This window comes from Robertmurraya sp. DFI.2.37 (assembly GCF_029211245.1).
GTDB classification, from domain to species: domain Bacteria; phylum Bacillota; class Bacilli; order Bacillales; family Cytobacillaceae; genus Robertmurraya; species Robertmurraya methanolica_A.
Map to the genome: position 1 here is coordinate 1 of NZ_JARGEJ010000026.1, position 57244 is coordinate 57244.

53 protein-coding genes, 20 tRNA genes, 1 rRNA gene, 1 pseudogene, 1 riboswitch and 1 other annotated feature (1 of these 77 cut by a window edge) are annotated in these 57244 nt (G+C 39.4%); of the genes and pseudogenes, 56 read left to right on the forward strand and 19 right to left on the reverse strand.

From position 1 onward, the window contains the following. Positions 1-300: 300 nt before the first annotated feature. The 21 genes from rrf to PZE06_RS14455 all read left to right on the forward strand — a co-directional run bounded on the left by rrf (position 301) and on the right by PZE06_RS14455 (position 3245). Positions 301-417 (forward strand): 5S ribosomal RNA (rrf, locus tag PZE06_RS14355). 31 nt (positions 418-448) lie between these two features. Further along, positions 449-524 (forward strand) — tRNA-Val (locus PZE06_RS14360). Positions 525-581: 57 nt separating this feature from the next. Further along, positions 582-657: transfer RNA gene (locus PZE06_RS14365), tRNA-Thr, on the forward strand. Positions 658-823: 166 nt separating this feature from the next. Further along, positions 824-899, forward strand: a tRNA-Lys gene (locus PZE06_RS14370). Positions 900-970: 71 nt separating this feature from the next. After that, a tRNA-Leu gene (locus tag PZE06_RS14375) sits at positions 971-1052 on the forward strand. A gap of 19 nt (positions 1053-1071) precedes the next feature. Beyond that, positions 1072-1146: transfer RNA gene (locus tag PZE06_RS14380), tRNA-Gly, on the forward strand. Positions 1147-1153: 7 nt separating this feature from the next. Further along, positions 1154-1239, forward strand: a tRNA-Leu gene (locus PZE06_RS14385). A gap of 38 nt (positions 1240-1277) precedes the next feature. Next, a tRNA-Arg gene (locus PZE06_RS14390) sits at positions 1278-1354 on the forward strand. A 5-nt stretch (positions 1355-1359) separates the two neighbouring features. Beyond that, a tRNA-Pro gene (locus PZE06_RS14395) sits at positions 1360-1436 on the forward strand. A gap of 10 nt (positions 1437-1446) precedes the next feature. Then, positions 1447-1522: transfer RNA gene (locus PZE06_RS14400), tRNA-Ala, on the forward strand. 58 nt (positions 1523-1580) lie between these two features. Next, a tRNA-Met gene (locus tag PZE06_RS14405) sits at positions 1581-1657 on the forward strand. 23 nt (positions 1658-1680) lie between these two features. After that, a tRNA-Ile gene (locus PZE06_RS14410) sits at positions 1681-1757 on the forward strand. Between the two features lie 37 nt (positions 1758-1794). Then, positions 1795-1887 (forward strand) — tRNA-Ser (locus PZE06_RS14415). A gap of 161 nt (positions 1888-2048) precedes the next feature. Beyond that, positions 2049-2122: transfer RNA gene (locus PZE06_RS14420), tRNA-Met, on the forward strand. Between the two features lie 175 nt (positions 2123-2297). Continuing rightward, positions 2298-2374, forward strand: a tRNA-Asp gene (locus tag PZE06_RS14425). 155 nt (positions 2375-2529) lie between these two features. Beyond that, positions 2530-2602 (forward strand) — tRNA-Phe (locus tag PZE06_RS14430). Positions 2603-2650: 48 nt separating this feature from the next. Next, a tRNA-Gly gene (locus tag PZE06_RS14435) sits at positions 2651-2724 on the forward strand. Between the two features lie 4 nt (positions 2725-2728). Further along, positions 2729-2805: transfer RNA gene (locus tag PZE06_RS14440), tRNA-Ile, on the forward strand. 194 nt (positions 2806-2999) lie between these two features. Further along, positions 3000-3074, forward strand: a tRNA-Asn gene (locus PZE06_RS14445). A gap of 3 nt (positions 3075-3077) precedes the next feature. After that, positions 3078-3168 (forward strand) — tRNA-Ser (locus PZE06_RS14450). A 5-nt stretch (positions 3169-3173) separates the two neighbouring features. Then, a tRNA-Glu gene (locus tag PZE06_RS14455) sits at positions 3174-3245 on the forward strand. Positions 3246-3493: 248 nt separating this feature from the next. Here the strand turns inward: PZE06_RS14455 and PZE06_RS14460 are convergent. Next, positions 3494-3940: a helix-turn-helix domain-containing protein gene (locus tag PZE06_RS14460; protein WP_191963242.1), complete on the reverse strand. Its 447-nt coding sequence runs from the start codon at positions 3938-3940 to the stop codon at positions 3494-3496. 824 nt (positions 3941-4764) lie between these two features. On the opposite strand from PZE06_RS14460, the gene gnd reads away from it, so the two are divergent. From gnd to PZE06_RS14510, 10 genes are all read left to right on the forward strand, one after another. Continuing rightward, positions 4765-5661 carry a phosphogluconate dehydrogenase (NAD(+)-dependent, decarboxylating) gene (gnd, locus tag PZE06_RS14465; protein WP_150916904.1) on the forward strand — a complete coding sequence of 299 codons (897 nt, stop codon included), beginning with the start codon at positions 4765-4767 and terminating at the stop codon, positions 5659-5661. Positions 5662-5770: 109 nt separating this feature from the next. Further along, positions 5771-6538, forward strand: coding sequence for a PTS mannose/fructose/sorbose/N-acetylgalactosamine transporter subunit IIC (locus PZE06_RS14470; RefSeq protein WP_150916902.1), 768 nt, complete (start codon positions 5771-5773; stop codon positions 6536-6538). A 23-nt stretch (positions 6539-6561) separates the two neighbouring features. Beyond that, a complete protein-coding gene (locus tag PZE06_RS14475) occupies positions 6562-7431 on the forward strand; it encodes a PTS system mannose/fructose/sorbose family transporter subunit IID (protein ID WP_150916900.1) in 870 nt (289 codons plus the stop codon). Positions 7432-7533: 102 nt separating this feature from the next. Continuing rightward, positions 7534-7947 (forward strand): PTS sugar transporter subunit IIA, encoded by a 414-nt coding sequence (locus PZE06_RS14480; RefSeq protein WP_150916898.1) that lies wholly within the window; start codon positions 7534-7536, stop codon positions 7945-7947. Positions 7948-7973: 26 nt separating this feature from the next. Continuing rightward, a complete protein-coding gene (locus PZE06_RS14485) occupies positions 7974-8468 on the forward strand; it encodes a PTS sugar transporter subunit IIB (RefSeq protein ID WP_150916896.1) in 495 nt (164 codons plus the stop codon). A gap of 89 nt (positions 8469-8557) precedes the next feature. Further along, positions 8558-9559, forward strand: coding sequence for a D-isomer specific 2-hydroxyacid dehydrogenase family protein (locus PZE06_RS14490; protein ID WP_150916894.1), 1002 nt, complete (start codon positions 8558-8560; stop codon positions 9557-9559). 44 nt (positions 9560-9603) lie between these two features. Then, positions 9604-10311: an HAD family hydrolase gene (locus PZE06_RS14495; protein ID WP_150916892.1), complete on the forward strand. Its 708-nt coding sequence runs from the start codon at positions 9604-9606 to the stop codon at positions 10309-10311. Continuing rightward, positions 10304-11227, forward strand: coding sequence for a phosphoglycerate dehydrogenase (locus tag PZE06_RS14500; RefSeq protein WP_150916890.1), 924 nt, complete (start codon positions 10304-10306; stop codon positions 11225-11227). Before PZE06_RS14495 ends, PZE06_RS14500 begins: the two co-directional genes overlap by 8 nt. 19 nt (positions 11228-11246) lie before the next feature. Continuing rightward, entirely contained in the window at positions 11247-11876 is a 630-nt protein-coding gene (locus tag PZE06_RS14505; protein ID WP_150916888.1) for a bifunctional 2-keto-4-hydroxyglutarate aldolase/2-keto-3-deoxy-6-phosphogluconate aldolase, read from the forward strand. A gap of 310 nt (positions 11877-12186) precedes the next feature. Then, the gene (locus tag PZE06_RS14510; protein ID WP_150916886.1) at positions 12187-12615 is read left to right on the forward strand and encodes a DUF1801 domain-containing protein; all 429 of its coding nucleotides are present in this window, start codon (positions 12187-12189) and stop codon (positions 12613-12615) included. A 73-nt stretch (positions 12616-12688) separates the two neighbouring features. Here PZE06_RS14510 and PZE06_RS14515 read toward each other — a convergent pair whose 3' ends face one another. Both PZE06_RS14515 and PZE06_RS14520 read right to left on the reverse strand, forming a co-directional pair. After that, on the reverse strand, positions 12689-16957 hold the full coding sequence (locus PZE06_RS14515) for a S8 family serine peptidase (RefSeq protein ID WP_150916912.1): 4269 nt from the start codon (positions 16955-16957) through the stop codon (positions 12689-12691). A 518-nt stretch (positions 16958-17475) separates the two neighbouring features. Next, on the reverse strand, positions 17476-18411 hold the full coding sequence (locus tag PZE06_RS14520; protein ID WP_150916884.1) for a 1,4-dihydroxy-2-naphthoate polyprenyltransferase: 936 nt from the start codon (positions 18409-18411) through the stop codon (positions 17476-17478). 564 nt (positions 18412-18975) lie between these two features. On the opposite strand from PZE06_RS14520, the gene PZE06_RS14525 reads away from it, so the two are divergent. From PZE06_RS14525 to PZE06_RS14545, 5 genes are all read left to right on the forward strand, one after another. Next, positions 18976-20388 (forward strand): isochorismate synthase, encoded by a 1413-nt coding sequence (locus tag PZE06_RS14525; RefSeq protein WP_225310702.1) that lies wholly within the window; start codon positions 18976-18978, stop codon positions 20386-20388. Then, complete coding sequence (gene menD, locus PZE06_RS14530) at positions 20381-22135, forward strand: 2-succinyl-5-enolpyruvyl-6-hydroxy-3-cyclohexene-1-carboxylic-acid synthase (RefSeq protein WP_150916880.1); 1755 nt, start codon at positions 20381-20383, stop codon at positions 22133-22135. Before PZE06_RS14525 ends, menD begins: the two co-directional genes overlap by 8 nt. Next, a complete protein-coding gene (gene menH, locus PZE06_RS14535; protein WP_150916878.1) occupies positions 22132-22947 on the forward strand; it encodes a 2-succinyl-6-hydroxy-2,4-cyclohexadiene-1-carboxylate synthase in 816 nt (271 codons plus the stop codon). The genes menD and menH overlap by 4 nt, the downstream gene beginning before the upstream one ends. A gap of 78 nt (positions 22948-23025) precedes the next feature. Next, complete coding sequence (menB, locus tag PZE06_RS14540) at positions 23026-23844, forward strand: 1,4-dihydroxy-2-naphthoyl-CoA synthase (protein ID WP_095312641.1); 819 nt, start codon at positions 23026-23028, stop codon at positions 23842-23844. Positions 23845-23925: 81 nt separating this feature from the next. Then, positions 23926-25398, forward strand: a complete 1473-nt coding sequence (locus PZE06_RS14545; RefSeq protein ID WP_150916876.1) for an o-succinylbenzoate--CoA ligase — start codon at positions 23926-23928, stop codon at positions 25396-25398. Positions 25399-25480: 82 nt separating this feature from the next. On the opposite strand, the gene PZE06_RS14550 is transcribed toward PZE06_RS14545, so the two are convergent. Beyond that, positions 25481-26437, reverse strand: a complete 957-nt coding sequence (locus PZE06_RS14550) for a metal ABC transporter solute-binding protein, Zn/Mn family (protein WP_150916875.1) — start codon at positions 26435-26437, stop codon at positions 25481-25483. A 355-nt stretch (positions 26438-26792) separates the two neighbouring features. Here PZE06_RS14550 and PZE06_RS14555 point away from each other — a divergent pair, with 355 nt between their 5' ends. After that, the gene (locus tag PZE06_RS14555) at positions 26793-27356 is read left to right on the forward strand and encodes a beta-class carbonic anhydrase (protein WP_150916873.1); all 564 of its coding nucleotides are present in this window, start codon (positions 26793-26795) and stop codon (positions 27354-27356) included. Here PZE06_RS14555 and yidD read toward each other — a convergent pair whose 3' ends face one another. After that, positions 27357-27590: a membrane protein insertion efficiency factor YidD gene (yidD, locus tag PZE06_RS14560; protein WP_150916871.1), complete on the reverse strand. Its 234-nt coding sequence runs from the start codon at positions 27588-27590 to the stop codon at positions 27357-27359. Positions 27591-27784: 194 nt separating this feature from the next. On the opposite strand from yidD, the gene PZE06_RS14565 reads away from it, so the two are divergent. Next, a complete protein-coding gene (locus tag PZE06_RS14565; protein WP_150916869.1) occupies positions 27785-28258 on the forward strand; it encodes an S-ribosylhomocysteine lyase in 474 nt (157 codons plus the stop codon). A gap of 260 nt (positions 28259-28518) precedes the next feature. Here PZE06_RS14565 and cls read toward each other — a convergent pair whose 3' ends face one another. Continuing rightward, positions 28519-29967 carry a cardiolipin synthase gene (cls, locus tag PZE06_RS14570; RefSeq protein ID WP_150916867.1) on the reverse strand — a complete coding sequence of 483 codons (1449 nt, stop codon included), beginning with the start codon at positions 29965-29967 and terminating at the stop codon, positions 28519-28521. Further along, positions 29967-30143 carry a YtzI protein gene (ytzI, locus tag PZE06_RS14575; protein WP_150916865.1) on the reverse strand — a complete coding sequence of 59 codons (177 nt, stop codon included), beginning with the start codon at positions 30141-30143 and terminating at the stop codon, positions 29967-29969. Before ytzI ends, cls begins: the two co-directional genes overlap by 1 nt. Positions 30144-30307: 164 nt before the next feature. Between ytzI and PZE06_RS14580 the strand changes: the two genes are divergently transcribed. After that, positions 30308-30745 carry a Dps family protein gene (locus tag PZE06_RS14580; protein ID WP_150916863.1) on the forward strand — a complete coding sequence of 146 codons (438 nt, stop codon included), beginning with the start codon at positions 30308-30310 and terminating at the stop codon, positions 30743-30745. Positions 30746-30822: 77 nt separating this feature from the next. Here PZE06_RS14580 and PZE06_RS14585 read toward each other — a convergent pair whose 3' ends face one another. Further along, positions 30823-31080 (reverse strand): DUF6154 family protein, encoded by a 258-nt coding sequence (locus PZE06_RS14585; RefSeq protein WP_150916861.1) that lies wholly within the window; start codon positions 31078-31080, stop codon positions 30823-30825. A 206-nt stretch (positions 31081-31286) separates the two neighbouring features. Between PZE06_RS14585 and PZE06_RS14590 the strand changes: the two genes are divergently transcribed. Continuing rightward, entirely contained in the window at positions 31287-31607 is a 321-nt protein-coding gene (locus PZE06_RS14590) for an uL15 family ribosomal protein (protein WP_150916859.1), read from the forward strand. Positions 31608-31735: 128 nt separating this feature from the next. Continuing rightward, entirely contained in the window at positions 31736-32209 is a 474-nt protein-coding gene (ytkD, locus tag PZE06_RS14595; protein WP_150916857.1) for an RNA deprotection pyrophosphohydrolase, read from the forward strand. A gap of 538 nt (positions 32210-32747) precedes the next feature. Here the strand turns inward: ytkD and PZE06_RS14600 are convergent. From PZE06_RS14600 to PZE06_RS14610, 3 genes are all read right to left on the reverse strand, one after another. Then, on the reverse strand, positions 32748-33554 hold the full coding sequence (locus PZE06_RS14600) for an ABC transporter permease (RefSeq protein ID WP_150916855.1): 807 nt from the start codon (positions 33552-33554) through the stop codon (positions 32748-32750). Further along, on the reverse strand, positions 33538-34311 hold the full coding sequence (locus PZE06_RS14605; protein ID WP_150916853.1) for an ABC transporter ATP-binding protein: 774 nt from the start codon (positions 34309-34311) through the stop codon (positions 33538-33540). Before PZE06_RS14605 ends, PZE06_RS14600 begins: the two co-directional genes overlap by 17 nt. Before the next feature lie 124 nt (positions 34312-34435). After that, complete coding sequence (locus PZE06_RS14610; RefSeq protein WP_150916851.1) at positions 34436-35431, reverse strand: ABC transporter substrate-binding protein; 996 nt, start codon at positions 35429-35431, stop codon at positions 34436-34438. 145 nt (positions 35432-35576) lie between these two features. On the opposite strand from PZE06_RS14610, the gene PZE06_RS14615 reads away from it, so the two are divergent. Both PZE06_RS14615 and PZE06_RS14620 read left to right on the forward strand, forming a co-directional pair. After that, positions 35577-36362, forward strand: coding sequence for an alpha/beta hydrolase family protein (locus PZE06_RS14615; protein WP_150916849.1), 786 nt, complete (start codon positions 35577-35579; stop codon positions 36360-36362). A 70-nt stretch (positions 36363-36432) separates the two neighbouring features. Continuing rightward, positions 36433-36675, forward strand: a complete 243-nt coding sequence (locus tag PZE06_RS14620; protein WP_150916847.1) for a DUF2584 domain-containing protein — start codon at positions 36433-36435, stop codon at positions 36673-36675. A gap of 234 nt (positions 36676-36909) precedes the next feature. On the opposite strand, the gene pckA is transcribed toward PZE06_RS14620, so the two are convergent. Further along, the gene (gene pckA / locus PZE06_RS14625; RefSeq protein ID WP_150916845.1) at positions 36910-38496 is read right to left on the reverse strand and encodes a phosphoenolpyruvate carboxykinase (ATP); all 1587 of its coding nucleotides are present in this window, start codon (positions 38494-38496) and stop codon (positions 36910-36912) included. Positions 38497-38709: 213 nt separating this feature from the next. On the opposite strand from pckA, the gene PZE06_RS14630 reads away from it, so the two are divergent. Then, positions 38710-39093 (forward strand): thiol-disulfide oxidoreductase DCC family protein, encoded by a 384-nt coding sequence (locus PZE06_RS14630; RefSeq protein ID WP_225310701.1) that lies wholly within the window; start codon positions 38710-38712, stop codon positions 39091-39093. A gap of 99 nt (positions 39094-39192) precedes the next feature. Next, positions 39193-39335: riboswitch (SAM riboswitch) on the forward strand. Positions 39336-39725: 390 nt separating this feature from the next. Continuing rightward, complete coding sequence (metK, locus tag PZE06_RS14635) at positions 39726-40928, forward strand: methionine adenosyltransferase (protein WP_150916843.1); 1203 nt, start codon at positions 39726-39728, stop codon at positions 40926-40928. Positions 40929-41034: 106 nt separating this feature from the next. On the opposite strand, the gene PZE06_RS14640 is transcribed toward metK, so the two are convergent. The 4 genes from PZE06_RS14640 to PZE06_RS14655 form a co-directional block, all read right to left on the reverse strand. Next, positions 41035-41520: a hypothetical protein gene (locus PZE06_RS14640; protein WP_150916841.1), complete on the reverse strand. Its 486-nt coding sequence runs from the start codon at positions 41518-41520 to the stop codon at positions 41035-41037. A gap of 149 nt (positions 41521-41669) precedes the next feature. After that, the gene (locus PZE06_RS14645; RefSeq protein ID WP_150916839.1) at positions 41670-42347 is read right to left on the reverse strand and encodes a DUF3169 family protein; all 678 of its coding nucleotides are present in this window, start codon (positions 42345-42347) and stop codon (positions 41670-41672) included. After that, positions 42344-42550 (reverse strand): helix-turn-helix transcriptional regulator, encoded by a 207-nt coding sequence (locus tag PZE06_RS14650; protein ID WP_137744759.1) that lies wholly within the window; start codon positions 42548-42550, stop codon positions 42344-42346. The genes PZE06_RS14645 and PZE06_RS14650 overlap by 4 nt, the downstream gene beginning before the upstream one ends. A gap of 227 nt (positions 42551-42777) precedes the next feature. Beyond that, a complete protein-coding gene (locus tag PZE06_RS14655) occupies positions 42778-43296 on the reverse strand; it encodes a gamma carbonic anhydrase (RefSeq protein WP_150916837.1) in 519 nt (172 codons plus the stop codon). A 248-nt stretch (positions 43297-43544) separates the two neighbouring features. Between PZE06_RS14655 and PZE06_RS14660 the strand changes: the two genes are divergently transcribed. Next, entirely contained in the window at positions 43545-44348 is an 804-nt protein-coding gene (locus PZE06_RS14660) for an alpha/beta hydrolase (protein WP_095312688.1), read from the forward strand. A 12-nt stretch (positions 44349-44360) separates the two neighbouring features. Further along, positions 44361-45449 (forward strand): tetraprenyl-beta-curcumene synthase family protein, encoded by a 1089-nt coding sequence (locus PZE06_RS14665; RefSeq protein WP_150916835.1) that lies wholly within the window; start codon positions 44361-44363, stop codon positions 45447-45449. Between the two features lie 41 nt (positions 45450-45490). Here the strand turns inward: PZE06_RS14665 and mnmM are convergent, their stop codons facing one another. Both mnmM and mnmL read right to left on the reverse strand, forming a co-directional pair. Continuing rightward, positions 45491-46063 carry a tRNA 5-(aminomethyl)-2-thiouridylate-methyltransferase MnmM gene (gene mnmM / locus PZE06_RS14670; RefSeq protein WP_150916833.1) on the reverse strand — a complete coding sequence of 191 codons (573 nt, stop codon included), beginning with the start codon at positions 46061-46063 and terminating at the stop codon, positions 45491-45493. Continuing rightward, positions 46063-47013, reverse strand: a complete 951-nt coding sequence (gene mnmL / locus PZE06_RS14675) for a tRNA modification radical SAM protein MnmL/YtqA (protein WP_150916831.1) — start codon at positions 47011-47013, stop codon at positions 46063-46065. The genes mnmM and mnmL overlap by 1 nt, the downstream gene beginning before the upstream one ends. A gap of 274 nt (positions 47014-47287) precedes the next feature. Between mnmL and PZE06_RS14680 the strand changes: the two genes are divergently transcribed. The 8 genes and pseudogenes from PZE06_RS14680 (at position 47288) to PZE06_RS14715 (ending at position 56134) form a co-directional block, all read left to right on the forward strand. After that, positions 47288-47551, forward strand: a complete 264-nt coding sequence (locus PZE06_RS14680; RefSeq protein WP_150916829.1) for a YtzC family protein — start codon at positions 47288-47290, stop codon at positions 47549-47551. 14 nt (positions 47552-47565) lie between these two features. Continuing rightward, on the forward strand, positions 47566-47730 hold the full coding sequence (locus tag PZE06_RS14685; RefSeq protein ID WP_150916827.1) for a glycogen biosynthesis protein GlgD: 165 nt from the start codon (positions 47566-47568) through the stop codon (positions 47728-47730). 226 nt (positions 47731-47956) lie between these two features. Next, positions 47957-49159, forward strand: a complete 1203-nt coding sequence (locus PZE06_RS14690) for an MDR family MFS transporter (protein WP_150916825.1) — start codon at positions 47957-47959, stop codon at positions 49157-49159. A gap of 231 nt (positions 49160-49390) precedes the next feature. Next, positions 49391-49610 (forward strand) — a binding site (T-box leader). A 207-nt stretch (positions 49611-49817) separates the two neighbouring features. After that, entirely contained in the window at positions 49818-52232 is a 2415-nt protein-coding gene (leuS, locus tag PZE06_RS14695) for a leucine--tRNA ligase (protein WP_150916823.1), read from the forward strand. 517 nt (positions 52233-52749) lie between these two features. After that, complete coding sequence (locus tag PZE06_RS14700; RefSeq protein WP_150916821.1) at positions 52750-53649, forward strand: ABC transporter ATP-binding protein; 900 nt, start codon at positions 52750-52752, stop codon at positions 53647-53649. Then, complete coding sequence (locus PZE06_RS14705; protein WP_150916819.1) at positions 53650-54390, forward strand: ABC transporter permease; 741 nt, start codon at positions 53650-53652, stop codon at positions 54388-54390. It abuts the gene before it with no gap. Between the two features lie 6 nt (positions 54391-54396). Then, positions 54397-55536 (forward strand): sensor histidine kinase, encoded by a 1140-nt coding sequence (locus PZE06_RS14710; RefSeq protein ID WP_150916817.1) that lies wholly within the window; start codon positions 54397-54399, stop codon positions 55534-55536. Then, positions 55533-56134, forward strand: a pseudogene (locus tag PZE06_RS14715) (response regulator transcription factor). The gene PZE06_RS14710 and the pseudogene PZE06_RS14715 overlap by 4 nt, the downstream one beginning before the upstream one ends. Positions 56135-56351: 217 nt before the next feature. Here the strand turns inward: PZE06_RS14715 and PZE06_RS14720 are convergent. Then, a complete protein-coding gene (locus PZE06_RS14720; RefSeq protein WP_150916813.1) occupies positions 56352-56756 on the reverse strand; it encodes a YhfM domain-containing protein in 405 nt (134 codons plus the stop codon). Between the two features lie 437 nt (positions 56757-57193). Between PZE06_RS14720 and PZE06_RS14725 the strand changes: the two genes are divergently transcribed. Then, positions 57194-57244: the 5' portion of a rhodanese-like domain-containing protein gene (locus tag PZE06_RS14725; RefSeq protein ID WP_150916811.1), read on the forward strand. The gene runs 258 nt beyond the window's last position; only the first 51 of its 309 coding nucleotides appear in the window; the start codon lies at positions 57194-57196; its stop codon lies off the right edge, out of view.

A 57244-nucleotide genomic window follows, 5' to 3' on the forward strand; every position in this document is an offset into this window, starting at 1 on the left:
GGAAGCATGGTGACATGTGGAGCTGACTGATACTAATCGTTCGAGGACTTAACCAAATAAAAGTGGAAAAAATCCGCTTGATAAGATTCTCTGTAATTTCTCTTCTTCATCCATTATCTAGTTTTGAGGGTGCAATAATTTTCATATTGCTATGCTCTCAGGTTACATAAACAGCTTATGATAAGGAAGTTTTAATTATTTTTGACAATTAGAATTTATGAACGAAAATTCTTTTAAAATTCTACTTGAAAAAAAAGTTAAAACCATTATAATAGAATTTGTCTTGATAATTTAAACTGGTCCGGTGACAATGGCGAGAAGGTCACACCCGTTCCCATACCGAACACGGAAGTTAAGCTTCTCAGCGCCGATGGTAGTTAGGGGCTGTCCCCTTGTGAGAGTAGGACGTTGCCGGGCTGTTTAATAATAAATTATAAATTACTATTTCGGAGGATTAGCTCAGCTGGGAGAGCACCTGCCTTACAAGCAGGGGGTCGGCGGTTCGATCCCGTCATCCTCCACCAACATTTTTTCGCGTTAGCGAAAATAATGTACCTCTTTATTTTTTCGTCTTAATATATGCCGGCCTAGCTCAATTGGTAGAGCAACTGACTTGTAATCAGTAGGTTGGGGGTTCGAGTCCTCTGGCCGGCACCATTTAGAGCCATTAGCTCAGTCGGTAGAGCAACGAGCAATTCATCTATGAATTTGCTGCGAGTTGTACCCATCGAGCTGCTGCTTGAGTTAACTTTCTGAGGTGGGGACATCGTAGATGCTCTATATCTCAAAGTTGAAAATTTGATAGTAGCACATATTTACTTTAGAGCCATTAGCTCAGTCGGTAGAGCATCTGACTTTTAATCAGAGGGTCGAAGGTTCGAGTCCTTCATGGCTCACCATAGTTTTTACGACGTAGGAGAAATTAACTTTCTTTAATATGCATCAGTAAAAAGAACTTATGATTTAACATGCGGGTGTGGCGGAATTGGCAGACGCACTAGACTTAGGATCTAGCGCCGCAAGGCGTGGGGGTTCGACTCCCTTCACCCGCACTTTTAAACCTTTTATGATGCGGAAGTAGTTCAGTGGTAGAACACCACCTTGCCAAGGTGGGGGTCGCGGGTTCGAATCCCGTCTTCCGCTCCATTTATTAGCCGGGGTGGCGGAACTGGCAGACGCACAGGACTTAAAATCCTGCGGTAGGTGACTACCGTACCGGTTCGATTCCGGTCCTCGGCATTAAAGTATTTTTGCAGTAGTGAAATTGACTGTATATTGCGCCCGTAGCTCAATTGGATAGAGCGTTTGACTACGGATCAAAAGGTTAGGGGTTCGACTCCTCTCGGGCGCGCCATAGAACGGGAAGTAGCTCAGCTTGGTAGAGCACTTGGTTTGGGACCAAGGGGTCGCAGGTTCGAATCCTGTCTTCCCGACCACTATACTAATGGGGCCTTAGCTCAGCTGGGAGAGCGCCTGCCTTGCACGCAGGAGGTCAGCGGTTCGATCCCGCTAGGCTCCACCAATAACTATTTATTCTAATAATGACTCATAATCAAGTGAGTATTTATCAAAGTATCTTTGGCGGTGTAGCTCAGCTGGCTAGAGCGTACGGTTCATACCCGTAAGGTCGGGGGTTCGATCCCCTCCGCCGCTACCAATATTTTACCACAAAGCTTTATTGGACCTTTAGCTCAGCTGGTTAGAGCAGACGGCTCATAACCGTCCGGTCGTAGGTTCGAGTCCTACAAGGTCCACCACTATTTTTTGCATAAGCAAAACAACTTATAATATTTCGGAGGAATACCCAAGTCTGGCTGAAGGGATCGGTCTTGAAAACCGACAGGCGGGTTAAACCGCGCGGGGGTTCGAATCCCTCTTCCTCCGCCATATCACTTTTACTATTATCGCGGGGTGGAGCAACAAGCGTTACTTCACTGAGTAAACTGCGAGTTGTACCGATTGAAGTGCTTCCTTGAGTAAGCATACTGAAATCGGGACAGTCAATAAGCTATCTAGTAGCATGTGCTTATCTAGGTATATACTATTATCGCGGGGTGGAGCAGTCTGGTAGCTCGTCGGGCTCATAACCCGAAGGTCGCAGGTTCAAATCCTGCCTCCGCAATCGACTTTTTCAATTAAATAAGACTTGAGGAAATAAAGAAAGATATTTTTCTTTCGTCGAAAGGATAAAGAAAAAGTTATTTTCACTTAACGTTGAAAAAGACAGAGGAAAGCTATTTTCTCCTACGTCGAAAAAGACAGAGGAAAGCTTTTTTCTCCTACGTCGAAAAAGCTTTGGTCCGGTAGTTCAGTTGGTTAGAATGCCTGCCTGTCACGCAGGAGGTCGCGGGTTCGAGTCCCGTCCGGACCGCCATTTACATATGTTGGCTCAGTAGCTCAGTCGGTAGAGCACGATGAATAAACGGCAAGGATAAACATCCAGCGCACTCATCGAGCATCATCTTGAAAAATATTCTGAGATGAGGGCGAAGGACAATGACCAACTATATGTAGGATTAATATCATGATGGCTCAGTAGCTCAGTCGGTAGAGCAAAGGACTGAAAATCCTTGTGTCGGCGGTTCGATTCCGTCCTGAGCCATCAAAGCTTTTTTACGAAGCGTTAGTGAAGTAAAGAAGCTTTCAATATGCGGGTGTAGTTTAATGGTAAAACCACAGCCTTCCAAGCTGTTGTCGTGGGTTCGATTCCCATCACCCGCTCCAAAAGGGGCCTATAGCTCAGCTGGTTAGAGCGCACGCCTGATAAGCGTGAGGTCGATGGTTCGAGTCCATTTAGGCCCACCATCTTTGCTTTTGTAATTTATAGAAGCTAGAACATGAGATTTGTATCGTATTCCGCGGTAGCTCAGTGGTAGAGCAACGAGCAAAAGCATCATGAATGTGTTGCGAGTTGTACTCATCGAGCTGCTACTTGAACTAGCATTCTGAGATGAGGACAATCAGAAAGTAATCAAGGTAGAGGAATGAAATAATAATTTTCCGCGGTAGCTCAGTGGTAGAGCAATCGGCTGTTAACCGATCGGTCGTAGGTTCGAATCCTACCCGCGGAGCCATATGGAGAAGTACTCAAGTGGCTGAAGAGGCGCCCCTGCTAAGGGTGTAGGTCGGGTAACCGGCGCGAGGGTTCAAATCCCTCCTTCTCCGCCATTTCAGGCCCGTTGGTCAAGTGGTTAAGACACCGCCCTTTCACGGCGGTAACACGGGTTCGAATCCCGTACGGGTCATAAAAAAAGCTGTTGACATTAGGTCAACAGTTTTTTTTATCGTTCTACACTAAATGAGCTGGTTTTAGTCTCTAAAAATTTATTGAATTTGGAAACAAACTTTTAAGTATAAAGACATCTAACCCCGCAACTCTTTTCTATATTAAATAGACGAGAACTGAAATAAGAGACGACATTACTATTACTCGCACAGGAGTTTAAGAAGGGCGCTAATGATGAAGGATATCTTCATCATTAGCGCCCTTCTTTTATCCGTTACCGAGTTCTTTTTTCATCCGGGCAATCATTAATAATTCAGCAGCGTCACGCTTATTTAAGCTGTTAAATATCGTAATTAACTCTTTTGCTTCTGCCGTTAGATTCACGATTTCTTTCGTATCTGTGTTGTTCGTAGTTCCTCTGTCTTTGGAGGGACTGATTGCAGGTTTATCATCCTGGATCACGATATTTCCGTTATTAAACAGTGAATCCACTACGTATTCCTTTCCAGTCAGCAGCCAATCCGCAGTTACGTCAAACTCCTTCGTAATTGCATAGATAGCTTTGGCGCCAGGCAGAGATTTCTTTTTCTCGCTTTCCCAGTCTCCAACATTTCCAGCGGAAACACCAATTCTTTTTGCAAAAGCAGCCTGAGATAATCCATGTTTATCTCTTAATAATTTGATCCGCTCTCCAATATTTTCGATATTTTTCACCAATTTTTTCTCCTTTCGTACGAAAATACGTGTTTATATACGAAAATTCGATTATTTTTGTTAACTCACACGTAAAAACGTGTATAATTTTAATTAACAAATGATATTTGTTCACCGGTGCTAAATAGCTGCAAATATTTTTTGTGAAATATGAAATTGCGTATTTTTAATTTAATTGCTTGACACCTAAGTTAAAGTGCTATGAATAATATGTTTTCTTAGAAAAGGGCTCCTTGCATTCTGCTTTGATTTAGTTTGGAAATAAAGGCATACGTATGTCTACATTGGGTTGATTTTAATCACACGTATATGCGTGTTTGTTTGGCCGCGCCTTCATATCAGTATCATAAACAAAAGGAGCTTTGCTCACTCATACTTATACGTTTATCAATCAGAGAGCGAGGCTTCATATACTGAATCGCTCCTAGCTGTAAATGACACAGATTTATTAGATTGTCCCATGTCAGAATGGACAGGGGGAAACTAATAGCAATTTTGTTCCATTCTTGGTATGAAATGAAAGCTCCAAAGTAATTCGAATAACTGGTTTATTGATTAGCTACAATCAGCTTTACATTGTAGCATAGGGCAACTAAAGTTTTGCTTTACATTCGATGCTCCTTGTGTGCTGTAACAAATGTTCTAGTGTTGGGGCATCCGTATTGCCCGATCCACTTTAAGATATTCTGAAAGACGTCTACAAAAAGTTTAGAAAAATAATGTCATCTGACTGCATGGATGAATCGCAGACTTGCGACCTGCCTATTTTACTGTGCATAAAGTGAGCAATGATATACAACTTGTTTTTAACAAGGAGTGATTTGATGCAAATTGGCATGATTGGTTTAGGGAAAATGGGATATAACCTTGCGTTAAACTTAGCAAACAATGGCCATTCTGTCTATGGTTTTGATCGATCTAGCGAAGCAAGAATAGCAGCAAAAGATAAAGGTCTACACATTGTGGATAGCATCGAGCAAATGCTGGCAAATCTGCCGTATCCAAGAGTGGTATGGGTTATGGTACCTGCGGGGAAATCTAGCGAAATGGTAATAGATGAACTCCTCCAAAAAATGAAAGCGGATGATATCGTGATTGATGGAGGAAATGCGCATTATAAGGACTCCGTCCGGCGTGCAGCCCAGGCTAATGAAAAGGGAATTTATTTTTTAGACGTTGGAACATCAGGAGGCATCGCTGGTGCTAATGGAGGAGCTTGTTTAATGATCGGTGGCAGACGCGACGTTTTTGAACGGCTGGAGCCAATTTTTAAAGCAATTTCCATTCAAGGAGGATGCTTATATGCGGGGGAATCTGGAAGTGGTCATTTCTTAAAAATGGTTCATAACGGAATTGAATACGGTTTTATGCAAGCGATTGGTGAGGGCTTTCAAGTGCTGAATCAAAGTCGCTACGATTTTGATTTGGCAGAAGTGGCTTCAGTTTGGAACAATGGTTCTGTCATTCGCAGCTGGCTAATGGAACTGACTGCATCTGCTTTCGAAAAAGATGCTGAACTTGAACATATTCGTGGAATGGTGGCATCGTCAGGCGAGGCGAAATGGACGGTAGAAGCAGCCTTTGAGTTAGAAGTTCCTGTACCGGTTATTGCCTTGTCGCTTATGATGAGAAATCGTTCTTTAGAAGAAGATAGCTTCTCAGCAAAAGTGGTCGCCGCTCTGCGAAATGAATTTGGGGGACACAGTGTGGTAAAGAAGTAATTTTGTATAAATATGGTGGTTTTACTTCTATTTTTATGGGAAGGAGGAGAGTATTGTAGTAGTTTGTGAAATTAATAACATTTAAATATACGAGGGAGTGATCAAACAAATGGCAACACTTTCCGTTGGTCAAGCACTAATAATAGCCATTTGGGTAGCGATTGTTATGTCCCGTGGGATTGGCTATGCTACCTTAACTTTGCGCTTTAGCCCATTAATGACAGGTCTGGTTGTGGGGATAGTGACAGGACATATAACAGAAGCAATGATTATTACAGCAGCTATTCAATTAGTTTATATGGGAGCGGTAGCGCCAGGTGGAGCTTTACCGAGTGAACCTGCGATTGCCGCAGCTATTGCTGTAACTGTCGCTGTCCTAGGTGACTTCACTCCAGAAAAGGCAGTGGCGATTGCGGTGCCAGTTGGAATTTTAGGCAGCTATGCTTATCAATTTCGCTTCTTTTTAAATACGTTTGCATTACGCATATTGGACAAGTATGCAGCAGAAGTCAATGACAGAGGAATTTTTACTTCCGTAATCATTATTCCAATTGTAATAAGCTTTATTCTTTATGTTCCATTAGTGTTTGTGGCTCTTTACTTTGGAGCACCAGTTGTTGCTGATTTTGTTAATTCTATTAGCGACGGGCCGGTTATTCACGTTTTAGAAGTGGTTGGCGGTGGTCTTGCGGCTCTTGGAATTGCTGTTATTATGCACGTAATTGGCAAAAAGGAATTACTTTTATTTTTCTTCCTTGCCTATTTTATGAGTGTTGCTTTAAAGGGCCTCGAAATCAACACGGTAACTTATGCGATTTTTGGAGCCATTTTAGCTGGTCTATATGTGTTATTCACGAGAAGAAAGGAACCGGCGTAAAAACTTAAAAGGTGGGATGACAGATGAATACGGAAGAAAAGAGACAAACTCCGGAGAATTATCCAGAGCCAATCACCAAGAAAGATTTGCTTAAAGCTTGGTCACGATGGTGGTGGGCAAATGAAATTCCTCATACATTTGACAGAATGGTCGCGCCATCGTTTTTATTTGGGATGATGCCAATTTTAAAGAAATTATATAAAGATAAAAAAGATTTAAGCGAAGCATACCAAAGACATTTATTATTTTTTAATACACAAGCGATTTGGGGTGGAGGGACGCTGACAGGTATTACAGCATCTCTTGAGGAATCCCGTGCAAAAGCGTTTGCGGAAGGGAAGGAAGATGAAGCGCCGAGCCCTGATATGATTAACAATACAAAAGTAGGGTTGATGGGAGCTTTAGCTGGTATTGGAGATGCGATTGACTCTGGTACCGTTCAATATATTTTTATTGCCATAGCTCTGCCATGGGCAATGGCAGGTAGTCCAATTGGTGCATTGTTTCCGTTCATTTGCTTTACGCTCGTCACATATTTGTATGGCTACTATTTCGTTAGAATGGGCTACGGTTTAGGTCGCAATGCTGCAAAAGAAATTTTAGCTGGTAGTCGAATTAAAACGATGATTGATGCATTATCTGTGCTTGGGTTATTCATGATGGGGATCTTGGCCGGGTCGTATGTAAAAGTGAGTAGTTCACTCTCTTTTACACTATCTGAAAAGGAATTCGTTCTGCAGGATATTTTGGATTCGATCTTACCAGGTTTATTGCCGTTATTAACCGTATTAGGTGTTTATTTATACTTTGATAAGAAAGGATTCAATATTACAAGAGGGCTTTTATGGCTAACTGGTACATTAATTGTCCTTGGTGCAATTCGAATTTTATAAGCTTTTGTTTTGAAAACGGTAATGGAGTATAAATCATTTTAAATGATAGGACGTGGGCGACTTACTTTTGTTAAGTTTCCTACAGAATAAAGGAGCGGGAATATGGCAAAGCGTGCGATTTTAGTGATTACGCATGGGGAGTTCGGCAAGGAGCTCATAAAAAGTGCGGAAATGATTATGGGACCGCAGGAAAATTTATGTGCATTAGCGCTTAAACCAAGCGCATCAGTAGATGATTTGCGTGAAGAAGCTAGTGCGCTCGTAGCGGAGAATGAAAAAAGGGGATTAGAAACAGTCATTCTTGTCGATTTGTTAGGGGGAAGTCCTTCAAATGTATCGTTATCTCTGCTGAGCAAGTTTGATTTGCATATATTAACTGGAGTCAATATGCCGATGTTAATTGAATTATTGACTTTGTTTCAATCAGAAGAAGACACAACAAAATTAATCGAAACGGTGCGAGGAACAAGTGTTGCTGGAATCTATCATTTGAATCGGAGCTTTTTAAAGAAGTAAATTTTAGTGTCGAAAGGGAGGTCTGTATGGGGAAAATTAATTTGGTAAGGGTTGACGAGCGCTTAATCCATGGACAAGTCATGACAAAATGGTCAAAAGGCTTAGGTACGAATGCGCTCTATGTTATTGATGATGAAACAGCAGCAGATGAATTTATGAAAGATATTTATATTAATACGAATTCGTCATCTGGGCTGAAGATTCAAGTATACAGCAATAATGAGGTTGTGGAGAAATGGAATTGTGATCAATTTGGAAATGACAGCGTTGTTTTATTATTTAAACATATTGCCAGTGTGAAAGAAGCGGTTGAAAGCGGGCTTCCTGTTAGTAGGCTTAATATAGGGGGAGTTTCTAAAAAAGGAGATGCCCAATTTGTGATCCCAACCGTCGCTTTAACGAATGATGATGTTGAATGTTTAAAGAGTTTAGATGATAGAGGGATTGAAGTTTTTTTTCAAACTGTACCAGATAGTAAAAGAGTTTCTTTTACTGAAGGATTAAAAGCGATTAAAAAATAACGATGGAATCAAACTTACCTTAGTTAGTGTCTTGCTCTACAAGGTAAGATATTTCTTCAGTTTGATAGAAGTAGAAAGGGATAAAAGCAATGGGAAATAAAATTGCAATTGTCAATTCAAGTAGTTTTGGAGAAAAGTTCCCTTGGCAACTAGAGCGTCTTAAAAAACTTGGGGAAGTTGAAAGATTTACCTTTCATATAGATATTATGGGGAAAGAATTAGCTGAAAAATTACATGGCTTTAATATCATTATTTCTAGTGTCACTCCCTTTTTTACGAGGGAATTTTTTGAACATAAAGACGAGACGTGGATCATTTCACGGCATGGTATTGGTTATAACAATATAGACATTGAAGCAGCGACAGAAAAGGGTACGATTGTGACAGTTGTCTCCGCTTTAGTAGAAAGAGATGCGGTAGCTGAAAATGCCGTTACGAACTTGTTGGCAGTGGTAAGGAAGACGGTTTCAGCCGCGACAGCAGCAAAAGAAGGACGATGGGTTGAGCGGGCTCAGTTTGTCGGACGGCAAATCACTGATAAAACAGTTGGTGTTATAGGATTAGGCAATATAGGAAGTCGGGTTGGTGAGATCTTTAAATATGGATTTAATGCTAGAGTACTTGCTTACGATCCTTATCAAACAAAAGAGCAGTTAGAACGAAAGGGAGCGGAAGCTGTTGCATTAGAGGAGTTATTAATTCAGTCCGATATTCTTTCATTAAATGCATATGTTGATCAGAAAAGCTATCATCTTCTCTCTGATAGAGAGTTTGCCTTAATGAAAAAAGGCGTATATATCACTAATACGGCACGTGGAGAACTATGGGAGCAGGATGCTGTGTTGCGTGCGTTGGAGAGCGGTAAAATCGCTGGACTGGCTACAGATGTTTTAGAGGGGGAACCAGTTGATAAAACCCATCCATTTTTCCAATATGACAATGTTCTTGTAACGCCACACACTTCGGCATATACAATGGAATGTTTGAGAGGAATGGGTGAGAAAGTAGTTTCTGATGTTGAAAGGGTCATTCAAAAAGAACAGCCGGATAACGTGGTAAATCTTGAGTTGTTTCGAGGTAATTTATCATAGGAAAGTACTGAGTAAACATCTATTCAAACGAAAGGAGAATCAGCTTGGAACTTCCATCTTTAGTTATTTTTGATATGGATGGCTTAATGTTTGATACGGAAAAATTGGCCTATGAAGCGTGGCAGATAACCTCTCACTATTATGGCTTCCCATTTGAAAGAGCGTTATTTGAGCAGTTTATTGGGATTACTAATCAAGATATTATCCGTAAAATGGCTGAGTATTATCCAGATCAACCTGTGCAGGAATGGCGAGCATATATGCGTTCTCAAAAGCATGAATTAGAAAGTTCGTTTATTAAAGGGCCTCATTTTAAAAAAGAAGGGTTGGACGAGTTGCTTCAATTTTTGACATCCAAGGGTATAAAGATTGCGGTTGCATCATCCAGTTCGACTGAGGTAATCAACAGATTTCTAACAGTTTCGCATACACTTCCATTTATTGATTTATATGTTTCTGGAGAGGAAGTGGCACGAGGTAAACCAAGTCCGGACATATTTCTCGAAGTTTGCACTCGGGCAAAAGTGAATCCGAAGGGTGCCGTTGTACTTGAAGATTCACCTGCGGGAATTGAGGCGGCTTACAAGGCAGGAGTCCAAGCATTTTTTGTACCAGATTTTGTGAAGGATTCTGAAGTGATCGATAGATTCTCGCCGAAAACGTTTGAAACGTTAGCTGCTGTCGAAAGATATTTCCGTTTAACATCGTGTTCTTCTAAAAGAAATAGAGAGAGGAGGGGAACGGATGCCTAAAGTATTAATTACTCCACGATCATTTGGAAAGCACAGTGATGAGGCGAAAAGAATTTTAATTGCGAATGGTTATGAAGTTGTCGAAAATCCATATGGGAGAATTTTGACAGAAGAAGAAATGAAAAAGGAAATCGCCGATGTTGACGCAGTTATTATTGGTATTGATCCGTTGAATAGAGAGGTACTTTCGTGTGCCAAAAACTTAAAAGTGATCTCAAAGTACGGCGTAGGTACAGATAATATTGATATTGAGTTTTGCAAGGGGCATAACATCCCCGTTACGGTTACCCGCAATGCAAATTCTGACTCAGTTGCAGATTTTACGTTCGCCCTTATGTTAGCGATTGCGAGAAGAATAGTAGAAATAGATAAATCATGCCGTGCATTGAATTGGGGCAAAAAAACAAGTATCGGTATACATGGAAAAACACTTGGCGTCATCGGTACTGGTGCGATTGGGAAGGATGTCATTAAAAGAGCGTGTGGCTTTGATATGAAAATTCTTGCTTACGATGTCTACCCAGATGATGAATTCGCACAAGAATATAATGCAACCTATGTTGATTTTGAAACGCTTATTAAAGAGAGCGATTTTATCACCTTGCACTTACCCGCAACACGAGAAACAGTTAATTTGCTCAGTGAGAAGGAATTTAACATGATGAAAGAAACGGCTGTGTTGGTCAATACAGCTCGCGGGGAACTTATTGATGAAGACGCGCTTTATGATGCTTTAAAAAATAAGCGAATATGGGGAGCTGGTCTTGATGTTTTCAAGAAGGAACCACCTGAAAAAATAGAACTGCTTGAACTGGAAAATATCATTTTAGGAGCACATGCTGCCGCTTCAAGTGTGGATGCAGTTAATAAAATGAGCTTAATGGCAGTAGAAAATATTCTAGCCAATTTTAAATAAACATAAGGGATGAACATTTATGGATAAAATTGAAGTTTTAGCAAAGATGAAAGAGGAAAAAGTTATTGCTGTCATTCGTGCGCCAAATGAAGAACAAGGATTCCTTATTAGTGAAGCCATTCATCAGGGAGGCATCAAATTTTTAGAGTTAACGATGACCGTTCCAGGGGCGTTGGAGCTTATCAAAAAATTATCGGCAAAGTACGTTGGAGGGGATGTCATAGTTGGTGCCGGAACAGTGTTAGACCCTGAAACAGCACGTCTAGCCATTTTAGCAGGAGCTAAATTTATTGTCGGTCCAAATCTTTCACCTAAAGTCATTACGATGTGTCATCGATACCGAGTTACTGTAATGCCAGGTGTGATGACACCGACGGAAGCATTAACGGCATTGGAATTAGGAGCAGATGTTATTAAGGTCTTTCCAGGAGGAGCTTTCGGACCAAGTGTCATTAAAGATTTTAAGGGACCGCTTCCACAAGGGAATTTCATGCCAAGCGGCGGTGTCACGGTAGAAAATGCAAATGAATGGATCAAAAATGGCGCTTACGCAATCGGAACAGGCTCAAGCTTAACAAAAGGAGCGAGCACAGGAGATTATGAGGCAGTAACGAAAGAAGCAGAAAAATTTGTTGCGATTGTGAAATAGGGAAAAAGAAGCTGTGTCAAAAGGTTGTTAAAGGTACTGCACCCCAGAAGTTAGAGTTAATATGGGGTGCAGTACCAAAAGGACTTTTTGATAGCAGCTTTTTTTCTTTAAATGAATCATTATGCACATTTATTAATAAATAAACCAAATTACAACTAAATCTTTCCCTCATTTTTAGCCATTATCATCCTTATTTTTATAGTCCGAGACGATGCTTGTTTTTTACCTTAAGTGGTAATTTTAAAATTGCCTTACTTTCATAAAATAGAATAGAATGGAAAGTACAAGTCATACTTTAGGAGCGTTCATGATGTATGAGCTAAAAACAAAAGAAAATGATCATAGTGTTCTAGAGTTTATTGAAAATATGGAGAGTTCGAAAAAAAGAGAGGACGCGTATCGATTACTGGATATTTTTTCAGATGTAACAGGCTATAAAGCGAAAATGTGGGGAACAAGTATTATTGGATTTGGCAAGTATCATTATAAATATGCTTCCGGGCATGAAGGCGATGCTCCCTTAGTGGGCTTTTCTCCACGTAAAGCGAAAATTAGCTTATATTTTGCCCCAGGCGAGTCAAAAAGGGATGAGTTACTTAAGAGATTTGGAAAGCACACGACAGGCAAGGCGTGTGTTTATATTAATAAAGTGGCAGACATTGATGAAGAGGTTTTAAAGGAGTTAATTGTCGCATCCGTTGAATTTTTGAGAGAATTGTATCCTTCTACAGGTGAATAGAAATAGAATAAGGAGAAGTCTTCATCGCTGAAAGACCTCTCCAAATTCTATTATCAATTTAGGTTATTGAGAATTAATTTTTCCCATTTACGCTTCCGTTGCTATTTCCTTTTTTGACGATATTTAATTTTCCTTCAGCTTTAGCGCGAGTAACATTACCGAAGCTGTCTGTAACATTTACTTCGATTACAGCTCCTTTGCCTTCAATATTATTAGGAACCGTCCAATAGCCAACATAATGTCCATCATCTGTTTCCATCATCGGCAATTCGGTTGCATTTTGGACATCACCAATATCGGTTAATGGCATTAAGATGGAGAACCTTGCTTTTAAATTCGGTTCGCTATCAAATTCAATGACGACTGTCTGACCAACCGAGACGTCCCGATCTTTTGTAGGAGTTAAGTTCGTAATCGTTGGTGCGGTATAGTCAACTTCAACAGTAATTGATTTAGATTCAGAGTTTCCTGCTAAGTCGATGGCCTTCACTTCGATATTGTTTGAGCCTTCCTCTAATAAAATTCGTTTTGCGTAACGGCCGTCAGTAACAGTAGCTTTTTGCCCATTTACTTCGACATAATCTAAATGGGGGTCAACTACTTCTCCTTCAACTGTAACGGTTTCGCGATTGATCTTCTCCCCGTTTGTTGGGCTCGTGATCGTTAATTGTGGTGCTTCTGTATCGAGAATGACGGTGACAGTTTCAGATTCATTTGCCCGTTCTCCATTTAAATAATTAACTGCTTGTAGTTCATTTTCACCTTCGTTTAATGTAACTGGAATTTTAAATGTACCATCTTCTCCAATTGTTACTTCTTCAACTTCCTCCCCGTTGTTCAGCAAAGAAATGGTTGTTGTTGGTGAGGCTTTCCCTTCAACTTCGATCGCTGGTTCGTTTGTCATGTAGCCATCGGAAGGGGAGGTGATTTGAACAGCTTGAACCTCATAATCCACTCGAGCGCGAATCATATAATTTCCTTCACTAGAAGGGGATGGGGACCAAGTGCCAGCAACTGACTGGAAGCTTCTCCCTGCGTATGGTCCATTTTCATCGGTAGCTAGACCAGGAGTATTAGGATTGGCTCCAGTTTGGACGTATACCATGTAGAAATCACCTGAAACCTGAATATTTTCGTCACGAAGATCTACTACAGTCCACTGGTTTAAGTCTCGAATTGCTTCGGCCTCAATAGGGCCTGCTAATTTTTTTCCAGGTAAGCCGTCAGGACCTGTAGCATCCCAAACTTCGACGGCAAATTCAGTAGCTCCAGGAGATGGCCAATCTGTTCCATGGAATTGGAAAACGCCATCTGTTACAATGGCCTCTTCTTCACCTTCTGGTAGGGACATGCGAACCCCCCATTTATTCCCCGCATCGTAATAGGCGCGAGCATTTTCTGGAGTGCCATCATCATAGCCGATTTCTCCACCAGGATAAGTGAATAAAGGTTCAAGTTCAATATTTACTTCTTTATTTTCATTAAAATTCACTTCTAATTCTTTGGCAATAAATCCTCGTGCAGCAACTTTTAACGTATACGTGCCTTCATAAGCAGTTAAGCGATAGTTTCCTTCAGCGTCGGTTTGTACTGGCGTTATATTGGCGTCCTCCACAAGTAGGAGGGTTGCACCTTCGACTGCTTCACCAGAATTGGCACTTGTAATAGTTCCACTGATTGTTGCTTTTGGTAGTTCTTCAAGAACAAAATGAGCGGTGGAAACTCGATCGGCTTCAACGGTTACAGCTTGCTCTTCTGAACGGAAACCGTATGATTCAGCAACCAATGTAAAATCACCGGCTGGATGAATGAAAGAAAAGCTTCCATCTGCTGGGTTGGTCGCTGCAGATCTGCCATTCTCTAATACAGATACTCTTGCGCTAACTGGCAGATTTGAAAGTTCTTTTTCAATTAATTCTACTTGATCGTTTTTGGATAGGTTAGGGCGAATTTTATTAGGATCCACTTTTTCAGCATTTTTTTCTTTTGTGGTATCCTTCGCTGTTTCTTTTGGTATTGTAATGCTTCCAGCAGGTTCTTTTATATTTATAGATGTACTGGACAGGGTTACATCATCAATATACCAGCCATCTCTGACTACGCTGCTGTCCGTATCTAAATTAAAGGCAACATAGACTCTATCGCCAGCATATTGGGATAAATCTATTTCAACGGGAGACCATTCGTTTTGAATATTCGTTAGACGTAGCACTTGAGTCCATTGTTGCATATCAGTTGAGATAAAGACGTGTGCGAAGTCCCAATTGTTCTCAATGTTGTACCAATGTTCAAACTGTAGATAGGCATTGCCTTCAGGTAAATCAATGGGTGGCATCAGTAATGTCGAGTTTTCATTGTTGTTGTATGTTCCTTCAGGATTAGTGGCAAATACGTGTTCACCTGAAATTGCTCCACCAGGTCCTGAAGTTGGAATGCCACGAGCCCAAGAATTATTTTCACCGTAACTAGTCCAACCAATAGGCTCTGATTCAAAGTCGGTTTCATATCCGACTGTGATTCCACCTATAACATTTGTTTCGTATTGTTCACTTGTAACGGAGTTATTTCCAAAATCGTTCACTGTTATCGTGTAGGAGAGGGCTCCTTCTACCACATCTTCACCTGGGATAGTGGCAACAAAGGAACCGGACTTGAAGTCACCGGATGTTCTTTTAGCTTGAACAGAGCCTTCCTTTCCTTCTGCATTAACGTAATCGACAGTGACAGAAGTAACGCTAATATTGTCACTAGCCAAAACAGTTAGGTCTAAATCCATTTTTGAGTAAACTTCCTCGGAAGGAGTATGTTCTAATACAGGTGCCTCTGTATCTTCTCCTTCCATCGTTACAGAGCCTTCAATCGTCCCTAATCCATCAATCATCGATGAGACTGCATCAAAAGCATTGACTAAACCATGGCCAAATCCATTGTTCGGGGACTCTGGATACTGGCTATTGGTCAGAGGCGTTGCGGTGTTGAGTAGCACCTCTTCAAGTTCATCAACAGATAAACTGGAATTTGCTTGTAATAATAAGGCGACGACGCCGGCAACTGCTGGACCAGCCATTGATGTTCCGTTCCATCCGCCTTCATAGCCGCTTCCTGGTACAGATGAACGTATGTTGACGCCAGGAGCTGAAATTTCTGGCTTAATCTCATTGTACGGAGAAGGACCCTGTAATGAAAAGCTTGCTAAATTATTGTTTGAATCAGTAGCTCCAGTTGCAAATGATTCAGGGTAGTTAGCAGGTACTGCAACAGACCCTGGACCTCCTGGATTCGTTAATGTTGTATTTCCAGCAGAAAATTCTGGGAAGATGTCAGCAGCGCGCCATGCTCTTACGATATCGCGATACCATTCATCTAGTCCTCTACCGCCACCCCAAGAGTTATTGACAACATCTGGAGCTTTCGTGATATCTCCACCAGGAGCTAGCATCCATTGACCAGCTGCGATTAGCTGAGCATCTGTCCCACCTCCAGCAGCGTTTAAGGCTTTAGCATGAATAAACTTTGCTCCAGGAGCAACTCCAATTTGATTTGTTCCGTTTGGCTCGCTTCCGACCATTGTACCGGTAACATGAGTACCGTGTCCATGATCATCGTATGCAGCAGCCCGTCCGTTTACAGCATCAAAGAAGCTATACGTGTGGTCAACTTCACCTGTGGCGGCATTGTACCCTCTATATTTTTCTTTTAATGCTGGATGATCCCATTGTGAACCTGTATCGATTGCACCGACAACGATGCCAGATCCGTCGATGCCAAGATTCCAGACATCAGGGGCGCCGACCCGCTCAACGTTCCATTCGATATTTTGAACCTTGGATTGAACAGGTTCAGCTTTTTTATCAACGGTCGCTTCAATTAATTTTCTTTCCTCGTTTGGGAGTAGTTTTTCAACTTCTTGAAAATGAGCAATTTTTTCAGCGACTTCTTTTGTTCCAGTAACGGCAATGGCATTGACGATATAAAACGACTCATAGTCAGTGACAGCGCCTTCTTCTAATTGTTTATCGAGGAATTGCTTCACACTATCCTGGGTAGTTAACGCAGTATATTTAAGTTCAGAAACAACAGCTGAGCGTTGTGCATATTCAATATTTGTTGATGATAACCCATTCTTTTTTGCCGTGTTAATAGCGTTTTTAGCAACTTTTTGTACATCTGCTTTTTCTTTGAATTTTACTAAAAATGTTACTTTCCCTTTGTTCTTTGTAAATTCTTCAATGAGGTGCGTGCTTATTTTTGATTGAGCGATTTGATTACTGTTCTTTAATGCTCGACTAACTTCCTTTGTTTCAGCGAAACCTGTACTTGGTATTGCTAAAGACACAAGCATTAGAAATGTGAGTAGTATACTTAAATATCTCTTCAACCTAGCTCCTCCTCTCGAATAATTGCTTTAGTGTAGCGAGATGTACGATCCTCCTTTCCACTTTGTGTGCATAATGTCAAATCATGAATGTTACAAATTACTATATAGGCTGAGAAGGAGAAATCCTGTCGAATTATAGCGATTAAATGTCAGAAAATTCAAAAACAGTAGATTGGTAATGTCTTCCTTTCAGTTATCAGTAATTTATTCCCTGTCGTTTTTAGTTCCTTTGTCTGTAATTCCCCTGTAAATCGGATGTAACGTTACAGACATATAAAGAGCTTTACAAAAAATGAAAAGAATGAACTATATGAAATTAGTAAAATATGTAATAAAAATAAAATAGTAGTAATTTATTCCTTGTTTTTACAAATGATTAGTAAATTGTCAAATTTCGATGAGAGAATCTGTCGATAACGGTGGAAGTGAAAAAGGGTATAAAAAAGAGAGATGTTCAATCACACCTCTCAAATCCTTTTCTATTAATTGATAAAATAATCAATGAATAGTCCAATGGTTAATAGAAATCCAAAGATCGTGTTTGTTTGTGCTGTAGATTGCATAGCGGGCATCATCTGAATCGGTAAAGTTTTACCGATAAATCCTTTTGTTGCTTTTACAGCTTTTGGAATACTCAAGACGACGAGTGCTAACCAAACGGAAGAATAACCGATCATCATTAAAGCGAAAATCCAAGCATAGGAGACGGTAAACATTGCAGCTAATAAAAAGATTGCATGTTTCCTTCCTAATAAAATCGCGAGTGTTTTTCGACCGAATTCCTTGTCACCGTCCAAGTCCCGAATATTGTTTGCTAGCAGAATCGCCCCAACAAGGATAAAAATTGGGACTGAAATCAAGATACTTGCTGTTGTGACCGTGCCAACCTGGATATAAAAACTAATTAATATAATTCCCATTCCCATAAAGAAGCCGGCGAAAATTTCACCAAATGGCGTATAGGCAATTGGCAGTGGCCCTCCTGTATAAAGATAGCCAATAATCATACAAAATAATCCAATGGCAGCTAACCACCATGATGTACTCATGCAAATATAGACGCCAATCAAAATAGAGATTCCGTAAAGGCTTAATGCAATTTGCATAATCGTTTTCGGCTTGACTCCATCACGAACGATGGTTCCGCCTATACCGACAGATTCTTCTGTATCGAGTCCTCTTTTATAATCGTAGTACTCATTAAACATGTTCGTCGCAGCTTGAATGAGTAAGCTTGCTACAAGCATCGCCAGAAATAATCCCACATGAATCGTTGTCTCGTGGATCGCTAAAGCTGTTCCTAGTAAAACAGGAACGAATGCAGCTGTCAACGTATGGGGCCTAGTCAGTTTCCACCAAACCCTCCAGCTTTTGTTTGGAGACATAGGTGGGTAACTTATCTTTGTCTCTGTTTGCATGTCTCTCCCTCTCCTTTTTCATGCATCTAAAAAATCAAAGAGTCGTAATTGGAATGAATGATCGTATAAAATAAATATTAGTAACACTTACATCAATTTCAAGTTGGATAACATCCAAATTCAAGTTTAGGCAATCAAGAGAAGGGTGTCAATGGCTTTTTACAGTTATTATAGGACAAAGTTACCAGTAGTGAATACTATGATTATATAGTAAAAGCATGTCAATAATATAATAAGGTAAATAGTCGGGAGAAAGTGACTGCTGTCATTGACATTTCAATAGGTAGAGGTGTATTTTAAAATAAGTTTGTATTCTAGATAAAGCAGGGAAAGACTGTTATTATTTTTTATGAAAGCTATGTTAGACGATGCTGTTGATTTTCACGCTTTGTGAGGATACTACCGCTTTTTTTGATGCAGTAAAAATGAGCTAGAACGATACAATTAAGCAAGAATGTTGTTAAACATAGCTTTTATGAAAGCAATTTCATGTTGTTATGATCATTTTATGATCTTATAGGAATGCAACATTACATAAAGAGCCTTTTTATTGGAGGGGATTTTTTGGTTACGATACTTGAAACGGAACTGAAAAAAGGGATTGAACAAGCGATTAAGAAAGCCAAAAAAAGTTTGGCCCCCATATTAGTAAGTGAAGTTCAGAAAGTCGAACATATAGAACCGCTGTCTTTTTTTTCTGCTGGTAAAGAGAATTTTCATGGCGAACGCTTTTTCTGGAAGGATCCGGATGAACAAACGTATTTAATTGGTTTGGGGATTTGTAAGCAAATTCAAAATGAGCAACTATCCGACCGTTTCGAAGCAGTGGAAAAAGATTGGGCTGACCTCATAAAGGAAGCGATTGTTTTTAATGATGAGGGGAAAAGAGGGACAGGTCCGTTAGTATTTGGGGGATTTTCTTTCGATCCGCTGAAGGAGAAAACCCCATTATGGTCCCAATATAGCCATTCTTTATTTCACCTTCCGCAATTTTTATTAACGCTAGTAGACGGGGAGGCATATTTAACGACGAATGTTTTATGTACGCAGCATGATGATATGACAGTTTGGAAAAAAGTTCTTAGTGAAAGACAAACTATTCTTTCATTTGCTAGTTCGCCAGCAGAGTTGGAAATGGCACAGATTTTAAAGAAAGAGGAAGTTGTCAATCCTGATGAATGGAAAGATTCGGTCCAAAAACTAGTTGCAGATCTGAAGGCAGGACAACTAAAAAAAGTTGTTCTGGCAAGAGAACTGCGAATATTTTTTAAAGATAAAGTAGCGGCTGATTTCGTTCTTCCACGTCTTTTAACAGAACAAAAAGCAAGCTTCACTTTTGCACTAGAATCAAACGGGGACTGCTTTATTGGTGCTTCTCCTGAAAGATTGGTCAAAAAGGAAGATGATCAGTTATTTTCTACCTGTTTGGCAGGCTCGATTGCTAGAGGGAAAACGAAGGAAGAGGATGAGCGCTTAGGTGAAGCATTGCTAAGCGATGAGAAAAATTTAATTGAGCATCATTATGTGGTAGAAATGATAAAAGCAGCCATGGATAAAGTATGTCAACAGATCGAACTTCCTACAAAGCCGACTCTTTTAAAAATGAGAGATATTCAACATTTATATACACCTATCGTAGGGGAGGCGTTAGAGGATAGCACATTATTGCAAGTGGTTGATTCACTGCATCCAACTCCAGCATTAGGTGGCTTGCCTCAGAGAGAAGCGGTGGAGAAAATAAGAAGGATTGAGGCATTGGATCGCGGCTTTTATGGAGCTCCGATTGGCTGGCTCGATTATCAGGGTAATGGTGAATTTGCTGTTGCGCTTCGTTCAGCTCTTATTCAAGGAAGCGAAGCCTCCCTATTTGCAGGATGTGGAATTGTTGCAGATTCTGATTCTGAAAGTGAATATGCTGAAACAAACATTAAGTTTCGGCCGATGCTATCCGTACTTGGAGGTTTAGGAAATGAGTAGTCAAGAAGCATTAACATCATATATAGCCGCTTTTGTTGCGGAATTAGTGCAAGCAGGCGTAACAGATGTAGTGGTTAGCCCTGGTTCTCGTTCCACACCAATGGCCATGGTAATGGCTGAGCATCCTGAGCTTCAGGTTCATATTAATGTAGATGAACGCTCAGCAGCATTCTTTGCCCTTGGAATAGCGAAAGCATCAGGCAAAGCGGTCGGATTATTGTGCACCTCAGGAACGGCTGCTGCTAACTACTACCCTGCAGTTGTGGAAGCGTATTATTCACGCGTACCATTAGTCGTTTTAACGGCGGACCGCCCTCATGAGCTAAGAGATGTTGGGGCACCGCAAGCCATTGATCAGATCCATTTGTATGGCAAGCACGTGAAGTGGTTTGTAGAGATGGCAGTTCCGGAACAGACAGAGGAAATGCAACGCTATGTTCGCAGCGTGTGCGCACGGGCGACGGCTACTGCTACTTTAGCTCCAGCGGGTCCAGTGCATTTAAATTTCCCATTCCGGGAACCTTTAGTACCGAACCTACAACAGGAAAATCTTTTTCATCTTGAAAAGCGCGGTGAAGGGTATGTGACGATTCACCAAGGGATTCCAACTATGCAAAGGGAATTGATAGAGCAATTTGGTGAAAAGTTAAAGAAATACGAAAAGGGAATCATTGTTTGTGGTTCACTTGAAGAGAAGCGATTTATTGAAGCGGTTACTCGCTTTGCTGACCAGTTGCAATTTCCGATCATTGCTGATCCGCTTTCACAACTGCGAAGTGGACAGCATGATGGAACAAATATTATCGATACATACGATACATTTTTAAGAAACGTGGATGCAAAAAAAGCTCTTAAGCCTGACATTATTATTCGGTTTGGGGCGATGCCTGTTTCCAAAGCGTTAACGATATTTTTGAATGAAAATAAAGACGCAGAACAATGGGTGGTTGATAGTGGAGCGGGCTATAGAGACCCTTCTTTATTGTCAACTTCAATGATCTACTGCAGTGAATCTGCATTTTGTGATGATATCGCTAACTATGTTGGGAAAAAGAGTTCAAGTTCGTTTCTTTTAAAATGGCGAGAGATAAACGATTTTACAAAGGAAAACCTTTTGAGAATTAGAGAGGTTCCCCAGTTAAGTGAGGCCAAGCTTTTTCATCAGCTTTCAGAGGTCCTCCCTGAGGGCGCAACATTATTTGTTGGGAATAGCATGCCAATTCGTGATTTAGATTCTTTCTTCCATTTTAATAAAAAATCCATTAAAATTATGGCCAATCGTGGGGCGAACGGAATTGATGGGACGGTCTCAACGGCTTTAGGTGCATCAACAGTACTTGACCCACTATATCTTGTTGTTGGAGACTTGACCTTTTTTCATGATTTAAATGGATTGATGGCAGCGAAGCTCTACAATCTCAATATGAAAGTTATTGTGATTAATAATAATGGCGGCGGGATTTTTTCGTTCCTACCTCAAGCCAATCACCGTAAAAATTTTGAGCGCTTGTTTGGAACCCCATTAGATTTAGATTTCAAACATGTTATTCATATGTACAATGGCTCATATGAGCTTGTTTTGGATTGGGAACATTTTACTTCCTCTTTCTTGCGAAATATGCAAAATAATGGATTATCAGTAATGGAAATGACGACAAATCGTGACACGAATTTAAAAGAACATCGAGATTTGTGGGATTTTGTTTCCCGGGAAATAAGTCGTTTTTTGAAAGGTGACTTGTCATGAGACATGTAATAGACGGCGTTCGCTATAATGTCGAATCATATGGTAATGGATTCCCAGCCATTCTGCTTCATGGCTTTACTGGTGATAGCTCAAATTGGACTCCGTTTTTAGAGCGATGGGGAAAACAGTCGAAATTGTTTATGGTCGACATTATTGGCCATGGCAAATCCGATGCTCCTGAAGAGCTAGAACGGTATCATATGCTGTCAGTAGTTGATGATCTATTCCTGTTAATGGAGAAATTAAAAATTCAAAAAGCTGATTTTGTCGGGTATTCAATGGGGGGAAGGCTTGCGCTATCCTTTGCGGCTAAATATCCAACCAAAGTTAGAAAATTGGTGCTGGAGAGTGCCTCTCCAGGATTAGAGTCAGATATTGAACGAAAACAAAGAATCAAAGAGGATGAAAAACTTGCCGCCTTCATCGAAGAAAAGGGGATAGCGGATTTTGTTGATTATTGGGAAAACATTGCTTTGTTTGCGAGTCAGAAACGTCTTCCTATTGAAAGGCAGAAGCAAATAAGAGAACAACGGTTACTCAATTCAACTCAAGGCTTAGCCAATAGTTTAAAAGGCATGGGTACTGGTTCACAGCCATCATGGTGGCTGGAGCTTTCTGATCTTAAAGTCGACATGCTGCTTATTACTGGGGCGTTGGATCGGAAATTTTGTCAAATTGCAAAAAAGATGCAGAATATCGCCAATCATGCTGAATGGATTACGGTTTCAGACTGTGGACATACAATTCATGTGGAGAATGCTGAAAAATTTGGTACAATAGTAGAAGGGTATTTGTCGAACGCGAGAAGTTGAAGAAAACACCCTAAACTAAAGATTATGGCTCTGACGCAAAAGAACAGAGTACAAAATTTATATGACGGAGGTTGCTGTATGTCAGTAGAGTGGGTTGCAGGACGTCAATATGATGAGATCATATATGAAACATACAATGGAATTGCGAAAATCACGATTAATCGTCCACATGTACATAATGCATTTACACCAAAAACAGTATCGGAATTAATTGATGCCTTTGCTTATGCTCGTGATGATTCAAATGTCGGGGTGATTGTCTTAACAGGCGCAGGAGATAAGGCATTCTGTTCAGGTGGGGACCAAAAGGTACGTGGGCATGGAGGATATGTTGGAGATGACCAAATTCCTCGGCTTAACGTTCTTGATTTACAACGCTTAATTCGTGTTATTCCTAAGCCAGTAATTGCGATGGTTAAGGGATATGCAATTGGCGGTGGACATGTATTACATGTTGTTTGTGATTTAACCATTGCTGCAGATAATGCCGTTTTTGGTCAAACAGGACCGAATGTTGGCAGCTTTGATGCTGGTTATGGCTCTGGCTATTTGGCACGAATTGTCGGTCATAAAAAAGCGCGCGAAATTTGGTATTTATGCCGTCAATACAATGCTCAGGAAGCATTAGACATGGGCCTTGTTAATACGGTTGTACCACTTGAGCAAGTGGAAGAAGAAACGATTAAATGGTGTGAAGAAATTCTTGAGAAAAGCCCAACGGCTCTACGCTTCTTAAAAGCAGCGATGAATGCTGACACGGATGGACTTGCTGGGCTGCAACAGTTTGCTGGAGATGCTACACTCCTTTATTACACAACGGACGAAGCGAAGGAAGGCCGTGACTCCTTTAAAGAGAAACGCAAACCTGATTTCGGTCAATTTCCTCGTTTCCCTTGATTGGAGAAAGAGCATTATTTTTTGAAACAGCTTGATGAAGTCATCAGGCTGTTTACTTTTTATCAATTGCGGTGATAGAAGATGGACAATCAAATGATACCGAATCTGATTATAAAAAGAGCCACTTTGACGCCGAATCGTGTAGCAATTCGATTCGAAAGACAGAATTATACGTATAAAGAGTTGTACGAACTGGCTTATCGGAAGGCTGGATATTTACAAAAACTTGGGGTGGAAAAAGGGGATTATGTTGCTTGTTTGTTGAAAAGCCATCTGGATACGATCGTCATTCTTGTTTCTCTACAATTAATAGGTGGGGTCGCTGTTCTATTAAATAATCGCTTAACAGCGGATGAACTTATGTGGCAGCTCAATGACTCAAAGGCTGATCTCCTTATCACAGAAAGAGAGTTTGTCGAAAAAATTAGCGTGGTGGCAAGTCAGCTAGATAAACTGACGATTGTTTGGAAAGAAACAATCGATGCCATCCCTTTTGAAGAACCGGCAATTCTGGAAGAAATAGAATTGCAAGCAGTTTGTACAGTAATGTATACCTCTGGTACAACAGGAAATCCAAAGGGCGTTTTGCAAACTTATGGAAATCATTGGTGGAGCGCGACAGGTTCCGCACTCAATTTAGGTATTCAGGAAGAAGATAGTTGGCTTTGTGCGGTTCCTTTATTTCATATAAGCGGCTATTCGATCCTAATGAGAAGTCTGATCTATGGAATGAAGCTTGTTTTGCATGACTCCTTTCAACCGGATGAAGTGATCAAAGCGATTAAGGATGAGAAGGTAACGATTATGTCTGTCGTGACGACGATGATGACAAGATTACTTGATGCCTTAGGGGAGGAAAAATTGCCCACAACGTTTCGATGCATGCTTTTAGGGGGAGGACCTGCTCCGCTCTCAGTGCTTGAACAATGTGTTGAACGCAATATTCCGATCTATCAAACGTATGGTATGACCGAAACTTCTTCTCAAATTGTCACACTGGCTCCGGAGTACAGCATTGAGAAATTAGGTTCTGCTGGAAAACCACTGTTTCCGTCACAATTGAAAATAATTGCTGCAGATGGCAGTGAGGTAGGTGCTTATCAATCCGGTGAAATAATTGTCAAAGGTCCCAATGTCACTAGGGGATACTTGCATCGTGAACACGAGCATGAGAAATATTTTCTAGATGGTTGGTTTAAAACGGGGGATATCGGTTATTTGGATAAGGATGGCTTTCTTTTTGTGCAAGATCGCCGCTCTGACCTTATTATTTCTGGTGGGGAAAATATCTATCCTGCAGAAATAGAAGGGGTCATTACTTCTCATCCACAAATAGAGGATGCAGGTGTGATTGGTATTGCCGATCCAAAATGGGGCCAAGTACCGGTCGCTTTTGTCTTGACGAAAGCAGATTTAACTGAAGAAGAAGTAAAGGAATATTGCAAAGGGAAAGTGGCTAACTACAAACTACCTAAAAAAATATATTTTGTTGAGCAAATTCCGCGAAATGCTTCTAGAAAATTGTTGAGAAGAGCTTTAAGAGAAATGTTATAAAAAATTGCTTTGGAAAATTCATACTTGCTCACGATCCAAATCGTTATCGAGCAAAAGGGGAGTCTTTAAACTCCCCTTTTGCTCATTTCGGTTCAATGAGTGCTGTTTCTAATGCTTGTAAGTTATCCTTCATAATTGAAAAATACGTTTTGTTGTTTTTTATATCTTGAGCAGTTAAAACGGATAAATTGTGAAGATATAAGGGCTCTGCATTTAATTCTCCTCGGACAATTTCTGCTAATTTAGAGCTGACATTTTGTTCGAAAAAGATGTGTTTAAGCTCGTGCTCTTTTGCCATTGTAATAATTTCTTTCAGTTGCTTTTGTGTAGGTTCGTTTGAAGAAGACAAACCCGAGATGCTAATTTGCTTCACACCGTAGCGTTTTTCCCAATACCCATAAGCAGCATGAGCGACAATGATTTCTTTATGCTCCGCTTTCTCGATTAACTTTTTAAATTGTTGATTTAATTCATCTAGTTGGTTGGAAAGTACAGTATAATTTGCTTCAAGTTGCTCTTGATGGTCAGGAAGCTGTTGAATAAGCTCATTCTTAATGGCTTCTGCGAGCTCTTTCGCGTACAGTGGATCAATCCACACATGTGGATCAATATCTCCGTGGCCATGACCATCATCATGATGTTCATGTTCATCGTGGGTGTGTGTTTCCTCTTCAGCAAAGTGAATATGTTCACCGGCAGCCACTAAATGAGCATTTTCATTTTCTAATGTTTGTTTCGCTTTATTGACAAAACCTTCTAACCCTAAACCAACATAAATAAAAAGGTCAGCTTGGGCTAATTCGAGCATATCTTTTTGCGAAGGTTCATAAGTATGTTCATCTGCACCAGGTGGATAAATAGTATCGACCGTAACGAGATCTTTTCCAATTGCTTCTGTGAAATATTGCAGCGGATATACCGTTGTATAAATATGGAGCTTTTCTTTTGCTGCTTCTTTATTTGCGTTATTATCCTTTGAACCGCAACCTGCTATAGCAAGGAGCAACAGCAAGATGAGTAAACTGATTTTAGTGCGCATAATTAGGCTCTCCTTATATCAAACTCTATTGTTCTATGGTATTTTTTTGTCAGCTATTTGTTTTAGCCGAATATCGGACATACTTTTTTTACAGTAATATATAAACGAAATTATTTCGATTTAATAATGGATATCAATACGTAATCGTTCCGATTAACTATAGTATAGTATTATATCTATGATATAATTGCAAGAAAAAATTACTTTTTTCATGGAATTAGAGAGCCGTTTAGCCAAGCTGAAAGGCGCAATGAACCAAAAATGGTTTTATCAACAATATTGTCCCCATAAAGGGATACTAGTATTATGTTATTTACGCATAATTTCACGGTGCTGTTAGCAAAGGAGAGTCATGATGAAGCTATTAGATGAGATTCTTCAATACAATGAGGAATTTGTTAAGGAAAAGAAATATGAAGCCTACTCGACTACTAAATATCCTAATAAACGAATGGTTATTGTCACCTGTATGGATACAAGATTAACCGAATTACTTCCTAAAGCGTTAAATATAGGAAATGGTGACGTAAAGCTTGTGAAAAATGCTGGTGCACTCGTATCGCATCCATTCGGTAGTATCATGCGAAGCATACTTGTCGCAGTATATCAGCTTCAGGCTGATGAGATATTAGTAATTGGTCATCATGATTGCGGAATGGCAGGGATGAAAGCGGGGCAAATGATTGACAACATGAAAGAGAGAGGGATTACAGAGGAGACGTTTGAAATGCTCACTTACTCTGGAATTAATGTGACAAAATGGCTTCAAGGTTTTCAAGATGTCAAAGAAAGTGTCTCCCATAGTGTAGAAATGATTAAAAAGCATCCTCTTTTAGCGGAAGATATTCCTGTCCATGGCCTTGTTATTCATCCTAACACAGGAAAACTTGACTTAGTGATAGATGGATACAAGGAATAGCTATGAGTTCGGCTTTTTTTCCTCAGGGACTAAATCAACTCCACCAGGATGGAAAGGATGGCATTTTAAGATTCTTTTTATCGTTAACCAACCGCCTTTTATCGGTCCAAAGCGACTTATCGCTTCGATTCCATAGTGGGAACAAGTAGGGTAAAATCGACAAGTAGGCGGTTTCAGCGGGGAGATCACCATTTGATAAAATCGAATGATGCCGATCATGAGTTTTCTCAGCATTTCTTTTCGTCTCACTTTCCAATTAAAATGAGTTTACCGTCTTAACTGTAACTCTTCAAAAAGATAACATAATATGATATATTAGTCTATGAACGAGTATTACGTATTAAATTGATAAACTTACTAGGGATTTTGTTAGAATTTGTTTAAATGAACTAGATAACGATTTTTTTATAAATGAAGGAGTGAAGAAAATGCCATCAGTTGAAAGCTTCGAGCTCGATCATAATGCTGTGAAGGCACCTTATGTAAGACATTGTGGTGTTCATAAGGTAGGGACAGATGGAGTTGTCAATAAATTCGATATCCGCTTTTGTCAACCGAATAAGCAAGCGATGAAGCCGGATTCTATTCACACATTGGAACATTTATTAGCCTTTAATATCCGTGAGCATGCGGAGAAATATGAGCATTTTGACATTATTGATATTTCTCCAATGGGTTGTCAAACAGGCTATTATCTCGTCGTTAGCGGTGAACCAACGGTTGAGGAGATTATTGATTTACTTGATGATACAATGAGATCAGCAGTTGAAATTGTAGAAATTCCAGCAGCAAATGAAAAACAGTGTGGGCAAGCAAAGCTTCATGATTTAGAAGGAGCCAAGCGCTTGATGCGCTTTTGGCTGGAACAGTCAAAGGAAGATTTAAAACAAGTATTTGCTTAAAAAACCGCTATGCTCGCTCAACTAAAATTGGATTTTGTTGCGTACAGCAATAGAAAAGGCCGATTGTTGCAATCGGCCTTTTTCTATTGCATTGTTGGGTAGACAGGGGAGCATTATTGTTGCTTCGTCTATAGTGTTTCGAGCTTTACCTCTAGTAAGAACCCCTACCGCCTAACGAACGACTTCCTAGGATAAGCCAGCTGATCCGGATCGCTCTTTATCATTTGTCTAAAGACGATCATGAACTAGTATTGCTGTTTTTATAGGATTGGTGACAGGAGACGTGAGACAGATTCTTTGAAGCGAATGACAAGTGAGCGTTTTTGATAAATTTCATCGGTTAGTTCCCACGATAGCTTCATATCTTCTTCGAAGCTTTGTGTCAGCTTATGTGCGATATCATGATTATAAATGAAGGCGTTCACTTCAAAGTTTAGGCGGAAGCTGCGCACATCAATATTAGCTGTACCGACAGAGGAGATTTCATTATCAACAATGATCGTTTTCGCATGAATGAATCCATTATCGTAAATGTAAATTTTTGCGCCAGCCTTGATCATTTCTCCGATGTAGGAATATGTAGCCCAATAAACAAACATATGGTCAGGTTTATTCGGAATCATGATTCGCACATCAATTCCTGATAAAGAAGCAATTCGCAATGCATCAAGGAGGCTTGCATCAGGAATAAAATATGGTGTTTGAATCCATACAGCCTGCTTAGCAGAAGAAATCATTTTGATATAGCCGTTTTTAATTTGTTCCCACTCAGAATCAGGTCCTGACGTTACAATTTGGATCCCCACTTCTCCTGTGGAATTTAATGGCGGAAAGAGACTATCGGAATAATGAATATTATGACGATGGGATGCTTGATTCCAGTCTAATATGAACCGGGTTTGAATGGCATGTACAGCATTGCCGACAATACGGAGGTGGGTATCTCGCCAATAGCCAAATCGCGGATTTTTTCCTAAATATTCATCCCCAATATTAAAACCGCCTACATATCCAATTTTTCCATCAATAATCGCTAACTTACGGTGATTGCGAAAGTTCATACGTAAATTAATAAATTTTAATTTTGACGGAAAAAATGCTTCAATTTCTCCTCCAGCGTTTCGAAGATCTTTGAAGAAACCTCTTGTTAAGGTCCTTGAACCAAGATCATCATATAAGATCCGGACTTTGATCCCTTCTTTGGCTTTACGAATTAAAGCATTTAATAGTTTTTGACCAAGCTCATCCCGTTTAAGAATATAATATTGCAAATGAATATGATCCTTAGCTGCGGCTATATCGTGAAACAATGCTTTAAATTTATCATGACCATCTGTAAAAATCGCCACCTCGTTATTTTGAGACAGCAATGCATCATTGTTTCTCAAGTGCATAAAGATGAGATCGTGATATTTTTTTTCAAGCTCGTTTCGGTAGGAAAATTTATTGGTGCAAATTTCTAATAATTGATTGGAAATTAATTGTGCGATTCCAACCTTTTTTTGATCCTCCCATTGAAACATTTTTGAACGGGCTAGATTTCTGCCAAATAACAAATATGTTACAAACCCTAATCCGGGAATAAAAAATAAGACCAGTATCCAAGCCCAAGTAGCTCCTGCATCTTTTCGTTCCAAGAAAATGACGATGGTTGCTAAAAACATGTTTAGAACAAAAATAAGTCCAACTAATATTGAAGTGATACTCATTATCGTTTTCCTCGCTTATTATTTGATTGATCTGTGTCCCTATCCTGATTTAAGTGAGGATTATCTTCTAATGGATCGACAGAATGCTTATAGGAATAGGCTTTGCTAGTAGTTAATACGGATAACAGCAGCACCACAAAGACAATAACGATACAAATAATTAAAACGATTAACATTCTCTCCCTCTCCTGACTTCATTATTCATGTATTCTTTCCTATTGTAACAAAAATGACAAATTATATGGTCAAAGACTATTCTAACATGAATCACGTTATCTTTTGTAAGTATTACGTTTTAGTATGAAAAACTTGGGTATTATAGGAATGGGAGGTTGATAAAATGTCAAACAAATTAGTACAAGCTGTCAATAAGCAAGTAGCCAATTGGACCGTTCTTTATGTGAAACTCCATAACTATCATTGGTATATAAAAGGGCGGCATTTTTTCACCTTACATGAAAAGTTTGAAGAGCTCTACAATGAAGCAAATCAACATATCGATGAGTTAGCAGAAAGGATTCTAGCACTTGAAGGACATCCTGTTGCAACAATGGAGGACTGTTTAAAGATGGCCTCTGTCAAAGAAGCAACTGGCACTGAGAATGAAGAAGAGATGGTTAGAACGATTACAGCTGATTTTGAAACAATGGTCGGCGAACTTCAGGAAGGAATTGAGTTAGCAGAGGAAGCAAGTGATGAAGGAACAGCGGATATGCTAATTGCCATTAAACAAAGCTTGAAAAAGCATATTTGGATGTTCAAAGCGTTCTTGAGCTAAAAAATAAAAGAAGCTGGTTATTGTGAACGATGCTGTTCAAATAGCCAGCTTCTTTTCGCAAAAATATGTATGCGCTTTTAATGTAGGTTTCGTGAGTGCGGAGATGATGTTCGCTGTTGGCCGTAGCTTTCTTGGGCAAATTTCCCCTTTAAAGTTTCAATCATATATAATCCGATTAAGTCATAGAGCTCCTGTTTATCTAAATCTTTAATGATATTCATCAAATCGTCATAGGTCATTTCTTCTAATAAAGCAAATGCGAGCATGTCAATATCTTCGTCATCCCCGGTCAATTTATCACGATAAAATTCAAAAATCTCGTCTATCAATTTCATAGTTCCACCCCCAATTTTTTATACAATACCCTAAATGGATGATAGTTATTCCTATTATACATGAAAATTATTAGAAAAAGATGAGTAAAGGCCTAGAAAAAAACGAATGCTAGTAAGAAAAGTGCAAGTATTTTATGGCCGGGTACATAGTGACGATATCATGCAGTCAACATCGGCAGTTCAAATTTGAAAAAGGAGGATTCATCATGAGTCAGGAGAAAAAGACGTATTATATCACTGTAGGAACTGGCGAAATCACGAAAAGTCGCACCGATTCCGCATGGAATTTTAAAATAGAAGCAACAGATGATGAGATTATTCAACTGCGCGAGCTGTTTGAACAAAATTATTCAACGGAATGGCAAAATTTTTTTCGCGCCCATGTACCGTATGTACAATATCATCATGACCGTGAAAATGATCAATACGACGATACAATCGTTCAAGTATATCAAATGATCTATAATCTAGGTGACGCTGAAGCGAAGCAGCATATTGAATCGATGGGAATCATTAAAGATCTGTAAATCTGTTAACGTTTAAACTCTTCGTAGAACGAACTTTCTCCAGCAAATGTTATAATAATGGTGCGAATATTACATAAGAAGAGTTGCTCCATTAGGAAGGAAATCTTTCCGGGAGTATTGGAGGATTTATGGATACGTTTAAAGATTTTTTCGGTGCTACTGTTCGTCTAGCCTTTAAAAAGGGTTCATTTAATGAAGCACCAAGGCATGTACTCGTTATTTGCGAATATCAGAATGAATGGCTTTTAACGAAGCACTCTGTACGTGGCTTAGAATTTCCTGGAGGTAAGGTTGAACCAGGTGAATCAATCGAAGAGGCTGCCAAAAGAGAAGTATACGAAGAAACGGGCGCTAAACTCGAAACACTGCAACTGATTGGGGAATATGAAGTAGAAAATGACAGAGAAACTTTTGTAAAAGCGATTTTTTATGGTAAGATCAGCCACCTAGAAAAAAGGCCCCATTTTCATGAAACAGAAGGTCCAGCACTGATTAGCGGAAATCTTCTGGAAGAACGTTTTAACGATACCTATAGTTTTATTATGAAAGATTCGGTCATTGAAAAAAGCCTGCTTTTTATCGAAAAACTGAAAAACAGGTAAATTCATATAATACAGCTTCAGCTAGTTGCACTTTCACGCTAACGGCAATATACATCAGCGTAAAAATTTGGAGAGAACGACACGGTTTGTTTGGAATGAGCGAGATATGTGAAGGTGTAGTCCGACTGGGCGGTCTATTCGAGTGAAAAATGCGAAGGCTCTAAGAGGTGTAATCGAGCGAAAGTGAAAATGTTCAACTCGAATAAGGTTCTTATCGTCTGGAACGAGTGAAGCGTGTAAGGATGTAGTCCGAATACGAGGTCTATTAGGACAAATTGAGTAAAGTGTAAGGCTCTAAGTTCGAATAATAAGAGGCGTGATCGGAACAGAACGGTCAAAGCGAGAAAGTCTCCAGTCCGAATACTCCCAATTCGTCTGACTGGAACAAACAAAACCCGTTCAATCCGATTAATAGTGCCAGTATAAAACAAACTACCGGAACAAATGTCATTTTTTTCTGCCCCGACAGAACAGAGGACAGCAGTTTTAGAAATCCTGCAAAAACAGACCGCTGAAAGCTTTTTTCAGCGGTCTGTTTTTAATTATGTTTTATGAGCTTTTTTTCGAGCAGTTCCACTAATTGATACATAATGGTGGCGAATACTGCGATGACAAGTAGGGAAAGCAAGACAAGGGTAAAATTAAACACTTGAAAGCCATAAATGATCATATAGCCTAATCCTCTTTGGGAAACGAGGAATTCTCCGACAATGACACCAACCCATGATAATCCTACGTTTACTTTTAAAGTGGAGATAATGGTTGGGAACGAGGCGGGGAGAATCGCTTCTTTGAACGATTGGAATCGATTTGCGCCGAATGTTTGTAAAACCTTTAAATAATTGGCATCTACTTCTCTGAAAGAAGTATATACAACAATGGTTGTGATGATGACAGAGATAATGGCACCCATGGCGATAATCGAAGTCATACTAGGACCTAGAGCTACGATTAATATGGGGCCTAAAGCAACCTTAGGCATCGAATTTAAGATGACGAGATACGGGTCTAATACTTTGGAAAGAAATGGCGACCACCAAAGGACTGCAGCTAGAATGGTACCGAGTAGAGTTCCAAGGATAAAACCAAAGACGGTTTCTGTTAAAGTATAGCCTAAATCCAAAAACAGTGAACCGTCCATAACTTTATTGATAAAGAGGTTCCATACTTTTGAAGGTGCACTAAAAATAAGTGGATCAATCCATTGCTTTTGGCTGAAAAGCTCCCAACCAGCGAAAAAGACGACGAAGATAACAAGCTGATAAAAGCGAACCCAACGATTCTCACGTTTTAAGGACTGGATATATTTTTTATGGAGGAGCTCTGTTTTATTGTTCAGGTTCAATTTGCTCCAACTCCTTCCATATCTTTTGAAAAATTTCAGGATATTTTTCATGATTTCTTGCATGAAATGGTGTCAACGTTCGTAATTGCTCAGGAATTGTAAATGTTTGATAGATTTGACCTGGCCTTGGGGAAAAAAGATAGATACGGTCGCTCATGGCAATCGCTTCTCCAATATCATGGGTAACTAAAATGGCTGTTTTTCCAAAGGATTTAAGTGTGTTCGAAACGAGATCTTCAAGACGGAGTTTTGTTTGGTAGTCCAGTGCTGAAAAGGGTTCATCGAGCAATAACAATTTTGGCTCTGTTGCGAGTGTTCTGACTAAGGCAGCTCTTTGCCGCATTCCCCCTGATAATTGTGAGGGATACTGCTTTTCAACGCCTTCTAACCCTATCTGTTCGAGGAGGGCAATCGTAGCCTGTTTTTTCTCCCGGGTTAGTAAGTTATTTAACTTTAAGCCTAAAAGAATATTTTCTTCAATTGTTTTCCAGGGAAATAAATAATCCTGTTGTAGCATATAACCAATCTGGTGATGAGCCTTTTCAAGTGTTTGATTTTCCAATGTTACTTTGCCTTCTGTCGGTTTTAGTAACCCTGCAATAACGGAAAGCAATGTCGTTTTACCGCACCCACTAGGACCGAGAAAGGAGATAAATTCCCCTTCCTCCACCTCTAGCGAGATATTGGAGAGGGCCGTTGTTGCAGAGTTTTTGCTAAAGTAAGTATGATGTATTCCATCGATCTTTAAGAATCCCATTTAACTTGCGGCCTCCTCATTAAAAACCAGTTTTTGAAATTAAGAATTTTCCTTATACTATACTATTACGCTACTGAAAGAAGGGTAACGGCCATTTCGTCAAGGTAATTGCTACAAATAATATCTATTCCATGACACTTTCAGCGATGTCTGTATTGACTAAGCTATTGTAATCGATGCGCTCAGGTAGTTCTCCCGCTTCGTCCATTATATTTTGCAAATTGTTCCATTCGTCTTCATCAAGAACTGGATCGACTGCAAAGGAATCCTGCCCTTTGTAACGTTCTACGACCATTTCAATAATGTCTAGCTCTGTATCAGCAAAATGCGGTTGAATAGCTTTCGCTACTTCTTGTGCGCTATTTTCTTCTACCCATTTTTGCGCTTTATAAATCGCTCGAGTGAATTTTTCAACCAATTCTTTGTTTTCTTCAATATAGCTTTGTTTAGCCATATAGCTTGTGTATGGAACATGGCCAGATTCTTCACCAAAGGAGGCAACAATATAGCCTCGGCCTTCTTGTTCAAACACGCTTGCCTGAGGCTCGAACAATTGAACAAAATCTCCTGTTCCAGAAGCAAATGCGCTTGAAATATTAGCAAAATCAATATTTTGAATAAGCTCAAGGTCAGCATGGGGATCGATATCATGTTTTTTCAACACGAATTCTCCAACCATTTGCGGCATGCCTCCCTTTCGTTGACCAAGAAAAGTCACGCCTTTAAGCTGATCCCAAGAGAAATTATCGATTTTTTCTCGAGATACAAGAAAGGTTCCGTCTGTTTGAGTAAGCTGAGCAAAATTGATCACTTGATCACTAGCTCCTTGTGCGGCAACATATATGGAGGTTTCAGAACCAACAAGACCAATATCAGCACCGTCTGATAAAAGGGCGGTCATTACTTTATCTCCGCCAGGGGTAAGAGTAAGTTCAATATTTAATCCCTCTTCCTCAAAAAATCCTTTTTCAATTGCGACATATTGGGGGGCATAAAATATCGAATGAGTCACTTCAGCAACACGAACGGTTTGAACCTCTTCATTATTACAAGCAGCTAAAGCTATAATAAGAATAGCTGTTAAAAGACTAGCGAAACTTATCTTGAACCACTTTTTCATGTTTTGACCTCCTTAGGTGAAATCATGTGAAATTGTATTTAACCATCTATATGAAAGGTTTATAAGCCTAACATATCGTATGAAATGATAAAAAATGTGTGAATGCCTAGACAAAAATGACGAACTATTTTTAGGAGTTGAACATATGCAGTGGGATGACGGTCAAATTATCACGAAACAAAAATTTCCTTCACCACATCCACAGATCGATCTCTACACGATTACCTATATGTCAGACGGTTTTAAAGTGAAAGGATTGCTCGCTGAACCGAAAGATGGAGGTCGGTACGGAGGATTCCTCTATTTGCGCGGAGGAATTAAAAATGTTGGAAAGGTTCGTCCAAGCAGGATCGTCCAATTTGCAGTAGAGGGATTTATCGTTTTTGCCCCTTTCTATAGAGGGAATCAGGGGGGAGAAGGGAATGAGGATTTTGCTGGAGATGATCGCAAGGACGCTTTCTCCGCATTTAAATTACTTCAGGCTCACCCAAGAGTGGACAAGATCCATGTATTTGGCTTTTCTAGAGGAGGAGTGATGGCACTTTTCACCGGAATCACTTTTCCAAATGTGGCTTCTGTAGTTACTTGGGGCGGGGTAAGTGATATGTTTCTTACTTACGTGGAAAGAAAAGATCTGCGAAGAATGATGAAAAGAGTGATTGGAGGGACACCGAGTAAATATCCTGAACGCTATCAATATCGAACGCCATTATTACAATTGGAAAGCTTGGAAGCCCCAATTCTCATTATCCATGGGGTCAAGGATAAAAATGTGTCCGTCGAACATGCTTATCGACTTGAAAAAAAGTTAAAAGCACTAAATAAAAGGGTGGAAAGTTGGTATTTTACTGAATACACCCATTATTTCCCTCCGCTAGTTAATCGCCAAATTGTTGGAGATTTGACGAAATGGATGAAAAAGCAAGAGTGAAAATGGTAAGATAAAAATATATAGGAGTCTTTGTAAGAAAGAAGTTCTACATGGCAAAGGAGAGAGAACGATGGGTATGCCTTTGGAATTAAATACAATGATTGTGACGAAAGGAAATGAAACGCGTGTAAGGGAGAATCTTTTTACGCTGGTAAAGGAAGGGTTTCGACTATATCCAATAGAAATTCCGATTGAAGTGAGAAGAACGATTGATGGTGATTTAATTGGCATTGCTAAAATTAAAAAAGTGGAATGGGAGAAGAATGAAACGACATTGCACTATCAATTGATTGCTTTGAATTCTACAAATTAAAAATCGCTTTTTGGGTTTCCGGAATTGTAGGGTGAAATTCCGGAATTAATGCAATTTTTCCGGGAATACATCCGTTTTTTCCGGAATTAAGCAGAAAAATTCCGGAATTAATCACGATTTTTCCGGAATCCACCTTCGTCTAAGTAGTATGCACGATTTTTGTTTGTAGTTATTACAGTTGTTAAAAAAAGCTCCTCTGTAAGAGAAGCTTTTAGGTCACAAAATGAGCAGTGATTAAGAAAGTGGCCCGCCTTGTTCACGAATAGATGCGGGTACATCTGTGAATTTCTCGAAGTTTTTCTTGAATTTTTTTGCTAATTCCTTCGCTTTGTTTTCATAAGCAGTTTGATCAGCCCATGTTTTATGTGGCAGCAATACTTCATCTGGTACGCCAGGAACGTGGAGGGGGATATTTAAGCCAAAGAAATGGTCTTTTACCGTTTCGACATTGTTTAACTCCCCTTCAAGGGCCGCGTGGACCATTGCCCTTGTATAGCTTAGCTTCATGCGGCTGCCCACACCATATTCTCCCCCAGTCCAGCCTGTGTTAACAAGATATACTTGAGCGTTATGCTCATCGATTTTTTCTCCGAGCATTTCTGCATAACGAGTCGCTGGCAATGGAAGAAATGGCGAACCAAAGCAGGTAGAGAACGTCGCTTCAGGAGAGGTAACTCCCCGTTCTGTTCCAGCCAATTTAGAAGTATAGCCACTTAGAAAATGATACATTGCTTGTTCTTTTGTTAATTTTGCGATTGGTGGAAGTACACCAAATGCATCAGCAGTTAAAAAGACGATAGCATTTGGATGACCGGCGATGCTCGGATCGACAATATTGTCAATAGCCTGAATAGGATAAGCCGCACGGGTATTTTCCGTTAATGAGCCATCATCATAGTCAGCAACTCGAGTTTCTGGATTAAGAATGACATTTTCTAACACTGAACCGAATCGAATGGCTTCGAAAATTTGCGGTTCTTTCTTATAGGAAAGATTAATGCATTTTGCATAACACCCACCTTCAATGTTAAAAACGCCATTTGCTGACCAGCCGTGTTCATCATCTCCAATAAGCCGGCGATGCGGATCAGCAGATAATGTTGTTTTACCCGTACCAGAGAGGCCAAAAAATAAGGCGACGTCTCCTTCTTGCCCCACATTGGCAGAACAATGCATGGGTAAAATGCCGTTTTCAGGAAGTAAGTAATTCATAATGGAAAAGATCGACTTTTTGATTTCACCTGCATATTCTGTTCCACCAATTAATACAGTTTTACGCTCAAATGATATAATAATAAAGGTTTCAGACTTTGTTCCGTCAACAGTCGGATCGGCTTTGAAATCTGGAGCAGAAATGACAGTGAATTGAGCCTGATGGTTGTCTAGTTCATCTTTCGTTGGTCGAATAAATAATTGATGGGCAAATAGATTATGCCAAGCATATTCATTAATTACTTGAATCGGAAGCTGTGAATTTTTATCGGCACCAGCAAAGCCTTTAAAAACAAATACTTCATCTTTCTTTTTTAAGTAATTAAGCACCTTTGTGTAAAGGGAGTCAAACGTATCTTCGGAAATCGCCTGGTTGATCGGGCCCCAGTCAATTTTATCTTTTGAAGAACGTTCTTCCACGATGTATTTATCTTTAGGGGAACGTCCAGTATAGGTTCCAGTAGTAGCACATATTGCTCCAGTAGAGGTAAGAACTCCTTCATTTCGTCGCAAAACTTTTTCGACTAATTGGGGAACAGATAGCTGGATATGAACATTATTTTGTTGTAGCAATTCATTTAGTTCATTAGTAAGGCTAACTGAATTCATTTGATGAATACCTTCTTTCAATATAGTTTAAAAATGTATTTCTCGAAAGCGATATCATAATACGATTAGTATAACACATTTATCTCATTAGTCTATACTAATTCGTGGAAAATGCCACTGAATATCCAAAAAGTTTCAATGGTTAAGGAAAATTACTAGAGTTCTTTTAGCAATACGATGATCATAATATATTCATTCTTTAACAGGAAGGGAATGGGAAAGTTGGAAATTGTGGCATTATATGATGGAAATTGTGCGTTATGCTTGAGAACAAAGACTATATTACAAAAAATAGATTTATTTAAAAAAGTTACTTGGCTTTCTTTACAAGAGTTTGAGGAAGTTCAAAAGGATGCTAGATTTACAGCAAAGGAATTAAGAAGTGAGCTTCATATTCTTCTTCCAAATCAACGGGTGCTTAAGGGATATAAAGCTGTAAGAAGAATTTTGCTCATTAGCCCTTATACATTTATCTTTGCAAGTATATTATATTTGCCTTTTCTGCATTTCATAGGAGATCCTATTTACAGGTGGATTGCCCGAAATCGGCATTTATTTTTCAAGCAAAAATGTGATGATGGAAGTTGCTCCTTATAGTGAATCTTTCGCCATGAAAATGAAAAAATTAAAAGAATTATTCCATAGCTGTTGACACATATGCACTCGTTCGTTATGATCTACACTTGAACGGATACTCTCTTATCCCGAGTAGGTGGAGGGACAGGCCCTATGAAACCCAGCAACCGGTTATTAAGTTCAAGATTCTGTTGGAATCCTTGAAAGCTTTGATAGCAATGGTGCTAACCTGAAGCAAGGATAAAGTCCTTGAACGATAAGAGTGAAAGGCGAGAATTGTTTACATACTCCTTTCCTCTTCTTAGGAAAGGTTTTTTTGTGTTTAGTGCAAGTGGTTTATCATCTAACAAAACTAAGAGTTCTTTAAGTTTGCCGGTGATGGGCAGCAAGGAGAGCTCCTTAGAAAGATAAGCTGCATTAGATTTGTGGTGAAGGCACCTTGTACTTTTCAATATTGTAAACAATTGAATGAGTTTCAAGATGGCAGAACGATTATTTGTTCTCAACATAATATGAAATGAGTTCTTCAACCCTTTTTATGAATTCTTGAAAATCATCATAAAAACTCCATGTTTATTTCATACTACATAGGGAATGAGTTCCGTATCAGCGTGGGGGAAAGCCCTCGTACTTATAGATGAGGAGGAAGTCAGATGTCAAGAAACGCGCGTTTGTTTACTTCTGAGTCAGTTACTGAAGGTCACCCAGATAAAATTTGTGACCAAATTTCTGACGCAATATTGGATGCGATCTTAGCAAAAGATGCTAATGCTCGTGTTGCTGCTGAAACTTCTGTCAATACAGGACTTGTTTTAGTGGCAGGAGAAATTACTACTTCTACATATGTAGATATTCCAAAGATTGTCCGTGAAACGATCAAAGAGATTGGATATAATCGAGCCAAATACGGATTCGATTCTGAAACTTGTGCAGTATTAACTTCGATTGATGAACAATCCCCCGATATTGCTATGGGTGTTGATCAAGCTTTGGAAGCACGTGAAGGCAGTATGACGGATGAAGAAATTGAAGCAATTGGTGCAGGTGACCAAGGATTAATGTTTGGGTTTGCTTGTAATGAAACAAAGGAACTTATGCCGCTTCCGATTTCACTTGCGCATAAATTATCTCGCCGTCTAACAGAAGTTCGGAAAGAAGAGATTCTTCCTTATCTTCGACCGGATGGAAAAACACAAGTGACCGTTGAATATGATAAAAACAACAAGCCGGTCCGCATTGATACCATTGTCATTTCAACACAGCATCACCCTGAAATTACCCTTGAACAAATTCAGCGCAATATTAAAGAGCATGTGATCAGTCCGGTTGTTCCTAGTGAATTAATTGATGAGAATACAAAGTATTTTATCAATCCTACTGGACGATTTGTCATCGGGGGTCCTCAAGGGGATGCAGGCTTAACAGGTCGTAAAATTATTGTAGATACTTATGGTGGTTATGCTCGTCATGGCGGCGGTGCATTCTCTGGTAAAGATCCGACAAAAGTGGATCGCTCTGCAGCCTATGCTGCCCGTTACGTAGCGAAAAATATCGTTGCTGCGGGGCTAGCTGATAAGGTAGAAGTACAGCTAGCTTATGCGATTGGTGTCGCACAACCAGTGTCTATCGCTGTCGATACATTTGGAACAGGGAAAGTAGACGAAAATATTTTAGTCGAAGTAGTTCGCCATAACTTCGATTTACGTCCTGCTGGCATCATTAAGATGTTGGATTTACGCCGTCCGATTTACAAGCAAACAGCTGCTTACGGGCATTTTGGTCGTACAGACATCGACCTTCCGTGGGAGCGTACGGATAAAGCTGATGCTTTGCGTGAGCAGGCATTAAAGGGTTAAAAAGAGGGGGCAGAATTCTCTTTAGTTCCTATCAGACTGCAGACAAACTCGATATTCAAGATTGTCTGCAGTTTTATTATCACTCTGTCAAAGTTTAAAGCTGATATTACTCAATATAGTCAATTAATTTTGCAGGAACCTGTTCAAAAATATAAAGTTCAGGCTTATTAAAAGGTTTGTGCTTTAAATAGTCAGACAGAGTCATCATACTTTTCCAATACTGTTTCATTAACTCCTCCTTTGATGGTAATCCCTCAACAAGGGCCCCGTTACCCCCATCATATTTATCCTCAAGATAAGCAAATAATTCGCTTGATATATCGAAGTTAAAAACTAAGATCTTATCACTAAACATAGGAAAACGATAATACGGTTTTTCATATGGCTCCAAATCTGCACCGAAGGCTACTTTAAAATCAATCCATTTTGGTAAATTCGTTGGTCTGCAACGCTCCGTTAATTCTGGAAAGAAATTAGCACCCCTTGAATACCATCTTGTTGCGGTTCGATGCGTTAATCCTTCTTTTAAAACCTTTTCCGAACTTATATTTTCTCCGAACTCATTTTGAATAGTCATATGATATAAATACAATCAAGCTCCTCCTTTTTTAAGCAAATCTTACCCGGTAGTTGACCAAGTAGTTTTGTTTACAGCGTGAATCTACATAATCTAAGTGTATCATTGTTTCCATATTTTGTATTGGATTTTCATGATGATTTCTTTGAGGATGCTTTCCAAAATTATTTCAGTTTATTTGGCTTTAGGCTAGTCGTGTAGCTTATTTGTATAAGAATGAGTAAAATGCCGATGCCGATTATACTTATTAATTGAGAGTTTCCGCTAAAAATAGAATAGTACATGAGACCGGATGCTAAAATAACAAGGCCCCAAATTAAAAATGAATATACTTTAAGCAAGCTTTTTAAGATGACATATTTTTCACCGTCATCAAATTGGTCAATTACTTCTTGATTATAATGATTGGACTGCGGATTAGGGAATTGAAAGTTTGGATTTGTGATCTTCATAAGCTGAGGATTAGGAAAAAAATTAAAAACAGAAATAATCATTAAAGCAAAGCTCCAAAAAGGCACACTTGGTGCTGTCTCTCGAAGTAGTAAAAAGCCAATAAGCAGTCCGATAAAGGAGAGAGAAAGTGCCATTTGAATAAAAGAAGTGCTCGTATATGCTTTTCTCTCTAAAGCAATATAGTGGGAATCTTCTTTATCTTTTTCCACTTGTTGTTGACTGCCACGGATAATTTTATAGAATTGAAACCTAGCTATGATTAAAAAAAGAAGTATCGCTATATTTACTAGCATTAAAAGATTTGCATCAAGCGCTCTTTCGTTAAAATGAGAAATTAAATCATTGAGTGCAAATAAAAAGATGATGATGTAAATAACTAAGATTTTCATGATAGCTCCTCCTCGCTAAAAATAAAAACATTCTCTATTGGTTCTTGAAATACTTTGGCGATTCTTATTGCAATCAATAATGATGGCATATATTCATTCCTTTCAATTAGACTGACTGTTTGTCGAGAGATTCTTGCTTTTTTTGCCAGCTCCGTTTGGTTTAGTCCATCTCTAGCTCGCAATTCTTTGAGTCGAGTTTTCATCGTATCACCTCGTATACATAGTAAATTATCTTTGTCCTTTTGACAAGTATAATAGTCAAAAAGACAAAGATAATTTTCTTTTTTGTGAAAAATTTATTATATATTTGGTTTACCTCTTATAAATGCCAAAGCCTCGCAGCTAATGAATTAGCATCGATTTTATCAGCAATATGGTCATGAATAAAAAAAGAGACGCATTGAATAAATGTCGTCTCCAAAAAATGTTTTTATTTGTTTTGCTGCAATTTTTTATAATATTGCCCTTTCTCAGCGTATTCTCTTGTTATTCTTTGCATATCTTTAATATCATCTAGCGTAAGATCTCTAATTACTTTAGCAGGTCTTCCGAACGCTAGTGTATTAGGCGGGATTTTTTTTCCTTGTGGCACAAGGCTTCCAGCTCCAATAAAAGCACCCTCACCAATTTCTGCATTGTCTAAAATAATGGATCCCATTCCAATCAATGAATTTTTGCGAAGAATGCAGCTATGTAAAATCACTTGATGCCCGACGGTAACCTCGTCTTCAAGAATTAATGGGTTGTTCGGGCTTTGGTGAAGGACGCAGTTGTCCTGTACGTTTACTCTTTTGCCGATGATTGTAGGAGCAACATCTCCTCTAATAACTGTATTAAACCAGATGCTTGCTTCGTCACCAATTATCACATCTCCAGTGATTGTGACGTAGTCAGCAATAAAGGCGCTAGCTGAAATTTTGGGAGATGTGTGATGAAATGGATAAATCATGAGCATTCTCTCCTTAAGAGGTTTTACTCCCATTGTACCTAATTTTTGTGTAAAAAGTGTGAATTAATCAGAGGCGGTGGTAAAAACTCTGAGGTTTCGCCTTTTTTGTGTTAAAATGAACTATAATTTCGATTCTTTTTTACCATCAGGTTGAATAGAATGAACCGATTTGACTAAGGTTGTAGGTCTATAACCAATTTAAATAAATGGAAGAACTGTTTGATAAGGGCTTTGTAGGAGGAATATTCATGTGGAAATGGGAACCAGACGGGGAAGCAAAAGGAGTCATAGTCATCGTTCATGGTGCGCTGGAGCATCATCGCCGCTATGGATGGTTAATTGAAATGTGGCGTAAAGAAGGCTTTCAAGTCATCATGGGCGATTTGCCTGGACATGGTCTCACAACAAGGTCTAGAAGAGGGCATATTGATTCTTTTGAGGAGTATATAGCAGAGGTTAAGGACTGGGTGAGGACGGCTTATCAATTCGATTTGCCTGTCTTTCTCCTGGGGCACAGTATGGGGGGATTAATAACGATCCGTTTGCTTCAAGAGGTGAAGCTAGACTTGGCGGGTGTTATTTTATCATCTCCTTGCCTCGGCTTAGTGAAGAAGCCCGGAAAGCTGTTAAACGGCTTAACCCATATTTTAAACGTTGTTGCCCCTGAGTTGCGGGTGGATCCTGGTATTACCGTCAAAATCGCAACCAGAAATAGGGAAGTTCAAGATGTTGACCGAAACGATACGTTATATATTGATAAGGTGTCGGTAAGATGGTTTCGCGAATTAGACAGTTCGATTAAGCTTGCTTTTGAAGAAATAGAAAAAACACATGATGTTCCTCTCCTTGTGATGCAGGGCGGCGATGATAAAATCGTCAATAAGCTCGCTGTTAAAGAATGGTTTAATTATGCACCATTGTCAGAGAAACGCTTTAAGGAATGGCCAAAGTGCTATCATGAAATTTTCAATGATCCTGAAAGGGATGAAGTATTTGAATATGCAAAGGATTTTGTATATAGTCAATTGAAAGCAATTGGTTACATTATTTAACGGAGGATGTTTATGATACCGTCAGAACCGCTTAGTTTAATGTCAAAAGTATATCGCCATATTTTACCAACAGCACATGTTGAGCTTGCTTATTGGAAGAAACGTGCAGAAGAAATTCCTGATCCGGAATTGAGGAAACAGGCATTGGCCAGCATTGAAGGGAAAACCTTCCACTGTGAAGGTGGTTCGATCTTAGCGATTATGGCTGGGGAGAGGTATAAGGAAGCGATTAAATTTATTGTTGCCTATCAAACGATTAGCGATTATTTAGATAATTTATGCGATCGAAGTACTTCATTGAATCCTGATGATTTTTCTGCTTTGCATGAATCCATGGAAGTGGCTTTAACAGTTGGGGCGGAGCAACGAAAGTATTATCGATTTCGAAAGGAATTTGATGATGGAGGGTATTTAGAGGAATTATCGCAAACATGTCAGCATGTTTTGAATAATGTCGCCGCTTATGGTGATATTAAAGACTATTTACTCGAGCTTTGTGGCTATTACTGCGACTTGCAAATACATAAGCATGTTAAGGTTGAAGAACGGATTCCCCGATTGCAAAAATGGTTTAAGCGCCATAAGAATCAAATCCCTGAAATGGAATGGTACGAGTTTTCGGCATGCTCCGGTTCAACGCTTGGGATTTTTTCTTTAGTTTCTCATGGGATGAGCACTGATTTTAATAAAGAAGACGCTGAGAAAATTAAAAATGGCTATTTTCCATATATACAAGGTTTGCATATTCTATTGGATTATTTTATTGATCAAGAAGAAGATCGCCTTGGTGGCGATTTGAATTTTTGTTTTTATTATCAAAATGAAGAAAGTTTATTCGATCGCTTAAAGCATTTTGTCGAGGAAGCGGACAAGCATACTGATGGACTTCCGAATAAACAATTTCATCGCCTCATTAATAGAGGCTTACTTGGAATTTATTTGTCCGATGAAAAAGTTCGCAGGCAGAAATCGGTCAAGTTGCTGGCCAGAGAGATGATTAAAAGCAGCGGATTAGTGAGTTTTTTCTTTTATGTGAACGGACGCCTTTACCGCAAAGTGCAAAAATGGATTCCTTCATTAAAAGTGAAGACCGACTCATAAATTTGAGTCGGTCTTTGTCATTTTATCACAATTACGCATTCTTATCTTTTTTCTATTGCGATGATAAATGGCGGGGCATTTTCTTGATTAATAAATTGGTACTGGAGAACATGAGCCTTTTTTTGTTCGAGCTGTTTCACGTATGAAAGTAGTTCTTCTTTTTCTACTACACCTTCTGGATGACCATGGTAAATGACAAGCACAAGGATCCCTTCTTGAGCAAGGATTTCCAGCAATTGCTCAATCGCTGCTATTGTCGTATTGGGCTGCGTCACTATTGCCTTATTTCCACCAGGTAAGTAGCCTAAATTAAAAATAGCTCCTTTGATTTGCCCATGCATGCTTGCTTGAATAGATTCTGCTATTTTTTCATGTCCCTTGTGAAATAATGTCACTTGATGGCTAAGTCCATGCTCCTGTAAGCGCGTCATCGTGTTAGCAATCGCCGCTTCCTGTATATCAAAGCCAAAAACATGTCCATTTTCTCCAACGAGATTCGCTAAAAATACGGTATCATGACCATTTCCAACGGTCGCATCGATCGCGATATCTCCCGGACCGACTGCATTTGTTAATAATGTTCTTGCAAAAGGCAATATCCCTTGAAGCTTCATTATTTTGCCTCCCAATACTTTCCTTGCCAGCTATTGCGGCGTTTTAGCTCGGCATCGATTGAATTAAGAACCTCCCATTTATTGACACTCCACATCGGACCAACCATTAAATCGATGGGGCCATCTCCCGTGATGCGATGAACAATCATTTCAGGAGGTAAAATTTCTAGCTGATCACATACGAGCTTTACGTAATCTTCTTGAGAAAGGAATTCAAGCATTCCCTTTTCATATTGCTTAACCATAGGTGTCCCTTTTAATAAATGGAGCAGGTGAATTTTTATCCCCTGTACATCAAGCTTAGCTACTTCCTGTGCTGTCTCCATCATCATGTCGTATGATTCTAACGGTAGTCCATTGATGATATGGGAGCATACACGAATGCCATGCTTACGAAGTTTTTCAACCCCTTTTACATAACATTCATAATCATGGGCACGATTAATTAATAAGGCTGTTCTTTCATGTACAGTTTGCAGGCCAAGTTCAACCCAAAGATACGTTCTTTCATGAAGCTCTGCCAAATATTCAACAACATCGTCGGGCAAGCAGTCTGGACGAGTCGCAATCGACAGACCAACAACCCCCTCTTGTGCGAGGACACGCTCGTATTTCTTTCTTAATTCTGCTACTGGAGCGTGAGTGTTTGTATAGGCTTGGAAGTAGGCCATATATTTGCCATCCTTCCATTTTTCATGCATTTTTTCTTTAATTTCATTGAATTGTACTTCAAGATCATCCGCTCGGTTTCCAGCAAAATCTCCTGAGCCTGCTGCACTGCAGAAGGTGCATCCTCCATGGGCAACGGTGCCATCTCGATTCGGGCAATCAAACCCTCCATCTAATGCTACCTTAAATACTTTATGGCCAAATTGCTGGCGTAAATGGTAATTCCATGTATGATAACGTTTATCATCTAATGCATATGGAAAAGGCTTTGTCTGATTCAAATCAGTACCCTCCTTTATTTTCGAAAAAAATATAAACCTTTCGCCACAGAACAAACCAAATGAATAGTGAATTTGTAACGTGAGCGCTCAAGTTTTTAATGAAGCAAGCTTCGCACTTCTATTAAGCATAAGAAAAATTTTAACATGAAATAAGGAATTTTCATAATGGAGTTTATTTCTATAGTAAAAAACGGGTAAGGAGAAGATGGGGTGAACAAACTAAAAAAGAAGCTTTTATGCTTCGTTAAATGAAATGAGTGGGAGGTTTTATAGGATGGCTACTCGTCAATCAATCGAAGACCTTCTTCAGCAGTGCGAGGATGCGATACGCAACGCTCATGAACAATATCAGGATCATACAAGACAGGAACATGATAATGAAACAGAATTTACAGAGGCGATGCAACAAATTGAAACGGCGTATAATGATTTGGCGAAAATGGCTCTCAGTGCAAATGGACAACAGCGCGAACAGCTCCATCGGATGAGACTGCAATTACAGCAAGTGCAAAATAATTTGATCTTACATGAGCATTAAGGAGAGGTTCAAAAGTGAAGAAACGCTCAAAACAAAACAATCCTGAGCAAAAAACACGAAATGGCATTAACAATCAAGATTTAGAGCTTGGACAAGATTTTGATCAGGTAAAAAAAGCTAAAAAGACGTATGAAAAATCAGGAGGACAGCCGATTAAATCAAAATTTCATCAAGAGTAATCGGCTCGTTTTCCAATAAAAAAGAACGGTCTAAAAACGAATTCGCTTTTAGACCGTTCTTTTTTATGGTCTAGAAAAAATTCGTTTTATAAGAAAAAACTGAATAAATTAAATCATTGCACTGAAGGCAAAAAAGGAATAATATAATATTTTGGAACTCGAAGTTTTGCGCTATTTAGGCGCTGTTTACAAATATAAAAAGGGAACAGGGAAAGGAGCGATTGGCATGCCACGAAGTCTTTGGCTTTTAATTATTGGAATGGCGGTAAATGTTACAGGTTCTTCTTTTTTATGGCCTTTAAATGCGATTTATATTCATGAGCATCTTGGCAAGACCTTGTCTATCTCAGGAATAGTTTTGATGTTAAATGCAGGGGCAACCGTAATCGGGAACTTGTTTGGCGGTTTTCTTTTTGACAAAATTGGCGGATATAAGTCTATTCTTTTAGGGATTACCATTACCGTTGTTTCATTTACAGGCTTGTCTTTTTGGCATAGCTTCTTGCCTTATGTCATCTTTCTCACGATAGCTGGTTTTGGTTCGGGAATCATTTTTCCATCCATGTATGCAATGGCTGGCTCTGTTTGGAAAGAAGGGGGCAGAAGAGCCTTTAATGCCATATATGTCGCGCAAAATCTCGGAGTGGCGATCGGTGCCTCATTGGGCGGAATTGTTGCTTCTTATTCGTTTCAATTTATTTTCATTGCAAACACATTGATGTATGTTATCTTTTTAGCTATTGCTTCAATGGGGTATCGTACGATTCAAACGACAGCCAATCTGCAATCAGCGGCACGATTAGAACCAAAACCTGTTAAAGATTATACAAAATTATATGCACTGCTGATTTTATGTATCGGCTACCTTCTCTGTTGGGTAGGCTATGTACAGTGGCAGGCGACAATCTCCACTTATACACAGCAATTAAATATATCATTAAAGCAATACAGTTTTTTGTGGACAATTAACGGTGCGTTAATTGTGTTAGGGCAGCCATTTTTAAATAGAGCACTGAGAATAAAAGCAATTGAAAAAAATGTTAAGTCACAAATTGTTATCGGAATGTTGATCTTTATTATTTCTTTTTTCATTGCAGCAAAGGCAGAGGCATTTTCTGGCTTTTTAACTGCGATGATTATTTTAACAGTGGGAGAAATGCTTGTTTGGCCAGCAGTGCCAACGATTGCTGATAAGCTTGCTCCGAAAGGAAGAGAAGGCTTTTATCAAGGGATTGTCAACAGTACAGCAACTGGCGGAAGAATGATTGGACCTATTCTCGGAGGCCTGTTGGTTGATTTATATGGGATGTCGATGCTGTTTACCGTTTTGATTTTCTTATTTGTGATTGCCATCTTCACAACGATTTTCTACGATCGGAAATTGGCAATGAAGTCTGAGCAAAAGGTTGTTTCGGAAGTAAGTCATTAAATCACCATGTATATCTTTCTAAAAAAGATGGTAAAATCGGAATATGAGGGAGTACATTTTAAGAAGATGAACATACACTAGTTATTACTTTTTCGCCATTTTAACAACTTGCAACTCGTTCGGAAATTTTATACAATGTTTGTATCTATACGGTTTTTGTTAAATGACGGTATTGATTTTTCACACGTAGAATCAGAAGTTTTTTCAGTTTTAACAAAACCATTTATAAAAGTAATGACTGGGATAAGGAATAGTAATGATGTTTACCCGTATATAGAGAGTTGACGGTGGGTGAAAGTCAACCGGGACCATCACGAACTCGCCTTTGAGTCGCAAGCGTGAAAATAAGTAGCGTTTGCCGTTAACCGCGTTAAGGATGGATGAGCGAGTGACTTTGTCACTAATGTGGGTGGTACCGCGGGAGATTAATGATAATCCTCTCGTCCCTTTTGGGATGAGGGGTTTTTTATTATGTTTTCGCTATCCATGTTGCTATGTTATGTTTAAATAGAGCTTTTTAACCCATTTATATGCGGTCTGCTATTATACGCTGCTAGCTAATTCAAAAAGCAGCAATATTATTGAAAAGAGCGCCAAAAAAAATATCGCAATAATCATCTACATATTCACACTATATTTTTATTAGGAGGAAAGAAAGATGAGTTTTAATCATCAGGAAATTGAAAAAAAGTGGCAAAGCTACTGGGAAAAAAATAAAACATATAAAACAAGTGAGAATAAAGGGAAAAGAAAATTTTATGCTCTTGATATGTTCCCATACCCGTCAGGTGCAGGGCTTCATGTAGGGCACCCTGAAGGCTATACAGCAACAGACATCCTTTCAAGAATGAAGCGTGCGCAAGGCTATAACGTTCTTCATCCAATGGGATGGGATGCTTTTGGTCTTCCTGCTGAGCAATACGCGTTAGACACAGGAAATGACCCAGCAGAGTTTACAAAGCATAATATCGAAACATTTAAACGCCAAATTAAGGCACTGGGATTTTCCTATGATTGGGATAGAGAAATTAACACAACAGATCCGAACTACTATAAGTGGACGCAATGGATCTTTCTAAAGCTATATGAAAAAGGCTTAGCATATATCGATGAGGTAGCAGTTAACTGGTGTCCTGCGCTTGGAACAGTGCTTGCGAATGAAGAGGTTATTGATGGTAAAAGTGAACGCGGTGGGCATCCGGTTGAACGTCGTCCAATGAAGCAATGGATGTTAAAAATTACAGCTTATGCTGATCGTCTTCTTGAGGATTTAGAGGAGTTGGATTGGCCGGAAAGCCTTAAGGAAATGCAGCGGAACTGGATTGGACGCTCTGAAGGTGCGGAAGTGACATTTGCGATTGATGGACATGATGAAACGTTTACCGTCTTTACAACACGCCCAGATACGTTGTTCGGAGCAAGCTATGCTGTATTGGCTCCTGAACATGACCTTGTTGAAAAAATCACGACCTTTGAACAAAAAGAGGCAGTAGCCGCGTATTTAGAGCAGGTTAAAACCAAAAGTGACTTAGAGCGTACCGATTTAGCAAAAGAGAAAACAGGTGTATTTACTGGTGCATATGCCATTAATCCAGTCAATAATGAAAAAATGCCAATTTGGATTGCCGATTATGTTCTTGTCAGCTACGGTACAGGTGCAATTATGGCTGTTCCTGCGCATGATGAAAGAGACTTTGAATTTGCACAAAAGTTTGCTTTGCCAATCCGTGAAGTTGTTGCTGGCGGGGATGTTTCGAAAGAAGCGTATACAGGTGATGGAGAGCATGTGAATTCTGGATTCTTAAATGGCATGGGTAAAGAAGAAGCTATTGCAAAAATGATTGATTGGCTTGAAGAAAAAGGGATCGGAACTAAGAAAGTTACTTATCGTCTTCGCGATTGGTTGTTTAGCCGTCAACGCTACTGGGGTGAACCAATCCCAATTATTCATTGGGAAGATGGAACGATGACAGCTGTTCCTGAGGAAGAACTTCCATTGATTCTTCCTGTTACAAAGGAGATTAAGCCTTCTGGAACGGGAGAATCTCCGTTAGCGAACATTGAAGACTGGGTCAATGTTGTCGATCCAGTAACAGGGAAAAAAGGTCGTAGAGAGACAAATACAATGCCGCAATGGGCAGGGAGCTGCTGGTATTTCTTACGCTATATTGATCCAAATAATGATAAGGCAATCGCGGATAAAGAAAAATTAGCAGAATGGTTGCCAGTGGATATTTATATTGGGGGAGCAGAGCACGCGGTGCTTCATTTACTATATGCCCGTTTTTGGCATAAATTCCTTTATGACATCGGCGTTGTTACGACGAAAGAGCCATTCCAAAAGCTATTCAATCAAGGGATGATCCTTGGAGAAGGCAATGAAAAAATGAGTAAGTCAAAAGGAAATGTCGTAAATCCTGATGATATCATTGTTAGTCACGGAGCGGATACCCTGCGTTTGTATGAGATGTTCATGGGACCACTTGATGCATCGATCGCCTGGTCAACAAATGGCTTAGATGGTTCTCGTCGCTTCTTAGATCGAATTTGGCGTCTGTTCGTTGAAGAGGATGGTACGTTAAGTCCGAAGGTGAAGGATAGTGAAGACATTCAATTAGAAAAGGTATATCACCAAACAGTCAAAAAAGTAACAGAGGATTTTGAGGGCTTGCGTTTTAATACGGCGATTTCTCAGCTCATGGTATTCATTAATGAAGCTTATAAAGTGGATGTATTGCCAATCCGCTATGTGGAAGGCTTTGTAAAGATGTTAGCCCCGATAGCTCCGCATATAGCAGAAGAGCTATGGGAAAAGCTAGGACATGATGGAACGATTACGTATGAAGCATGGCCAGCGTATGATGAGGCTAAGCTTGTAGATGATGAGGTTGAGATTGTCGTGCAAATTAACGGTAAGGTGAAAGCGAAGCTAATGGTACCGGCTGATGCAAACAGAGAGGCGCTTGAAGAAATTGCGATGGGAGATGTAAAGGTAAAAGAACAAATTGACGGCAAAACTGTACGGAAAGTAATTGCTGTACCAGGTAAACTAGTGAACATTGTTGCAAATTAAATAAAAGGGCCGAATGAACTTTTGATATGCTCCTTATTAAGTAGCCAGATTAATAGGTAATCTGGCTATTTAATGGGGAGTTTTTTTGTATGAAATTCGTGCGGTTGGACTGGAATGAGCAAGGGACTGGTGGAAAAGTCCGAACAGAGATCCGATTGGACCGGAACAACCTCCAAGCCTAACAAACTTCTGGTTCCAGTAAAAATTGATATTTGGATTTTTACAATCTACGATAAGTCAACCGGAGGTGTTAGCGCTGTAGGTTTCCTATATCGAAAGAACAGCCCTTTTAAGTTGATACAACGATGAGTACGAAGGAAAGCTTTTAGAATGAACATCGCAGGAACTATCTGCTCTCTGCTTGTTCCGAAGCTGCCCTGCGCGTTTGGTTTGCAAACTTGGCTTATGGAAAAGGAACGATTATGACAAATGTCATCACATATTGATGACACAATCCACTAATCTCAACGCTTGTCCCGTCGTTATACTAAATATAGAAACGATGGAGGTGGATAAGGTGGAAGAAGTGGTTTCAATTGAAAAAGCAACAAAGAAGTTTAAAGATAAAATAGCTGTTGATGAACTTTCCTGCTCGATTCAGAGAGGCGAAGTTGTCGCTATTTTAGGTCCAAATGGTGCTGGGAAATCGACGACCATCCTCATGATGTTAGGATTGTTAGAGCCAACAGAGGGGAAACTTGAAATTTTTCGAATGGACCCAAAGGAAAAGGCCGTGCGTGAAAAGATTGGAGCTATGCTTCAGGAAGTAAGCGTCATTGATACCTTAACGGTGAAAGAGATCATTCAATTATTTAGGAGCTATTATGCAGCGCCGATGGATTTTGATGAGCTTGTGGCATTAACAGGTCTGAAAAAAGAAGAAATGAAAAAAAGGGCTGATAAGCTTTCAGGTGGGCAAAAAAGAAGGCTGGGCTTTGCACTAGCACTTGCTGGTGATCCAGATTTATTATTTTTTGATGAGCCAACGGTTGGAATGGATATTACTGCCCGAAAACGATTTTGGGATACTGTTAAAGCATTAAAAGAAAAAGGGAAAACAATTATCTTCACGACTCATTATTTGCAGGAGGCAGATGATGTTGCAGAGAGAATTCTCCTTTTCCATAAGGGAAAGGTTGTCGCAGATGGAACTCCACATGCGATAAAAAATAAGCTTACGAAGCAGTCTGTTTCCTTTTTTGAGAATGGTGCAGTACCGCTAGATGAAATTAGAAGCTTAGCGATCGTTTCTGATGTTTATATAAAGGAAAATCGCGTCTTTATTGTAACCGAGCAAACGGATGACGTACTTGCTTATTTATTTGAAAAAAGGCTCGGAGTCAAAGGGATTGAGGTAGAAAAGGGAAGACTAGATGAAGCGTTTGAGCAATTAACGAAAAATAAGGAGGCCATATAAATGAAAGGGTTATTGATGCAGTGTAGAATGGAAATAATCAAGATTTTGCGAAATCCCTATTATGTTTTTTGGTCTCTCCTTATGCCGATTGTCTTTTATGTTATTTTCACAAGAATTTTTAATCATGCATTCGACAATGATCAGGAATGGCAAGCCCATTATTTAATGTCTATGACGGCATTTAGTGTAATGGGGTCCGCTATTATGACGCTCGGGGTTCGACTTGTCGAGGAGAGAACGCAAGGCTGGTCATTGTTTATGAGAATTACCCCGATTTCAAATAACGCTTATTTTTTCGCAAAAATGGTTGGTCAAACGGTTATTCATATTCTCTCGATTATCGTTATTTTTACGGCAGGAGGTCTTATAAATCGTGTTTCCTTATCACCTCTAGAATGGTTATTGAGTGGGCTATGGATTTTACTTGCATCTGCTCCTTTTTTAGCTCTGGGCGTATTATTTGGGACTATGAAACGGGTCGACACCGTTTCAGGTGTTAGCAATCTTGTTTATTTATTATTAGCTTTATCCGGAGGGATGTGGATGCCGTTGGAAATTATGCCAACAATCGTTCAAAAAATGGCCCATTGGCTCCCTTCCTATAATTTTGGAAATGGGGCATGGCAAATTGTCCGTGGAAATGGGCCAGACGTTTCGAATGTCCTCGTTTTAATCGGATACCTCATCATTTTCATGGTATTATCAAGCTATATCAGGAGAAAACAAGAAGCGGCGGTGTAAGCTTTTATGAGTGAGAAAAAAAGATTTGCGCTCTTTCCTAGACAGTATGGTCTGTTTCCATATATTTTTTTAGTGTATTTATTAATGCCAGGCTATTATGTGAGTCAGGAGAGCGGCTTGAAACAAATCCTTGGATACGTATTGCTATTTCTTTTTCTTTTCACGTACCGACAGCTTTATATGTCAAGTGAAGCCAAAAACATGTTTAGTTTTTGGCTCTTCATGCAAATTGGGATTATTTTGATTCTCTCTCTTTTTTATAACGTAAATAATGTATTCCTTGGCTTTTTTTCTGCCCATTTTATTGGCTGGTATCAACGGAAAAAAATATTTTTTTATATGTTGATGTTTCTTGCAGGTACGATTATTTTGCCATTTCTCATTCATATGGAAGCGCATGACTTTGAGAGGAGCATTTTTTATTTTACCCCTTTTATTATTATTATGCTTGTGGCGCCATTTGGAATCCGCTCCATGATCAGCAGGATGGAGCTTGAAAGAAAATTGGATGAAGCAAACGAACAAATTAAAGAACTTGTAAAGCGTGAGGAAAGAATGAGAATTGCCCGTGATCTTCATGATACCCTTGGACATACATTATCGTTGTTGGCTCTAAAAAGCCAGCTTGTCGGTAAGCTGGCAGTTAAGGACCCGGAAAGAGCGCATAAAGAGGCGCAGGAGATGGAAAGAACGGCTAGATCTGCATTATCTCAAGTCCGCGAACTTGTATCAGATATGAGAACCATTACGGTGGCGGAAGAAATTATAGAAGTCCAAGCATTGCTCCAAACAGCAGGCATTGCCTTTCATTTAAATGGTGATTCAGATTTAAGCGATATCCCATACTTGACCCAAAATATTTTAAGCTTGTGCTTAAAAGAAGCGGTTACCAATGTGGTTAAACATAGTGGAGCAAAAAATTGTCATGTATCCATTTGCTCTCTTGAAGGGGAAGTTGTGATCGCAATCGAAGATGATGGTGAGGGGATTTCGGATCCTACTAGGTTAGGAAATGGCTTAAAAGGAATGGAAGAACGGTTAGAGCTTATTGATGGATCCCTACAATTAACATCTAAACATGGAACAAGACTGGAAATAACAGTCCCGATTATTATCAAGGAAAGGGAGGCTGAAGATGTATCATGATTCGCATTATTATAGCTGAAGATCAGCGGATGTTAAGAGGTGCATTAGGTTCTCTTTTAAATATGGAAGATGACATCGAAGTAATAGAAGAAGTCGGAAATGGGGAGGAAGCTTATAACACTGTTATCAATCTGGAACCAGATGTCTGTCTTCTCGATATAGAAATGCCGATTAAATCCGGACTAGAGGTGGCTGAGGATTTGATGAGAATAGGTTCTCCTAGTAAAATCATTATCCTCACGACCTTTGCCCGGCCAGGCTATTTTAAAAGAGCCGTAAATGCAGGAGTTCATGGCTAGTATTAAAGGATGGCTCCAGTGATGAATTGGCGGAAGCGATTCGAAATGTGATGAAGGGAAAAAGAGAATATGCGCCAGAGTTGGTATTCGGAAGCTTACAGGGAGATAATCCACTAACAGAAAGAGAAAAAGAAGTATTAAGATTAGTGGCAGAGGGAAAGACAGCAAAGGAAATATCGCAGGAGCTGTACTTGTCTTCTGGCACCGTAAGAAACTATATTTCTGAAGCAATTAATAAGTTAAACGTTAAAAATAGAATTGAGGCCATTGCTGTGGCTAAAGAAAAAGGGTGGATGTAAAATCCCATAAAGGAGGAAAAATTGAAAAACTCCTCCTGAAACTTTACAGGAAAATTGAAAGGGAGTGTTATTCGACTTGGTATTTATTGACCGGTTCGAAGAGCTTTAGGCATTGCTTCCGGCCAATCAGTCTCCGGCAGGAGCGGCTGCTCAGAGGATGCTCACCGCCTTGCCTCAGAAAAGCAAGTGCCTGCGCATTTAGAACTACCATTTTCGGTTAGCTCTCATTTGCTTTCATTAGCTCTTGGATTTTTTGTGTAGCTTCTGAAGAGAGCGTATAAAGAGATTCAGTGTTATCTATTTCAGAAATTGCACTTGTTTCTTCCTTACTTCTTACCCATAGATGATATTTATCCTCTCGATTGTCCTTATAAATAGCAGATACGATATAATCTGGAGCGGTCATATTAATGATTCCCTCCATTTTCTTTTTATTGTTTATAAATGCTTGGAGTTTATGTAGATCTGGCTTGTTCACGGTGACTTCGTGGCTTCTATCTGAAAAAGAAGTTAAAATAATTTTATCAATTTCTTTATTTTTATCTTGAGTAGACGAACTTGTACAACCATTTAATATCGGAATTATTAAAAGCATAGCGAAAAGGATTTCCCATTTCCTCATTTGTGAAAAACCTCCTGTAAAACGATTTAATAGATACGACGAGTACAAAACTGATAAAGTTACAGTAATACATATTTTATCCATCGAAAAATAAAGGGATTTACGTTAAAATTTCATTCATATACAGATAATAGGAGTGAGATCCATTGTTTCAAATACGAAATACTGGTGGTTGCAACAATAAACGACAGCTATAAAGGATAATGAAAAAATACCAGTTTTTAAATTTGATAAGGAATCTTTTAAGAGAAGCTCAAAAATATCGATGCAAGCCGCTTCCCCCTTCCATCGAAGCAGAGAGAAAATGAGCTAGAATTAACACTATGTATAATAAGCCCAAAAAACCTATAGCATGACAACTAGAGCCTTTTTCATTTATATTAGTATAATAAAATGTTTTTACTGTTTAAATAGTGATAAATGTGAGGTGTTGTGTGATGGAAGCGATTAAGACCATTACAACGGAAGAATTAGAACAGAAAATTGAA

Excerpts from the sequence above, each read along its gene's own strand:
- gnd (WP_150916904.1), top strand. The coding sequence starts at position 4,765 with ATGCAAATTGGCATGATTGGTTTAGGGAAAATGGGATATAACCTTGCG.
- PZE06_RS14470 (WP_150916902.1), top strand. The coding sequence starts at position 5,771 with ATGGCAACACTTTCCGTTGGTCAAGCACTAATAATAGCCATTTGGGTA.
- PZE06_RS14475 (WP_150916900.1), top strand. The coding sequence starts at position 6,562 with ATGAATACGGAAGAAAAGAGACAAACTCCGGAGAATTATCCAGAGCCA.
- PZE06_RS14480 (WP_150916898.1), top strand. The coding sequence starts at position 7,534 with ATGGCAAAGCGTGCGATTTTAGTGATTACGCATGGGGAGTTCGGCAAG.
- PZE06_RS14485 (WP_150916896.1), top strand. The coding sequence starts at position 7,974 with ATGGGGAAAATTAATTTGGTAAGGGTTGACGAGCGCTTAATCCATGGA.
- PZE06_RS14490 (WP_150916894.1), top strand. The coding sequence starts at position 8,558 with ATGGGAAATAAAATTGCAATTGTCAATTCAAGTAGTTTTGGAGAAAAG.
- PZE06_RS14500 (WP_150916890.1), top strand. The coding sequence starts at position 10,304 with ATGCCTAAAGTATTAATTACTCCACGATCATTTGGAAAGCACAGTGAT.
- PZE06_RS14505 (WP_150916888.1), top strand. The coding sequence starts at position 11,247 with ATGGATAAAATTGAAGTTTTAGCAAAGATGAAAGAGGAAAAAGTTATT.
- PZE06_RS14510 (WP_150916886.1), top strand. The coding sequence starts at position 12,187 with ATGTATGAGCTAAAAACAAAAGAAAATGATCATAGTGTTCTAGAGTTT.
- PZE06_RS14515 (WP_150916912.1), bottom strand. The coding sequence starts at position 16,957 with ATGCTTGTGTCTTTAGCAATACCAAGTACAGGTTTCGCTGAAACAAAG.
- PZE06_RS14520 (WP_150916884.1), bottom strand. The coding sequence starts at position 18,411 with ATGCAAACAGAGACAAAGATAAGTTACCCACCTATGTCTCCAAACAAA.
- menD (WP_150916880.1), top strand. The coding sequence starts at position 20,381 with ATGAGTAGTCAAGAAGCATTAACATCATATATAGCCGCTTTTGTTGCG.
- menH (WP_150916878.1), top strand. The coding sequence starts at position 22,132 with ATGAGACATGTAATAGACGGCGTTCGCTATAATGTCGAATCATATGGT.
- menB (WP_095312641.1), top strand. The coding sequence starts at position 23,026 with ATGTCAGTAGAGTGGGTTGCAGGACGTCAATATGATGAGATCATATAT.
- PZE06_RS14545 (WP_150916876.1), top strand. The coding sequence starts at position 23,926 with ATGGACAATCAAATGATACCGAATCTGATTATAAAAAGAGCCACTTTG.
- PZE06_RS14550 (WP_150916875.1), bottom strand. The coding sequence starts at position 26,437 with ATGCGCACTAAAATCAGTTTACTCATCTTGCTGTTGCTCCTTGCTATA.
- PZE06_RS14555 (WP_150916873.1), top strand. The coding sequence starts at position 26,793 with ATGAAGCTATTAGATGAGATTCTTCAATACAATGAGGAATTTGTTAAG.
- yidD (WP_150916871.1), bottom strand. The coding sequence starts at position 27,590 with ATGCTGAGAAAACTCATGATCGGCATCATTCGATTTTATCAAATGGTG.
- PZE06_RS14565 (WP_150916869.1), top strand. The coding sequence starts at position 27,785 with ATGCCATCAGTTGAAAGCTTCGAGCTCGATCATAATGCTGTGAAGGCA.
- cls (WP_150916867.1), bottom strand. The coding sequence starts at position 29,967 with ATGAGTATCACTTCAATATTAGTTGGACTTATTTTTGTTCTAAACATG.
- ytzI (WP_150916865.1), bottom strand. The coding sequence starts at position 30,143 with ATGTTAATCGTTTTAATTATTTGTATCGTTATTGTCTTTGTGGTGCTG.
- PZE06_RS14580 (WP_150916863.1), top strand. The coding sequence starts at position 30,308 with ATGTCAAACAAATTAGTACAAGCTGTCAATAAGCAAGTAGCCAATTGG.
- PZE06_RS14585 (WP_150916861.1), bottom strand. The coding sequence starts at position 31,080 with ATGAAATTGATAGACGAGATTTTTGAATTTTATCGTGATAAATTGACC.
- PZE06_RS14590 (WP_150916859.1), top strand. The coding sequence starts at position 31,287 with ATGAGTCAGGAGAAAAAGACGTATTATATCACTGTAGGAACTGGCGAA.
- ytkD (WP_150916857.1), top strand. The coding sequence starts at position 31,736 with ATGGATACGTTTAAAGATTTTTTCGGTGCTACTGTTCGTCTAGCCTTT.
- PZE06_RS14605 (WP_150916853.1), bottom strand. The coding sequence starts at position 34,311 with ATGGGATTCTTAAAGATCGATGGAATACATCATACTTACTTTAGCAAA.
- PZE06_RS14610 (WP_150916851.1), bottom strand. The coding sequence starts at position 35,431 with ATGAAAAAGTGGTTCAAGATAAGTTTCGCTAGTCTTTTAACAGCTATT.
- PZE06_RS14615 (WP_150916849.1), top strand. The coding sequence starts at position 35,577 with ATGCAGTGGGATGACGGTCAAATTATCACGAAACAAAAATTTCCTTCA.
- PZE06_RS14620 (WP_150916847.1), top strand. The coding sequence starts at position 36,433 with ATGGGTATGCCTTTGGAATTAAATACAATGATTGTGACGAAAGGAAAT.
- pckA (WP_150916845.1), bottom strand. The coding sequence starts at position 38,496 with ATGAATTCAGTTAGCCTTACTAATGAACTAAATGAATTGCTACAACAA.
- PZE06_RS14630 (WP_225310701.1), top strand. The coding sequence starts at position 38,710 with ATGGGAAAGTTGGAAATTGTGGCATTATATGATGGAAATTGTGCGTTA.
- metK (WP_150916843.1), top strand. The coding sequence starts at position 39,726 with ATGTCAAGAAACGCGCGTTTGTTTACTTCTGAGTCAGTTACTGAAGGT.
- PZE06_RS14645 (WP_150916839.1), bottom strand. The coding sequence starts at position 42,347 with ATGAAAATCTTAGTTATTTACATCATCATCTTTTTATTTGCACTCAAT.
- PZE06_RS14650 (WP_137744759.1), bottom strand. The coding sequence starts at position 42,550 with ATGAAAACTCGACTCAAAGAATTGCGAGCTAGAGATGGACTAAACCAA.
- PZE06_RS14655 (WP_150916837.1), bottom strand. The coding sequence starts at position 43,296 with ATGATTTATCCATTTCATCACACATCTCCCAAAATTTCAGCTAGCGCC.
- PZE06_RS14660 (WP_095312688.1), top strand. The coding sequence starts at position 43,545 with ATGTGGAAATGGGAACCAGACGGGGAAGCAAAAGGAGTCATAGTCATC.
- PZE06_RS14665 (WP_150916835.1), top strand. The coding sequence starts at position 44,361 with ATGATACCGTCAGAACCGCTTAGTTTAATGTCAAAAGTATATCGCCAT.
- mnmM (WP_150916833.1), bottom strand. The coding sequence starts at position 46,063 with ATGAAGCTTCAAGGGATATTGCCTTTTGCAAGAACATTATTAACAAAT.
- PZE06_RS14680 (WP_150916829.1), top strand. The coding sequence starts at position 47,288 with ATGGCTACTCGTCAATCAATCGAAGACCTTCTTCAGCAGTGCGAGGAT.
- PZE06_RS14690 (WP_150916825.1), top strand. The coding sequence starts at position 47,957 with ATGCCACGAAGTCTTTGGCTTTTAATTATTGGAATGGCGGTAAATGTT.
- leuS (WP_150916823.1), top strand. The coding sequence starts at position 49,818 with ATGAGTTTTAATCATCAGGAAATTGAAAAAAAGTGGCAAAGCTACTGG.
- PZE06_RS14705 (WP_150916819.1), top strand. The coding sequence starts at position 53,650 with ATGAAAGGGTTATTGATGCAGTGTAGAATGGAAATAATCAAGATTTTG.
- PZE06_RS14710 (WP_150916817.1), top strand. The coding sequence starts at position 54,397 with ATGAGTGAGAAAAAAAGATTTGCGCTCTTTCCTAGACAGTATGGTCTG.
- PZE06_RS14720 (WP_150916813.1), bottom strand. The coding sequence starts at position 56,756 with ATGAGGAAATGGGAAATCCTTTTCGCTATGCTTTTAATAATTCCGATA.